The 54,840-nt window shown below is 66.2% G+C and carries 56 protein-coding genes and 2 tRNA genes (2 of these 58 running past the window's edge); 39 read left to right on the top strand and 19 right to left on the bottom strand.

The window, feature by feature from the left end; translation table 11 throughout:
* The 8 genes from glyA to ACKTT0_RS12010 all read left to right on the top strand — a co-directional run.
* Nucleotides 1-772 carry the 3' portion of a serine hydroxymethyltransferase gene (gene glyA, locus ACKTT0_RS11975; RefSeq protein WP_407850118.1) on the top strand. It extends 476 nt beyond the left edge of the window, so 772 of the gene's 1,248 nt are visible here — the last part of the coding sequence; the start codon falls outside the window, past its left edge; it ends in the stop codon at nt 770-772.
* 109 nt (nt 773-881) lie between these two features.
* A complete protein-coding gene (nrdR, locus tag ACKTT0_RS11980; protein ID WP_028354890.1) occupies nt 882-1,361 on the top strand; it encodes a transcriptional regulator NrdR in 480 nt (159 codons plus the stop codon).
* 55 nt (nt 1,362-1,416) lie between these two features.
* Entirely contained in the window at nt 1,417-2,550 is a 1,134-nt protein-coding gene (ribD, locus tag ACKTT0_RS11985) for a bifunctional diaminohydroxyphosphoribosylaminopyrimidine deaminase/5-amino-6-(5-phosphoribosylamino)uracil reductase RibD (RefSeq protein ID WP_407850119.1), read from the top strand.
* Nucleotides 2,551-2,597: 47 nt separating this feature from the next.
* Nucleotides 2,598-3,227, top strand: coding sequence for a riboflavin synthase (locus ACKTT0_RS11990; protein WP_407850120.1), 630 nt, complete (start codon nt 2,598-2,600; stop codon nt 3,225-3,227).
* Between the two features lie 322 nt (nt 3,228-3,549).
* Nucleotides 3,550-5,496: a PrkA family serine protein kinase gene (locus ACKTT0_RS11995; protein WP_472977667.1), complete on the top strand. Its 1,947-nt coding sequence runs from the start codon at nt 3,550-3,552 to the stop codon at nt 5,494-5,496.
* A 12-nt stretch (nt 5,497-5,508) separates the two neighbouring features.
* Nucleotides 5,509-6,768: a YeaH/YhbH family protein gene (locus ACKTT0_RS12000; RefSeq protein ID WP_028354886.1), complete on the top strand. Its 1,260-nt coding sequence runs from the start codon at nt 5,509-5,511 to the stop codon at nt 6,766-6,768.
* Complete coding sequence (locus ACKTT0_RS12005) at nt 6,765-8,330, top strand: SpoVR family protein (RefSeq protein WP_407850122.1); 1,566 nt, start codon at nt 6,765-6,767, stop codon at nt 8,328-8,330. Before ACKTT0_RS12000 ends, ACKTT0_RS12005 begins: the two co-directional genes overlap by 4 nt.
* A gap of 286 nt (nt 8,331-8,616) precedes the next feature.
* Nucleotides 8,617-8,707: transfer RNA gene (locus tag ACKTT0_RS12010), tRNA-Ser, on the top strand.
* Between the two features lie 240 nt (nt 8,708-8,947).
* Here ACKTT0_RS12010 and ACKTT0_RS12015 read toward each other — a convergent pair.
* Nucleotides 8,948-9,583 carry a hypothetical protein gene (locus ACKTT0_RS12015; RefSeq protein ID WP_407850123.1) on the bottom strand — a complete coding sequence of 212 codons (636 nt, stop codon included), beginning with the start codon at nt 9,581-9,583 and terminating at the stop codon, nt 8,948-8,950.
* Between the two features lie 336 nt (nt 9,584-9,919).
* Between ACKTT0_RS12015 and ACKTT0_RS12020 the strand changes: the two genes are divergently transcribed.
* The 4 genes from ACKTT0_RS12020 (at nt 9,920) to ACKTT0_RS12035 (ending at nt 14,253) form a co-directional block, all read left to right on the top strand.
* Nucleotides 9,920-10,612 (top strand): winged helix-turn-helix domain-containing protein, encoded by a 693-nt coding sequence (locus ACKTT0_RS12020; protein WP_407850124.1) that lies wholly within the window; start codon nt 9,920-9,922, stop codon nt 10,610-10,612.
* A 13-nt stretch (nt 10,613-10,625) separates the two neighbouring features.
* Nucleotides 10,626-12,002: a sensor histidine kinase gene (locus tag ACKTT0_RS12025; protein WP_407850125.1), complete on the top strand. Its 1,377-nt coding sequence runs from the start codon at nt 10,626-10,628 to the stop codon at nt 12,000-12,002.
* A 283-nt stretch (nt 12,003-12,285) separates the two neighbouring features.
* Nucleotides 12,286-12,735: a tripartite tricarboxylate transporter TctB family protein gene (locus tag ACKTT0_RS12030; RefSeq protein ID WP_407850126.1), complete on the top strand. Its 450-nt coding sequence runs from the start codon at nt 12,286-12,288 to the stop codon at nt 12,733-12,735.
* Nucleotides 12,736-12,747: 12 nt separating this feature from the next.
* On the top strand, nt 12,748-14,253 hold the full coding sequence (locus ACKTT0_RS12035; RefSeq protein WP_407850127.1) for a tripartite tricarboxylate transporter permease: 1,506 nt from the start codon (nt 12,748-12,750) through the stop codon (nt 14,251-14,253).
* Between the two features lie 127 nt (nt 14,254-14,380).
* Here the strand turns inward: ACKTT0_RS12035 and ACKTT0_RS12040 are convergent, their stop codons facing one another.
* Both ACKTT0_RS12040 and proP read right to left on the bottom strand, forming a co-directional pair.
* On the bottom strand, nt 14,381-14,869 hold the full coding sequence (locus tag ACKTT0_RS12040; protein WP_407850128.1) for a PH domain-containing protein: 489 nt from the start codon (nt 14,867-14,869) through the stop codon (nt 14,381-14,383).
* Nucleotides 14,870-14,874: 5 nt separating this feature from the next.
* A complete protein-coding gene (gene proP, locus ACKTT0_RS12045) occupies nt 14,875-16,407 on the bottom strand; it encodes a glycine betaine/L-proline transporter ProP (protein WP_407850129.1) in 1,533 nt (510 codons plus the stop codon).
* Between the two features lie 200 nt (nt 16,408-16,607).
* On the opposite strand from proP, the gene ACKTT0_RS12050 reads away from it, so the two are divergent.
* Nucleotides 16,608-17,324 carry a LytR/AlgR family response regulator transcription factor gene (locus ACKTT0_RS12050; protein WP_407850130.1) on the top strand — a complete coding sequence of 239 codons (717 nt, stop codon included), beginning with the start codon at nt 16,608-16,610 and terminating at the stop codon, nt 17,322-17,324.
* Between the two features lie 142 nt (nt 17,325-17,466).
* Here the strand turns inward: ACKTT0_RS12050 and ACKTT0_RS12055 are convergent, their stop codons facing one another.
* Entirely contained in the window at nt 17,467-19,335 is a 1,869-nt protein-coding gene (locus ACKTT0_RS12055) for a heparinase II/III domain-containing protein (protein WP_407850131.1), read from the bottom strand.
* A 226-nt stretch (nt 19,336-19,561) separates the two neighbouring features.
* Here ACKTT0_RS12055 and ACKTT0_RS12060 point away from each other — a divergent pair, with 226 nt between their 5' ends.
* The 8 genes from ACKTT0_RS12060 (at nt 19,562) to ACKTT0_RS12095 (ending at nt 25,449) form a co-directional block, all read left to right on the top strand.
* On the top strand, nt 19,562-20,089 hold the full coding sequence (locus ACKTT0_RS12060) for a 2,4'-dihydroxyacetophenone dioxygenase family protein (RefSeq protein WP_407850132.1): 528 nt from the start codon (nt 19,562-19,564) through the stop codon (nt 20,087-20,089).
* A 53-nt stretch (nt 20,090-20,142) separates the two neighbouring features.
* On the top strand, nt 20,143-21,117 hold the full coding sequence (locus tag ACKTT0_RS12065) for a tripartite tricarboxylate transporter substrate binding protein (protein WP_407850133.1): 975 nt from the start codon (nt 20,143-20,145) through the stop codon (nt 21,115-21,117).
* A 25-nt stretch (nt 21,118-21,142) separates the two neighbouring features.
* Nucleotides 21,143-21,934: an SDR family oxidoreductase gene (locus ACKTT0_RS12070; protein WP_407850134.1), complete on the top strand. Its 792-nt coding sequence runs from the start codon at nt 21,143-21,145 to the stop codon at nt 21,932-21,934.
* A 9-nt stretch (nt 21,935-21,943) separates the two neighbouring features.
* Nucleotides 21,944-22,663 carry an SDR family NAD(P)-dependent oxidoreductase gene (locus ACKTT0_RS12075; RefSeq protein WP_407850135.1) on the top strand — a complete coding sequence of 240 codons (720 nt, stop codon included), beginning with the start codon at nt 21,944-21,946 and terminating at the stop codon, nt 22,661-22,663.
* A gap of 106 nt (nt 22,664-22,769) precedes the next feature.
* A complete protein-coding gene (locus ACKTT0_RS12080; protein ID WP_407850136.1) occupies nt 22,770-23,600 on the top strand; it encodes an IclR family transcriptional regulator in 831 nt (276 codons plus the stop codon).
* Between the two features lie 60 nt (nt 23,601-23,660).
* The gene (yghX, locus tag ACKTT0_RS12085; protein WP_407850137.1) at nt 23,661-24,548 is read left to right on the top strand and encodes a YghX family hydrolase; all 888 of its coding nucleotides are present in this window, start codon (nt 23,661-23,663) and stop codon (nt 24,546-24,548) included.
* A 165-nt stretch (nt 24,549-24,713) separates the two neighbouring features.
* Entirely contained in the window at nt 24,714-24,980 is a 267-nt protein-coding gene (locus ACKTT0_RS12090; protein WP_407850138.1) for a hypothetical protein, read from the top strand.
* Between the two features lie 4 nt (nt 24,981-24,984).
* Nucleotides 24,985-25,449: a YaiI/YqxD family protein gene (locus ACKTT0_RS12095; RefSeq protein ID WP_407850139.1), complete on the top strand. Its 465-nt coding sequence runs from the start codon at nt 24,985-24,987 to the stop codon at nt 25,447-25,449.
* Between the two features lie 8 nt (nt 25,450-25,457).
* Here the strand turns inward: ACKTT0_RS12095 and ACKTT0_RS12100 are convergent, their stop codons facing one another.
* Nucleotides 25,458-25,943, bottom strand: a complete 486-nt coding sequence (locus ACKTT0_RS12100; protein WP_407850140.1) for a GNAT family N-acetyltransferase — start codon at nt 25,941-25,943, stop codon at nt 25,458-25,460.
* Between the two features lie 170 nt (nt 25,944-26,113).
* Nucleotides 26,114-26,347, bottom strand: coding sequence for a hypothetical protein (locus ACKTT0_RS12105; RefSeq protein ID WP_407850141.1), 234 nt, complete (start codon nt 26,345-26,347; stop codon nt 26,114-26,116).
* Between the two features lie 170 nt (nt 26,348-26,517).
* Between ACKTT0_RS12105 and ACKTT0_RS12110 the strand changes: the two genes are divergently transcribed.
* Nucleotides 26,518-27,456 (top strand): NUDIX hydrolase, encoded by a 939-nt coding sequence (locus ACKTT0_RS12110; RefSeq protein WP_407850142.1) that lies wholly within the window; start codon nt 26,518-26,520, stop codon nt 27,454-27,456.
* Between the two features lie 241 nt (nt 27,457-27,697).
* Nucleotides 27,698-28,564 carry a carboxylating nicotinate-nucleotide diphosphorylase gene (gene nadC, locus ACKTT0_RS12115; RefSeq protein ID WP_407850143.1) on the top strand — a complete coding sequence of 289 codons (867 nt, stop codon included), beginning with the start codon at nt 27,698-27,700 and terminating at the stop codon, nt 28,562-28,564.
* A gap of 134 nt (nt 28,565-28,698) precedes the next feature.
* Here the strand turns inward: nadC and ACKTT0_RS12120 are convergent, their stop codons facing one another.
* Nucleotides 28,699-29,379 (bottom strand): tellurite resistance TerB family protein, encoded by a 681-nt coding sequence (locus ACKTT0_RS12120; protein ID WP_407850144.1) that lies wholly within the window; start codon nt 29,377-29,379, stop codon nt 28,699-28,701.
* Between the two features lie 144 nt (nt 29,380-29,523).
* Between ACKTT0_RS12120 and ACKTT0_RS12125 the strand changes: the two genes are divergently transcribed.
* Nucleotides 29,524-29,922 (top strand): OsmC family protein, encoded by a 399-nt coding sequence (locus tag ACKTT0_RS12125; protein ID WP_407850145.1) that lies wholly within the window; start codon nt 29,524-29,526, stop codon nt 29,920-29,922.
* A 27-nt stretch (nt 29,923-29,949) separates the two neighbouring features.
* Here ACKTT0_RS12125 and fabI read toward each other — a convergent pair whose 3' ends face one another.
* The 3 genes from fabI to gloB form a co-directional block, all read right to left on the bottom strand.
* A complete protein-coding gene (gene fabI / locus ACKTT0_RS12130; protein WP_407850146.1) occupies nt 29,950-30,735 on the bottom strand; it encodes an enoyl-ACP reductase FabI in 786 nt (261 codons plus the stop codon).
* 86 nt (nt 30,736-30,821) lie between these two features.
* The gene (locus tag ACKTT0_RS12135) at nt 30,822-32,189 is read right to left on the bottom strand and encodes a transglycosylase SLT domain-containing protein (protein WP_407850147.1); all 1,368 of its coding nucleotides are present in this window, start codon (nt 32,187-32,189) and stop codon (nt 30,822-30,824) included.
* 13 nt (nt 32,190-32,202) lie between these two features.
* Nucleotides 32,203-33,012 (bottom strand): hydroxyacylglutathione hydrolase, encoded by an 810-nt coding sequence (gloB, locus tag ACKTT0_RS12140; RefSeq protein WP_407850148.1) that lies wholly within the window; start codon nt 33,010-33,012, stop codon nt 32,203-32,205.
* Nucleotides 33,013-33,030: 18 nt separating this feature from the next.
* On the opposite strand from gloB, the gene ACKTT0_RS12145 reads away from it, so the two are divergent.
* From ACKTT0_RS12145 to ACKTT0_RS12175, 7 genes are all read left to right on the top strand, one after another.
* Nucleotides 33,031-33,804 carry a methyltransferase domain-containing protein gene (locus tag ACKTT0_RS12145; RefSeq protein WP_407850149.1) on the top strand — a complete coding sequence of 258 codons (774 nt, stop codon included), beginning with the start codon at nt 33,031-33,033 and terminating at the stop codon, nt 33,802-33,804.
* A gap of 45 nt (nt 33,805-33,849) precedes the next feature.
* Entirely contained in the window at nt 33,850-34,314 is a 465-nt protein-coding gene (gene rnhA, locus ACKTT0_RS12150) for a ribonuclease HI (protein WP_407850150.1), read from the top strand.
* Between the two features lie 185 nt (nt 34,315-34,499).
* On the top strand, nt 34,500-35,609 hold the full coding sequence (locus ACKTT0_RS12155) for an efflux RND transporter periplasmic adaptor subunit (protein ID WP_407850151.1): 1,110 nt from the start codon (nt 34,500-34,502) through the stop codon (nt 35,607-35,609).
* Nucleotides 35,606-38,692, top strand: coding sequence for an efflux RND transporter permease subunit (locus ACKTT0_RS12160; protein WP_407850152.1), 3,087 nt, complete (start codon nt 35,606-35,608; stop codon nt 38,690-38,692). The genes ACKTT0_RS12155 and ACKTT0_RS12160 overlap by 4 nt, the downstream gene beginning before the upstream one ends.
* 7 nt (nt 38,693-38,699) lie before the next feature.
* Nucleotides 38,700-39,422: a DNA polymerase III subunit epsilon gene (gene dnaQ, locus ACKTT0_RS12165; RefSeq protein WP_407850153.1), complete on the top strand. Its 723-nt coding sequence runs from the start codon at nt 38,700-38,702 to the stop codon at nt 39,420-39,422.
* A 62-nt stretch (nt 39,423-39,484) separates the two neighbouring features.
* Nucleotides 39,485-39,559, top strand: a tRNA-Val gene (locus ACKTT0_RS12170).
* Between the two features lie 442 nt (nt 39,560-40,001).
* Nucleotides 40,002-40,247 (top strand): hypothetical protein, encoded by a 246-nt coding sequence (locus tag ACKTT0_RS12175; protein WP_407850154.1) that lies wholly within the window; start codon nt 40,002-40,004, stop codon nt 40,245-40,247.
* Between the two features lie 3 nt (nt 40,248-40,250).
* On the opposite strand, the gene ACKTT0_RS12180 is transcribed toward ACKTT0_RS12175, so the two are convergent.
* Together ACKTT0_RS12180 and ACKTT0_RS12185 are read right to left on the bottom strand one after the other, a co-directional pair.
* Nucleotides 40,251-40,502 (bottom strand): hypothetical protein, encoded by a 252-nt coding sequence (locus ACKTT0_RS12180; RefSeq protein WP_407850155.1) that lies wholly within the window; start codon nt 40,500-40,502, stop codon nt 40,251-40,253.
* Nucleotides 40,503-40,747: 245 nt separating this feature from the next.
* Complete coding sequence (locus ACKTT0_RS12185; RefSeq protein ID WP_407850156.1) at nt 40,748-41,266, bottom strand: GNAT family N-acetyltransferase; 519 nt, start codon at nt 41,264-41,266, stop codon at nt 40,748-40,750.
* Between the two features lie 173 nt (nt 41,267-41,439).
* Here ACKTT0_RS12185 and ACKTT0_RS12190 point away from each other — a divergent pair, with 173 nt between their 5' ends.
* Nucleotides 41,440-42,408 (top strand): ChbG/HpnK family deacetylase, encoded by a 969-nt coding sequence (locus tag ACKTT0_RS12190; protein WP_407850157.1) that lies wholly within the window; start codon nt 41,440-41,442, stop codon nt 42,406-42,408.
* Nucleotides 42,409-42,418: 10 nt separating this feature from the next.
* On the opposite strand, the gene ACKTT0_RS12195 is transcribed toward ACKTT0_RS12190, so the two are convergent.
* Genes ACKTT0_RS12195 through ACKTT0_RS12205 form a run of 3 tightly spaced genes read right to left on the bottom strand, consistent with a single transcriptional unit; the run spans nt 42,419 to nt 44,911 of the window.
* Entirely contained in the window at nt 42,419-43,333 is a 915-nt protein-coding gene (locus ACKTT0_RS12195; protein WP_407850158.1) for an alpha/beta hydrolase, read from the bottom strand.
* 40 nt (nt 43,334-43,373) lie between these two features.
* Nucleotides 43,374-44,006 (bottom strand): LysE family translocator, encoded by a 633-nt coding sequence (locus ACKTT0_RS12200; protein ID WP_407850159.1) that lies wholly within the window; start codon nt 44,004-44,006, stop codon nt 43,374-43,376.
* The gene (locus tag ACKTT0_RS12205; RefSeq protein WP_407850160.1) at nt 44,003-44,911 is read right to left on the bottom strand and encodes a DMT family transporter; all 909 of its coding nucleotides are present in this window, start codon (nt 44,909-44,911) and stop codon (nt 44,003-44,005) included. The genes ACKTT0_RS12200 and ACKTT0_RS12205 overlap by 4 nt, the downstream gene beginning before the upstream one ends.
* Before the next feature lie 164 nt (nt 44,912-45,075).
* On the opposite strand from ACKTT0_RS12205, the gene ACKTT0_RS12210 reads away from it, so the two are divergent.
* The 5 genes from ACKTT0_RS12210 to ACKTT0_RS12230 all read left to right on the top strand — a co-directional run bounded on the left by ACKTT0_RS12210 (nt 45,076) and on the right by ACKTT0_RS12230 (nt 50,546).
* On the top strand, nt 45,076-46,479 hold the full coding sequence (locus tag ACKTT0_RS12210) for an aminotransferase-like domain-containing protein (RefSeq protein WP_407852420.1): 1,404 nt from the start codon (nt 45,076-45,078) through the stop codon (nt 46,477-46,479).
* A 93-nt stretch (nt 46,480-46,572) separates the two neighbouring features.
* Nucleotides 46,573-46,917: a protein tyrosine phosphatase family protein gene (locus ACKTT0_RS12215; RefSeq protein ID WP_407850161.1), complete on the top strand. Its 345-nt coding sequence runs from the start codon at nt 46,573-46,575 to the stop codon at nt 46,915-46,917.
* Between the two features lie 91 nt (nt 46,918-47,008).
* On the top strand, nt 47,009-47,473 hold the full coding sequence (locus ACKTT0_RS12220) for a universal stress protein (RefSeq protein ID WP_028354840.1): 465 nt from the start codon (nt 47,009-47,011) through the stop codon (nt 47,471-47,473).
* Nucleotides 47,474-47,615: 142 nt separating this feature from the next.
* On the top strand, nt 47,616-49,730 hold the full coding sequence (fusA, locus tag ACKTT0_RS12225; RefSeq protein ID WP_407850162.1) for an elongation factor G: 2,115 nt from the start codon (nt 47,616-47,618) through the stop codon (nt 49,728-49,730).
* Between the two features lie 69 nt (nt 49,731-49,799).
* A complete protein-coding gene (locus ACKTT0_RS12230; RefSeq protein ID WP_407850163.1) occupies nt 49,800-50,546 on the top strand; it encodes a TerC family protein in 747 nt (248 codons plus the stop codon).
* 15 nt (nt 50,547-50,561) lie between these two features.
* Here ACKTT0_RS12230 and ACKTT0_RS12235 read toward each other — a convergent pair whose 3' ends face one another.
* Nucleotides 50,562-51,365: an alpha/beta fold hydrolase gene (locus ACKTT0_RS12235; RefSeq protein WP_407850164.1), complete on the bottom strand. Its 804-nt coding sequence runs from the start codon at nt 51,363-51,365 to the stop codon at nt 50,562-50,564.
* A gap of 123 nt (nt 51,366-51,488) precedes the next feature.
* Here ACKTT0_RS12235 and ACKTT0_RS12240 point away from each other — a divergent pair, with 123 nt between their 5' ends.
* Nucleotides 51,489-51,986, top strand: a complete 498-nt coding sequence (locus ACKTT0_RS12240; RefSeq protein ID WP_407850165.1) for a YbaK/EbsC family protein — start codon at nt 51,489-51,491, stop codon at nt 51,984-51,986.
* 18 nt (nt 51,987-52,004) lie between these two features.
* Nucleotides 52,005-52,910: an EamA family transporter gene (locus ACKTT0_RS12245; protein ID WP_407850166.1), complete on the top strand. Its 906-nt coding sequence runs from the start codon at nt 52,005-52,007 to the stop codon at nt 52,908-52,910.
* 22 nt (nt 52,911-52,932) lie between these two features.
* On the opposite strand, the gene ybgF is transcribed toward ACKTT0_RS12245, so the two are convergent.
* The 3 genes from ybgF to tolB form a co-directional block, all read right to left on the bottom strand.
* On the bottom strand, nt 52,933-53,613 hold the full coding sequence (gene ybgF, locus ACKTT0_RS12250; RefSeq protein WP_407850167.1) for a tol-pal system protein YbgF: 681 nt from the start codon (nt 53,611-53,613) through the stop codon (nt 52,933-52,935).
* Nucleotides 53,614-53,698: 85 nt separating this feature from the next.
* Nucleotides 53,699-54,202, bottom strand: a complete 504-nt coding sequence (gene pal, locus ACKTT0_RS12255) for a peptidoglycan-associated lipoprotein Pal (protein WP_407850168.1) — start codon at nt 54,200-54,202, stop codon at nt 53,699-53,701.
* A gap of 33 nt (nt 54,203-54,235) precedes the next feature.
* A protein-coding gene (gene tolB / locus ACKTT0_RS12260) for a Tol-Pal system beta propeller repeat protein TolB (protein ID WP_407850169.1) crosses the window boundary here: on the bottom strand, nt 54,236-54,840 show its end. 715 nt of this gene lie beyond the right edge of the window; only the last 605 of its 1,320 coding nucleotides appear in the window; the start codon falls outside the window, past its right edge; the stop codon is at nt 54,236-54,238.

Consider the following 54,840-nt stretch of genomic DNA (forward strand, 5'->3'; position numbering starts at 1 on the left):
GAAGCTGGCCAAGGAGCACAAGCCCAAGCTGATCGTGGCCGGTGCCTCCGCCTATTCCCTACATATCGATTTCGAGCGGCTGGCCCGCATCGCCCACGACAACGGCGCGCTGCTGATGGTCGACATCGCCCACTATGCCGGCCTGGTGGCCGGCGGCGCGTACCCCAACCCGGTGCCGCACGCCGATTTCGTCACCTCGACCACCCACAAGTCGCTGCGCGGGCCGCGCGGCGGGGTGATCATGATGAAGGCCGAATACGAGAAGATCATCAATTCGGCCATCTTCCCGGGCATCCAGGGTGGCCCGCTGATGCACGTCATCGCCGCCAAGGCAGTGGCCTTCCAGGAAGCCCTGTCGCCCGAGTTCAAGCTGTACGCCCAGCAGGTGGCCAAGAACGCCAAGGTGCTGGCCGAGACCCTGGTCAAGCGCGGCCTGCGCATCGTGTCCGGCCGCACCGAAAGCCATGTGATGCTGGTGGACCTGCGTCCCAAGGGCATCACCGGCAAGGAAGCCGAGGCCGTGCTGGGCCAGGCCCACATCACGGTCAACAAGAACGCCATCCCCAACGACCCGGAAAAGCCCTTCGTGACCAGCGGCATCCGCCTGGGCACGCCGGCCATGACCACCCGCGGCTTCAAGGAAGCCGAGGCCGAACTGACCGCCAACCTGATCGCCGACGTGCTCGACAACCCCCGCGACGAGGCCAACATCGCCGCGGTGCGCGCCCGCGTCAACGAACTGACGGCCCGCCTGCCCGTTTACGGCGGCTGATCCGGCCCGGCCCCGGCGGCCAGGGCCGCCGTTTCGGCGTATTTTTCGCGCCGGCGCCGCCATGCGGCGCCGGCGTCATTACAATACGCCAAACTAATGGGGGGCGCACATGAGATGCCCATTCTGCGGCAACGCCGACACGCAAGTGGTAGACAGCCGGGTGTCCGAAGAAGGCGACACCATCCGCCGGCGCCGCCGCTGCCTGTCCTGTGACAAGCGCTTCACCACCTACGAGCGCATCGAACTGGCGATGCCCTCGGTAGTCAAGCGCAACGGCAGCCGCAGCGACTACGATACCGCCAAGCTGCGCGCCAGCCTGGCGCTGGCGCTGCGCAAGCGCCCCGTCAGCACCGACGAGGTCGACAGCGTGGTGGCGCGCATCGAGGAAACCCTGCTGGCCAGCGGCCAGCGCGAGGTCTCCACCGAGCGCATCGGCGAGCTGGTCATGGCGGAACTCAAGAAGCTCGACAAGGTCGCCTACGTGCGCTTCGCGTCGGTTTACAAGAATTTCGAGGATATCGGCGAATTCGTCGATGCCATCCGCGAAATGCAGGGCCCCAAGCTGCCGGGCAAGCTGCGCAAGGAATGAAACAGCCGCGGCGGCCGCGCAATCGGCCGCCGCGCGTACAATCGCGGTGACCACCATGTCCGACGCCGACGATATCTACTGGATGCGGCGCGCCCTGGCCCTGGCGCGCTCCGTCATGTACACCACCACGCCCAACCCGCGCGTCGGCTGCGTCATCGTGCGCGATGGCCGGGTAGTGGGCGAGGGCGCCACCCAGCCGCCCGGCGGCCCGCACGCCGAGGTGCGCGCCTTGCGCGACGCCTCGGCGCGCGGCGAATCGGTGCGCGGCGCCACCTTGTACGTCACCCTGGAGCCCTGCAGCCATTTCGGCCGCACGCCGCCCTGCGCCGACGCGGTGGTCGAGGCCGGCCCGGCCCGCGTAGTGGTCGCCATGGGCGACCCCAACCCGCAGGTCGGCGGCCGCGGCCTGGCGCGCCTGCGCGAGGCCGGCATTGCCGTCACCACCGGTGTCTGCCTGGAAGAAGCGCTCGAGGTCAACGCCGGTTTTGTGGCGCGCATGAGCCGTGGCACCCCCTGGGCGTGGGTGAAGATGGCTGCCTCGCTGGATGGCCGCAGCGCCTTGCATAACGGCGTGTCGCAATGGATCACCGGCGAAGCCGCGCGCGCCGACGGCCATGCCTGGCGCGCGCGCAGTTGCATCGTGCTGACCGGCATGGGCACCGTGTTGAAGGACGACCCGCGCCTCAATGTACGCGGCGTGCTGACCACCCGGCCGCCGCGCAAGGCGGTGGTGGACGGCCGCTTCGAGATCCCCGAGGACGCGCGCCTGTTCGACGGCACCGAAGTGCTGGTCTTCACGGCCCGGTCCGACGCCGCCAAGGCCGACCGCCTGGCCGGCCGCAATGCGCGCGTGGTGGCCCTGCCGGACGGCGATTCCGACCGGGTCGACCTGCCCGCCATGATGCGCTGGCTGGGCGAGCACGAATTCAATGAAGTCCATGTCGAGGCCGGCGCGGGGCTGGCCGGCGCGCTGGTGTCGGCCGGCTGCGTGGACGAATTGCTGCTGTACCTGGCGCCGGTGCTGCTGGGCGACGCCGCGGCGATGCTGCGCCTGCCGCTGCTCGAGCACCTGGAAGGCGCCCGGCGTTTCGAATTCACCGATACCCAGCGCATCGGCGCCGACCTGCGCCTGCGTGCGCGCGACCCGGCCCGCTGGCAGGCGCTGCGCGAGCCGGTCGCCTGCCGCTAGGGTATTGTCTACTGGCTGTTTATCGCATCGTTTTCAGGAGGTTTTCCATGTTCACCGGTCTGGTTGCTGCAGTGGGCCGCATCGTGCGCCTCGAACCGCTCGGCGGCGCCGAGCAGGACGGCGTGCGCCTGGATATCGACGCCGGCGACCTGGACCTCGGCGACGTCGGCATCGGCGATTCGATTGCCGTGCAGGGCGCCTGCATGACCGTCGTGGCGCTCGACGCCCCGCGGTTCCAGGTCGATGTCTCGCGCGAGAGCCTCAACCTGACCACCGGCCTGGATCGCCCCGGCGAAGTCAACCTGGAGAAGTCCCTGCGCGTGGGCGACCAGATCGGCGGCCACCTGGTGTCCGGCCACGTCGACGGCATGGGCGAGGTGCTGCGCTTTGCCGAAGCCGGCGAGTCGCGCGAGCTCGTCATCCGCGTGCCCCAGCACCTGGCGCGCTTCCTGGCGTACAAGGGCTCGATCACGGTCAACGGCATCAGCCTGACCGTCAATCGCGTTACCGATGTCGCTGACGGCTGCGACATCAGTATCAACATCATTCCGCACACCCAGGCGGTGACCACGCTGCGCAACGTGAAGCCGGGCGACCGCGTCAACCTGGAAGTGGACACCATTGCGCGCTATGTCGAGCGCATGCTGGCCGCTGCGCGCCTCGATGACATGAAATAGCCGGCGGCGGCGCATGCGCGCCGCTGGCTGCTAGCGCTCGGCAGGCACGGCTGCCAATTTCTGCTGCGGGTCCGCGGCTTGCTACCTCATGGGCAGGCATGGCGGCACGCTACGCCTTGAAACGTCCGCGCATGAATCTTTTCGCGCGTCATGGAACTTGTTTCACGGCATGGCGGCCTAATCGTAAATAGGCCCACCAACCCAATCTATGGTGTGTGGCGAAAGCAACATATCAAGATGATGTGCATGATCCCATTACCATAAAGTCTAGCGGCAATGGTCAATGAGGAACACAATGGGATGACGGACCTATTAACCGACCATGCGCTGTAGGAGGTTATCCGTGCAAAACATCGTCGAAGGTTTCAAGTCGCTGTACGCGAAAGACCAGGAAACCGAGCTCTCCCTCGAGGACTACCTGGCACTGGCCAAGAAAGACCCCATGGCTTATGCCAGCCCCGCCGAACGCATGCTGGCGGCGATCGGCGAGCCGGAACTCATCGATTCCCGCAACGATCCACGGCTGTCCCGGCTGTTTTCCAACCGGATCGTGCGGCGGTACCCTGCCTTCAAGGAATTCTTCGGGCTGGAAGAAGTCATCGACCAGATCGTGGCATTCTTCAAGCACGCCGCGCAGGGGCTGGAAGAGCGCAAGCAGATCCTGTACCTGCTGGGGCCGGTGGGCGGTGGCAAATCGTCGATCGCCGAGCGCCTCAAAGCGCTGATGGAAACCTACCCCATCTACGCGCTCAAGGGCTCGCCCGTGAACGAGTCGCCGCTGGGGCTGTTCCATCCCGATCGCTTCGGCGACACGCTCGAGAAAGAGTACGGCATCCCGCGGCGCTACCTGACCGGCATCATGTCGCCGTGGGCGGTCAAGCGCCTGAAAGAATTCGACGGAGATATTTCACAATTCCGCGTGGTACGGCTCAACCCCTCGGTGCTGCGCCAGGTCGCCATCGCCAAGACCGAGCCCGGCGACGAGAACAACCAGGATATTTCGTCCCTGGTCGGCAAGGTCGATATCCGCAAGCTCGACCGCCACTCGCAGGACGATCCGGACGCCTATAGCTACTCGGGCGGGCTGTGCCTGGCCAACCAGGGCCTGCTGGAATTCGTCGAGATGTTCAAGGCGCCCATCAAGATGCTGCACCCCCTGCTGACCGCCACGCAGGAAGGCAACTTCAAGGGCACCGAGGGCTTCTCGGCCATTCCGTTCAATGGCCTGATCCTGGCGCACTCGAACGAATCGGAATGGCAGACCTTCCGCAACAACAAGCACAACGAGGCGTTCCTCGACCGTATCTATATCGTCAAGGTGCCGTACTGCCTGCAGGTGACCGAAGAGGTCGAGATCTACAAGAAACTGCTGCGCAACAGTTCGCTGGCCACGGCGCCGTGCGCCCCGGGCACGCTCGACATGATGGCCCAGTTCTCGGTGCTGACGCGCCTGAAAGAACCCGAGAATTCCAGCATCTATTCCAAGCTGCGGGTCTACGACGGCGAATCGCTGAAAGACGTCGACCCCAAGGCCAAGGCGCTGCAGGAATACAAGGACTACGCCGGCACCGACGAGGGCATGACCGGGGTATCGACGCGCTTCGCGTACAAGATACTGTCCAGCGTGTTCAACCACGACCAGACCGAAGTGGCCGCCAACCCGGTGCACCTGATGTACGTGCTGGAGCAGCGCATCGGGCGGGAGGACTACCCCGAGGAAATCCGCCGGCGCTACCTGGATTTCATCAAGGGCTACCTGGCGCCGCGCTATGCCGAATTCATCGGCAAGGAGATCCAGACCGCCTACCTGGAATCGTATTCCGAGTACGGCCAGAACATCTTCGACCGCTACGTCACGTTTGCCGACTGCTGGATCCAGGACGAGGAGTTCCGCGACCCGGAAACCGGTGAAAGCTTCGACCGCGCCGCGCTGAACGACGAACTGGAGAAAATCGAGAAGCCGGCCGGCATCGCCAACCCGAAGGACTTCCGCAACGAGATCGTCAACTTCGTGCTGCGCGCCCGCGCCAACAACGCCGGCCGCAACCCGACCTGGACCAGCTACGAGAAGCTGCGCGAAGTGATCGAGAAGAAGATGTTCTCGAACACCGAGGACCTGCTGCCTGTCATCTCGTTCAACGCCAAGGCCTCGGCCGAGGACAAGAGCAAGCACCAGAGCTTCGTCGACCGCATGGTCGACAAGGGCTACACGGAGAAGCAGGTGCGCCTGCTGTGCGAGTGGTACTTGAGAGTGAGGAAGTCATCCTGAGCGAGGTGAATCATGAATTCACTCATCGATCGGCGTCTGAACGGCCGCAATAAAAGCGCGGTCAACCGCGAGCGCTTTCTCAGGCGATACAAGGACCAGATCCGCAAGGCCGTACAGGACCTGGTCCGCGAAAGGTCCATCGAAGACATGGACCAGGGCGGGGAAATCAACCTGCCCGCGCGCGACATCTCCGAGCCGCACTTCCGGCATGGCCCGGGGGGCGACCGCGAACTGGTGCACCCTGGCAACCGCGAGTTCGCCAAGGGCGATACCTTCCCGCGGCCCAACGGTTCGGAAGGCGGGGGCGGCTCCGAGCCGGGCGAGGGCGAATCGGTGGACCAGTTCACCTTCAGCCTGTCGCGCGCCGAATTCCTCAACCTGTTCTTCGAAGACCTGGAGCTGCCGCACCTGATACGCACGCAGCTGGGCGACGTCACCCAGAAGAAATGGCAGCGCGCCGGCTACACCACCACCGGCTCGCCCAGCCTGTTGAGCGTCAGCCGCACGCTCAAGGCGTCGCTGTCGCGCCGGGTGGCGCTCAGCGTGGCGGCGCGCGCCGAGCTGGAGGCGGCCCAGGCCAAGCTGGACGCCGCCATTGCCGCCGGCGCGCCGCAAGCCGAGATCGACGCGCTGCGCCAGGAAGTGGAGGACTGCGCCAACCGCCTGGAACGCCTGCCGTTCCTGGACGACCTGGACCTGCGCTACCGCAACCGCATTTCCGTGGCCATGCCGATGGCGCGCGCGGTGATGTTCTGCCTGATGGACGTGTCCGGTTCCATGGACGAAGGCAAGAAGGACCTGGCCAAGCGTTTCTTCACGCTGCTGTACCTGTTCCTGTCGCGCAAGTACGAGCACGTCGACGTGGTGTTCATCCGCCACACCGACAACGCCGAGGAAGTCGACGAGCAGACCTTCTTCTACGACCCCAAGAGCGGCGGCACCATCGTGCTGTCGGCCCTGGAACTGATGCACGAGATCGTGCAGGAACGCTACCCGCCCAGCGCCTGGAACGTATACGCGGCCCAGGCCAGCGACGGCGATTCCTTTGGCGCCGACGCGGGCAAGAGCGCGCGCTTCCTGGCCGAGAACCTGCTGCCGGCCACGCGCTATTTCGCGTACATCGAAATCCCCGACTCGCAGGAAGCCCGCAAGAGCAGCCTGTGGGCCGAATACGAGCAGGAAACGGCGCCGCATTTCGCCATGCGCCGGATCTGCGAACGCGGCGAGATCTATCCCGTGTTCCATGATCTGTTCAAAAAGGAAACAGCATGAATGCCATCGTGGGCTCTCGTGCCGAGCTGGAGGCCCTTGGGAAGGCCCGGCCCCTTTCCGAAGGTTCCGAGTGGACGTTCGAACTCATCCAGCGCTATGACGAAGCCATCGCCGAAGTGGCCGAGGAATTCGGCCTGGATACCTACCCGAACCAGATCGAGGTGATCACGTCCGAGCAGATGCTCGACGCTTATGCGTCGGCGGGGCTGCCCATCGGCTACCCGCACTGGTCGTACGGCAAGGAATTCATCCGCAACGAGCAGTTCTACCGGCGCGGCATGCAGGGCCTGGCCTACGAGATCGTGATCAACTCCAACCCCTGCATCTCGTACCTGATGGAAGAGAATTCCATGGCGATGCAGGCGCTGGTGATCGCGCACGCCTGCTACGGCCACAATTCCTTCTTCAAGGGCAATTACCTGTTCCGCCAATGGACCGACGCGGACAGCATCCTCGACTACCTGGTATTCGCCCGCAAGTACGTCATGGACTGCGAAAGCCGCTACGGCATCGACGCCGTGGAGGCCGTCCTGGATTCCTGCCATGCGCTCACGCCGCACGGGGTGGACCGCTACAAGCGGCCCGCGCCGGTTTCCTACAAGGAAGAGGCGCAGCGCCAGGCCCAACGCGAGGAACACGCCCGCCTGCAGTACAACGACCTGTGGCGCACCTTGCCGCAGGTCGAGTCCGACTCCGCCGAGGAGCGGCGCCGCACCGTCTTCCCGCCCGAGCCCGAAGAAAACCTGCTGTACTTCATCGAGAAGCACTCGCCCAAGCTCGAGCCGTGGCAAAAGGAACTGGTGCGCATCGTGCGCAAGATCGCCCAGTACTTCTACCCGCAGGGCCAGACCAAGGTCATGAACGAAGGCTGGGCCACCTTCTGGCACTACACCATCCTGAACCGCCTGCACCAGAAAGGCCTGGTCACCGACGGCTTCATGATGGAGTTCTTGCAGAGCCACACCAACGTCGTCAGCCAGCGCGGCTTCGACGAGCGCGGCTACGGCGGCATCAACCCCTATGCGCTGGGCTTCGCCATGATGTCGGACATCCGCCGCATCTGCGAATCGCCCACCCCGGAGGACCGGCAGTGGTTCCCGGACATCGCCGGCAGCGACTGGCTGAAGACCCTGGACTTCGCCATGCGGAACTTCAAGGACGAGTCCTTCATTTCCCAGTACCTGTCGCCGCGCCTGATCCGCGAATTCCGCTTCTTCGCCATCGCCGACCACCAGGCCAGCCCCGTGCTGGAAGTGGCCGCCATCCACGACGACGAGGGCTACCGGCAGATCCGCAAACTGCTGGCGGAGCAGCACAACCGCGACAACCAGGTGCCCGACATCCAGATCGTGCGCTATCGCCGCGAGTCCGACCGCTCCCTGGTGCTGCGCCACCTGCAGACCCGCGGCCGCCCGCTGGCCGGCGAGGACGCCGACCAGGTCATGAAGCACCTGGGCCGGCTGTGGGGCTTCAAGGTGCGCCTGGAAGAAACCGAAGCCGACGGCACCGTCAGCGCCTACCGGGAAGTGAACCCGACGAATACGTATCGCGAGGGGAATTGAAGCGCGGCGCGAACACAGGCTGGGCGCAGGGGCAGGTCAGGGGGCAGGTGTCAGACACCCCTTGAGAAGTTCGTTGCTTGCCAGCCGTATCTCATGGGGTGTCTGACACCTATATCAGCAAGATGCGACAGGCCCTGCTTCGCGTTCCGCCTGCCGTGCCATCATGCGTCCCCTTATTCATCCAAGGACGCCCGGCTGCCACTGTCCCGCCATTCTGCTAGAATCGCGGATTCGCGTTCGTGCGCATCCGGCTCGCCCGGTTCCCGCCGCGAACGCATCCCGATCAGGACAGGTGGCCGAGTGGTTGAAGGCGCACGCCTGGAAAGCGTGTATACGTGATAAGCGTATCGGGGGTTCGAATCCCCCTCTGTCCGCCAAGAAATCAAAAAGCCCTTGATAATCAAGGGCTTTTTTTGAGCGTTCCTTAGGGAATGAGGGCGCCTCGCAAGCCCGCACGAAAGCGTCCGCCGCGTGACTCATCTCGCGCAATGCGATGCGCACTCGCGACGCATGTTCATGCAAAGCCGGCAAGCCGGGTGGAAGATTGTCGATCCAGGCGCTGCAGGCCCAGGCCATGCGTCCAGGGCACGGTTCGTGCAATGCTGGATAGCATCGAATCAGACTCGATCGAACTCACACATTGTTGACTGGAAGGTGTCTGCCCGTCGCGCGCACCATTTCTCCCTGGATACCGATGCCCGGGCCGTGCGCTGTACAAGTGCCGTGACCATTTCGAGATACCGGGGGGAAGCCAGAGGCGAAACGATGACGCCAGCAAGCAAGGTTTCCAAATCGACAGGTATACGCAAGCTGCCGCGTTCGCGGTCTGGCGCTTCGCTGCACTTTGCAGGTCCGGCAATGACGGCCAGGCTCCGGTCTTGAAGTGTGGTCGCAGCTGATTTCGGTCGTGCCGACGAAAGACGGGTAGAGCAGATGACGCCGGGAGCTCGGTCGATGAAGATTCGCATTTCGTCTCTGGTCAGCAGAGAGTCGGCCAGCGCTCGGATGCTGGACACGATATGCACCGACGGTTCGAACAGCGGGCTCCATTCAATCGAAAGTTCGTCGTCAAACATCGTCCAGTGCTGATACCGGACACCGGACGAACCTCGCCTTTGCCTGCGGCGTAGCGGGACCACGCGGTCAAACGTTAATTGACCGAAGGTGATGAGATCCATTAAGTCGTAAAAATCCATGGATCTGCATATGAGCTGGTTTTGGTCGAGGCAAGGGCTGACGATGATTTCCCTCATTGTCCATTGTTCTCCGTGCAAGAAGCGAACCAATCAGCGCAGGCCCATCTTAGCGAAAGCCCGAAGTCTGGGTATTACGCTCGCCTTACGATCTGGCAACTTTATGGTCACTGCGCCGCGACTGCTCAACGCATGCATACGGCGCCGACGGCCTCCGACGGCTTTCTCCGCCATTGAAACGACGAGGAAATGTGGGCAAGATTACGGGCGGATTTTCCACAGGCACGGAAGACCCTATGCTCTGGTTCTTCCGCCGCCAACGAAACGGGATCGACGCTGTGGCCAGTGTTGATATATTGAACAGCTTTGGCTTGTCGGGTCCTGGGGGAGACAAACATGTTGCAGTGTCTGATCATAGAAGATGATCGGGAGAACGCCCGCTATCTTGCAAAAGGTCTGTCCGAGTTGGGCCATGCCGTTGTCGTCAGCCATGATGGTGTCGGCGGCCTCGCGAATGCGATGAAAGAGTTGTGGGATGTGATCATCCTGGACCGAATTCTCCCGAACAACGTCGATGGCCTTTCGATATTGTCGACCTTGCGCTCATTGGGAAAAAAAACTCCGGTCTTGGTGCTCAGCGCGCTGTCTCAGGTCGATGATCGAATCGCGGGATTAAGAGCAGGAGGAGACGATTACTTGGTCAAGCCCTTTTCATTCCTGGAGCTGGTTGCCCGTTTGGAGGCGCTCGTCAGGCGGACGAGTTCTGTCGCCGAGAGAGAGCTGCGCGTGTCGGACCTGACGTTCAGCATGGCTACGCAAAGGGTGGCGCGTGGTGATACGGCTATTGCATTGCAGCCGCGGGAATTGCGGCTGTTGGTATATCTAATGATGAACGCCCACAGAATAGTGACGCGGACTATGCTGTTGGATGCCGTATGGGGATACAGCTTTGATCCTCAGTCAAACGTCATTGATGTGTTGGTCAGCCGGCTCCGTCGAAAGGTTGACTCGGATGCCTCGGTTCCGTTGATTCATACCGTCCGAGGGCAGGGGTACATGTTGACCGACCGGGCGGCACCCGAAGGCTAGGCGGTAAAAGAAGATGGCGCTCTTCCGTGGCAATTTATGGAGTTCGATCTCTTTTCGCTTGACCCTGAACTATGGCTTGCTGGCGGTCCTGACCACCCTGATCCTGATTTTGTTCATATATCTTCAGGTGGTTGGCGCATTGCGCACTGAGTATGCCCGCCAGATCAACGCGACCGCTCAACGCCTTGCTATCACCTACGAAGAAGGGGGGCAGGGGGCGCTCATCAGGGCTATTGATTTGACACTATCCGACCGGATCGACGCGGACAGAGAAGTCTATCTATTGCTTGACGAGGCTGGCCGCAAGTTGGCTGGCAACCTTGATTTGCCGTCTGGAATCACCTCTGCAAGCAGGGAGCTTTTCGACGCGAAGATTTTGCGCGAAGAGACTCCTGCTACGGGGCATCTGAAAATACTCACCCTGCCGGGCAGCGAAACACTGATCGTCGGGCTGGATCTGAGCGAGATGCGCGCCATGTCGCTCCTGATCGGGCGCGCCATCATGACGGCGGTTTTTCTGGCGTTGCTCCTGGTAATGTTGGGAACCTATATTTTTCGAAAAGAGTTGGAATACCGGGTAGGCAATATACGCCGAACCACACAACAGGTCAGTGCCGGCCAGCTTTCAACCCGGGTCGTCCCTTCGTCGACGGATGACGAATTCAATCTGCTCGATCACGACATAAATTCCATGTTGGATAGGATTGAGCAGTTGATGAGAAGCGCCAGGCACATCTCGGATACCATCGCGCACAACCTTCGAACGCCTTTGACCAGAATTACAGGCCGATTGCGCCAAGCGCAGTCTCCCGATCGCACGCCGGGCGAACTGCGGGATGCGATTCAATACAGTATTGACGGAATCGAGAGCCTGAGCGCTCTGCTCGGGAAGTTATTGCAGATTGCCGAGGTTGAAGGCGGGGTCCGTCGCCAAGCGTTCAAGCCATGCAGGGTGGACGCCATCGCTGCCGATGTGGTCGATTTCTACGAACTGGTCGCTGACGAGAACGGTATTCTCCTGACGCAGGAGATTCATGACTCGTTCGCCACGCACGGAGATGCCAACCTGCTTGGGAGCGCGCTGGCGAACTTGGTTGATAACGCGGTCAAATTCGCGCGGACAAAAGTCAACGTCAAAATCAAGAAAGCGTCAGAGGGTCGCGGTTGCGTGATCGTGCAAGATGACGGGCCGGGTTTGCCGTCGACCGAATATGAGAATCTGGGAAAGCACTTCTACCGATTGGACCCTGCATCCGACGGTTATGGATTGGGCTTGACCAGCGTTCTCGGCATTGTGAAGCTCCACGGAGGCGAGTTGGCATTTTCTGACGCCAACCCTGGGCTCAGGGTAGCAGTGTATTTTCCGATTCTTCCAGCGCAGCCGCATTAGCGACGCCGTTTTGCGGCCAAGTGCTTCATGAGGCTCGAGCCTCAAGCCCCCCCCCGATTTCCAGTTAACAGACACGGCATTGGCTGCGGCGGCTTCCTGCGTTCCGGCATCACGTCGCCGGTGAACGCTCAAACAACCATAACCATGCAAAAAGCGGAAACCTGACCATATGGTCAGGAAAAGGTAACTTGACGCAGGAGAGCGGGCGCAAGGAACATCTGCGGTCTCAGCTTCGCGCATTCGACCGGAACTGTGTTCGAAAATATTCCAAGGAGATAACTGCATGCGTAGAGTCGACTACCGGGATTTGATCGGTGGCGGATTGACCACGCTTGCCGGGGCTGCAGCGATGTACCACTCATTGACTGCGTTTACCGTCGGTACGGCTGACCGGATGGGTCCAGGCTTCTTCCCCGCCCTCGTAGGCGGCCTTTTGATGCTGTGCGGGCTCATGATAGGGATCCCCGCGCTGTGGCGTGCCGGACCCATGCCCAAGGTCGAGTCAAGGCCGTTGTTCTGGGTCAGTATTTCGGTGCTCGCATTCGCCTTGCTGGTCCTGCCATTCGGCCTGGTGCCCGCGATCATCGCGCAGAGCGTCCTCGCCGGTCTCGCGGATTGCAAGCTGTCTTGGCGGGGGGCGTTAATCCTGGCCGGGGCGCTTTCCATCGGCGCAACTCTGGTCTTCAAAATCGGGCTGGGGGTAATCCTGCCAGCCTTCGCATGGCCGTGGTAGGGGAAGCCAAAGATGGAACTGTTTGACAACATCGTGTTGGGTCTGACGACCGCGCTCGACTGGAATAATCTTCTCTGGTGCTTCATCGGGGTTTCGCTGGGTACGCTGATCGGGGTGATCCCGGGCGTCGGGACACTAGCGACAATGTCCCTACTGTTTCCGATCACCTACGTCCTGGAGCCCACCGCCGCGCTGATCATGCTGGCCGGTATCTGGTACGGCAGCACGTACGGCGGGTCGACGGCCTCGATCCTGCTGAATCTTCCGGGAACGCCAGCCAATGCCGTGACGTGTCTGGACGGGTTTCCCATGGCCAAGCAGGGGAGGGCGGGTGTTGCGCTGTTGATGACGACCGTGGCCTCGTTCTACGGGGCCACGGTTGGCATCGTGATGATGATGCTGTTCGCGCCACTCGTTGCGGAGGTCGCGTTCAAGTTCGGCCCCGCCGAGTACTTCGCGATCATGGTGCTGGGTCTGGTGGCGGCCTCTGTCGTGTCGTCCGGTTCCGCGATCAAGGCCATCACGATGGTCGTTGGCGGTGTGATGCTGGGCATGGTCGGTACCGATGTCAATTCGGGCGTTGCGCGCTTCGACTTCGGATTTCCCGAACTCCAGGATGGCGTGCAGATTGTCGCGCTTGCCATGGGTTTGTTTGGCGTAACCGAGATTATCGCCAGCATCAACCATGTGAAGGCGGCCGACCGCAAGATCGACGTATCGATGAAAGCCATGCTGCCCACCCGTGACGAGGTCAAGCGTTCGTGGGGGCCAATGGCCCGCGGGTCGGGCCTGGGATCATTCTTCGGCGTGTTGCCCGGCGTGGGCCCGACCGTGGCCGCCTTCATGGCCTATGCACTTGAGAAGCGGGCTTCCAAGACGCCTGAACGCTTCGGTCGTGGTGCGATCGAGGGCATCATGGCGCCGGAGTCAGCCAACAACGCATCAGACCAGGCTTCCTTCATCCCGACAATGACACTCGGCATTCCCGGCAGTGTGACGATGGCACTGATCATTGGCGCGTTGATGATCCACGGCATCCAGCCCGGCCCGCAAATGCTGACCGAACACTCCGATATGTTCTGGGGTTTGGTGATGAGCTTCTGGATTGGCAACATCGTCCTGGTGATCCTGAACGTGCCGATGATCGGTTTGTGGGTCCGGGTATTGACGATCCCGTATCACATTCTTTACCCGGCGATCGTGATGTTTATCTGCATCGGCACCTATGCGGTCAATAACAATGTCTTCGATGTCTACTTGGTTCTGGCGTTCGGCATCGCCGGCTACGTAATGCGGGTGCTCGGTTTCGAGCCTGCTCCGTTGCTGCTCGGCTACGTGCTGGGCCCGATGCTGGAGGAAAACTTCCGGCGCGCCATGCTGCTTTCACGCGGCAGCTTCCAGACCTTCATCGAACGCCCCATCAGCATGTGGGTGCTGCTCTTGACGGCTGTCTTGCTGGTGTGGGGAATTCGCAGCAGCTTGCGCCAGCGCACGACCATGCCTGTGGTCCAGACCTGACCAGCATCGATAGGTTGCGGGAAAGCTGCCCCGATGTGCTGGCGCGGATGCGCGCGTGACGCGCACCGCGCCTTTTTGGTGTCCGGGTCGAGGTCCAGGGTTGCATGCCTCGGACTGACGCGCGCTTCTATTTGTCCGCGGCCGTGGCAGGCGCATGAGCGCGGGCGTGCTCAGGCACACGTTGCCGCACGTCTTCCATGAATTGTTCTCGATCGGCTGGGGAAAGGATGGCTGCGTCTGAACGTCCGAATCGAATCTCCACTCGTTTCAGCGATAGCGCGGGGGCAGCCAGAATACTCCCCGACCGTCGCACCGATCTGATGTCGGCATACGCGATCCGCCGCTTCCGCACGCCAGTGCGAATCAATAAATGGTCGTTGGTCAGGGTGTAGGAGCACGGGAATATCGCCAGTGCGAGAATGGCGAACCAGATAGTCATGGCTATTAGCGCTAGCAAGTGTCCCGATTGCCATACGCTCCATGCCAGTAGGGTCGTCACTCCTCCGAGCAGCGCGATAAGCCACAAGTCGATTTTCGATCGGTACATTTTCATGGTCTGAAATGCAGCTGCCCATTCGCCGGGGACATGGCCGAAGGATATCTCTACGGCCTTCATGTGCCTCACTCCAGATGCGGATGCCGATCCACCAGCCTCTGGCGCCGCTGCCGCAGGGCTTCCAGCATTTGCTCCAGTTCGGCGATCTCTTCCTCGACTTCCTGCAGGTTTTCCTCGATGTGCGCGTAGGCCTGCTGCAGCAGGATCTTCGCTTCGCGCCGGCTCGAGGCGTTGGGTGTGTCGCCGCGCAGCGGGCGGTTGGCGGTCTCGGGCAGGAAGAACGAGGTGACCAGGCCGATGGCGGCCGCCGCCATCAGGTAGAAGGCGGGCATCATCAGGTTGCCGGTTCCCTCCACCAGCCAGGCGGCCACGGTCGGGGTCAGGCCGGCGATGATGATCGCCACATTGAATGAGCTGGCCAGGGCGCTGTAGCGGATGCGGGTGGGGAACAGCGCGGGCAGGGTGGAGGCCATGACGCCGGTCAGGCAGTTCAGCAGCACCGCGATGATGAGCAGGCCCAGGAAGATCAGGCCGGTGTTGTCGGTGCCGATGAACTGGTAGGCGGGCAGCGCCAGCAGCAGCAGGCCGACGCTGCCGGTCAGCAGGAAGGGCTTGCGGCCGACCTTGTCGCTGAAGAAGCCCACCACCGGCTGCACGAACAGCATGCCGATCATGACCACGACGATGATCAGCACGCCGTGTTCTTCGGAATAGCCCAGGCTGCTGGACAGGTAGGTGGGCATGTAGGTCAGCAGCATGTAGTAGGTGATGTTGGTCACCAGCACCATGCCGATGCAGACCAGCAGGGCCTTGCGGTACTTGGAGAAGACCTCGCGGAACGATACGGACGGCCGTTCTTGCACCGCGTCGCGGTCTTCTTTTTCCATCTTCGCCAGCTGTTCCGTGAAGGCCGGGGTTTCTTCGGCGGCGTGGCGCAGGTACAGGCCCAGCAGCCCGAGCGGCCCGGCCACGAAGAACGGCACGCGCCAGCCCCAGTCGAGGAAGGCCTGTTCGCCGAGCGTGGACTGCAGCAGCACCACCAGCCCCGCGCCCAGCACGAAACCGGCGATGGAGCCGAAGTCCAGCCAGCTGCCGAGGAAGCCGCGCCGGCGGTCGGGCGCATACTCGGCCACGAAGATGGCCGCGCCGGTGTATTCGCCGCCCACCGAGAAGCCCTGGGCCAGTTTGCACAGCAGCAGCAGGATCGGCGCCCACAGGCCGATGGCGGCGTACGAGGGGATCAGGCCGATGCAGAAGGTGCTGATCGCCATGATGATGATGGTGAGCGACAGCACTTTCTGCCGGCCGAAGCGGTCGCCCATCAGGCCGAAGAACACGCCGCCCAGCGGGCGGACCAGGAAAGGCACCGAGAAGGTCCCCAGCGCGGCGATGGTCTGCACGGCGGGCGAGGCGTCCGGGAAGAACACTTTGCCCAGCGCGAAGGCCACGAAACCATAGACGCCGAAGTCGAACCACTCCATGGCATTGCCCAGGGCGGCCGCCGTGACGGCCTTCTTCAGCTTGGTGTTGTCGATGACGGTGATGTCATCGATCTGCAATGGCCGGGCCGGCTGCGATGCGGTGGATGTCTGTGTCATGGATCTGCTTCCCGTGGTGTGCAAGACAGGTGCCTGCGGATTCGAAACCCTTGCTGACCATCGCGCCGGCTTGGCGACCTGCGCCCCGCCCGCGCCTTTTTCCGCGAAAATTCTACTGCGCCGCGGCCCTGGCGCTTCTCTTTTGCCCACATTTTCGACGACAATGCTGCTCTTGCCCACCAACGCCCGCGGGCCAGGCCATGCTGCGTATCGTGATCGTCGATGATGAAGCGCCCGCCCGCCGGTACCTGCGCCGGCTCATCGAGTCCCTGGACGGGCCCCGCGTGGTGGACGAGGCCGGGGGCGTGGCCAGCGCGATCGAATGCATCAACCTGCACCAGCCCGATGCGGTGTTCCTGGATATCGAGCTCACGCGGGGCAATTCGTTCGATGTCCTGAATTCCCTGGACTGCAAGCCGTGCGTGGTGTTCGTCACGGCCCATGCCCCCTACGCCACGCGCGCCTTCGAGGTGGACGCGGTCGACTACCTGCTCAAGCCTGTCGATGTCGAACGGCTGCGCACGACCATCCAGCGCTTGTACGCCCGCCTGAACCGCCCCTGGACGGACACGCCGTTCCTGACCATCCGCAACCAGGGGCAAAGCCGGATCATCCGCGTCCAGTCGCTGGCCGCGCTGGTCGCCCAGCGCGACTATGTGCAGCTGCATGCCGAGGGCGGGGAAACCGTGCTGATGCACGCCACGCTCAAAGGCCTGCTGCCGCAGCTGGCGACCTTGCCTTTCGCGCAGGTGTCGCGGTCCATCGTGGTCAACCTGGAGCAGGTGGGCAAGGTGGTGGCGCAGGGCAATTTGTCGGCGCGGGTCGACTTTCTCAACGGCGCGCAGCCGCTGGAGCTGGGGCGCACGGCGTTCATGCGGCTGCGCGGCGCCCTTGAGGAGCTGCGCCGGACTGCCTGATGCGGCGTTACGCGGGCAAATCAATGCTGGCCTGATACCGCCTTGCGATGCCGGTGTCTGCACCCTCTGGCACACCCAGGGCCGGCCATGGTTGTCTGGTGGGGTGTCAGACACCTCGGCGCCGGGCCAGGGGGCACGCACGTCAGGACGTCGTTACCTGGCAGCCAGATTCGGTGATCTGGATCTGCAACTTGCGCTGGCCGCCTTGCATCGAACAGGCCAGGGCGTTGTCGCCTACAAAACCTATCTGGCAGGCCACGTCGTCAAGGGAGTAGAGCGTGGCGAACGAAATCCTGCCATCTTGTTGCCTGACCTGCATTGCCGTGCTGGGCTCTACCTGGTTGTAGCTCTGGCTTGTCCACCCCTGCAGGCTTGGCGTCGTGGCGCCTCGGATGAGCTTGGTTTCGCATGGGTGCGTTGTCGCGATGCGTATGCCCAGTTTTCGTCCGGACGGCAGGGTGGCTTGATACCCGTGCGAGACCGCCACGAAATCGACGATCTGCGGCGCAAAATGCGACCACTGGCTGAAGTCGCGATGAACGGGGGAGGAGATCTTGTCCATGACAAGAAGCCACCCCTCAACGGAGTAAAAACAATAGCGCTCGTGGCGATAGGCCAGGCCTTTGAAATCCACGGCGGCCGAAAGGTAATGCCCCCAGTCATGGCTGCTGAATTCGCGCACTGCGGAACCATATAGCCCGGCGGCGCCACGGCCATCTTTCGGGGAATCAATCGTCACAGTATTGTGCGCCGGTCGTGAGATTACGTATCTTCGATTATCGTCGTTGGTATACCCATATTTTCCCGGATCGCACAGGATGTCTTCGCCGTGATACCAGATGAAAGACAGGTCATCGGCCTGCTTGTGAGCGATGGTGTGAGATGCGCCGGCAAAAAAGAAATAAGAAGCATCGCGCATTTCGCCTTGGCCATCGCTTCTGACGATAACGTAGCCAGATGAGTTGAAAACCTGGTTCTGCCCGGAAAACCAGGGCTTCTCGGCGTTCTTGGACGGCGCCGCGCCTCCTGTATCGCCAATGGGGGCAACTCTGCCATCTGGCATGACGAACCACGGCAGCACCCGTTTTGCCTTGGCCACCACCTCGTTGAGGCCGTACTTATCGAACCAGCCGCTTCTACGCAGCTTTTGAAGGTATTCGAGCGCGAATTTCTGGTACCCCGTGGAGTTCTCCCGATGAACGCCATCCTCGGTGAATTGTCTTTTTAGCAGCTCGACGAAAACCTCGTCGACGAATCGTTCGATTTCGTCCGCCGTCGCGGGCGCCACGACCTCCGCCAAGGCCCGAGCGCCGACGAGGTCCGACAAGGTATGGTTGTTGAATCGAACGTTCTTGCGATCCAGCATAAAGGCCAAATGCGCCTTGACCATTTCGTCCAGGCATACCACGTCGGATGGTGCGACCTGCACCAATCCATGCTGCCATTGCGAGACGATGTAGGCCAGCTTCATCGCGCGCAGCCCGACCATCATGTCCTTCCAGGCGAACCTGGAGGCTTGCTGTTCTGCGATGTGATAGCGATGCCAATCCCGGACAATGTCGATGAAATGCCGCATGGGAGCCGGGTCCAGGGCCTTCTCGAACGCCGGCATAAGGAAGTCGAGCATTCGCCACATGTGCAGCTGTCCTCGCCAGTTCTCGTCCGAGAATGGGTCCATGTTCCAGTCGAGTGGCAGGTCGAGCCGGTAGAAGTCGACGTCCTTGCGAGGCTTGTACAGCAATGCGTTGCCGTCTTCTTGCAGGCACGATTGGCCCAGGACCATGTGCAGGTGCGCACATTTGATCGGACCTCCCGGTCGTGGGGGGGTAATGGGAAGATCGTGGCCAACAGGCTGAACGAGCTGTAGCGTGACGCCGTTGGGTGGATCCTTTGCCGGCCGGCCGCCGGCCTCGTCTGGCAAAGGCGCTACTCCCGGCATCGGGGGTGGCTGCTCAACTGAATTGTCTCGATCCTTTTCTTCACCAGCGTGTGCTGGCTGTGCATCGTTCATCGTCATTGTTCTGGCGCACTTCTTCTTGGACAACGAAACCCCGACTCTGCACGCACCAAGTCCGCGAACAACGCGTGTGGCGGGCCGCTTTTGCCGCAGTTCAGGAAAATGACAGCAAATCCGTCTTATTGCAACCAGGGGTTAGCCCGGACGTTGGCAGCCAGCGCTGCTGGCTATACTGGTCCATGTAATAGACATATCGTCCACAATATAGACAATCTCAAGTATGCCCGTCGACCAGCCCGATGCCGCCCCCATGATGCCGTACCAGCATCCCAACCCGCCCGAGGCGTTGCCGGAACTGGTGGTGCCCAACGCCATCCCCACCGACGAGCGCCTCTGGGTGCCGCAGGCCGAGAACGTGTGGTTCCGGCCGCTATGCCTGAACGCCAGCCAGGGCTACTGGATGAATCTGCTGCGAGTGCGCAAGTCCGGCGTGCTGAGCCGCCACCGGCATCCGCAGGCCGTGCATGGCTTCGTGCTGAAGGGGCGCTGGCGCTACCTGGAACACGATTGGGAAGCCACCGAGGGCAGCTATGTGTTCGAGCCGCCCGGCGAGACGCACACGCTGTACGTGCCGCCCGATGTCGAGGAAATGATCACGTATTTCCAGGTCAACGGGATCATGTATTACACGGATCCCTGGGGCAAGGGCATGGGCTACGAGGACGTCTTCACCAAGATCGACATGTGCCGCCGGCATTTCGTCGAAGTGGGCCTGGGCGAAGACTATGTGCGGCAATTCATCCGGTGACGGGGTTCCCCGCGCCGATCCCATAAAGCAATAAAACCCGAATCGGAGACATCATGAACCGTCGTGCGTTCAATCGCTGCTTGCTGCCCGTCCTGCTTGGCGGGGCTGCCGTGCTGGCCGCCGTTCCCGCGGCGCAGGCGGCGGATTTTCCCAGCCATTCGATCGAGCTGGTCGTGCCGTTTGCCGCCGGAGGCGGCACCGACGCGATGGCGCGCGCCATGTCCGACGCGTCGCGCGCGCACTTGCCGGAGCCGATCGTGGTGCTGAACAAGCCCGGCGCGGCGGGCGGCATCGGCCTGACCGAGGTGGCCAATAGCAAGCCCGACGGCTACAAGCTGGCGCTGGTGACGGCCGACATGGTCATCATCCCGCACCTGGGCCTGACCAAGACGACCTACGGGAAATTCACGCCCATCATCCAGCTCAATGCCGACCCGTCGGCCATCACCGTGGCGGCCGACTCGCCCTACAACACCATCGAGGAATTCCTCGACGCGGCGCGCGCCAAGCCGGAGACAATGCAGGTGGGCAACGCCGGCATCGGCTCGATCTGGCACCTGGCGGCGGCCGCGCTGGAAGACAAGACCGGCGCCAAGTTCAACCATATTCCCTTCAATGGCGGCAATCCGGCGGTACTGGCCCTGCTGGGCGGCCACATCGACGCGGTGGCCGTGAGCCCGGCGGAAGTGATCCAGTACGTCAAGGCCGGCAAGCTCAAGACCCTGGCCGTGATGGCCGACCAGCGGGTGGCCGGTTTCGAGAACGTGCCGACATTGAAGGAACGCAATATCGATCTGTCCATCGGCACCTGGCGCGGCATTGCCGCGCCCAAGGGCACGCCCCAGCCGGTGCTGGACACGCTGGGCGCGGCGTTCCGCAAGGCGGCCGCCGAGGACAGCCTGAAGAAGTTCATGGCAGAACAGAATCTTGGCTATGTGGTGGCGGACCAGCAGGCCTTTACCGCGCTGATGGAGCGCGACAACGCCACGTTCAAGAGCCTGATCGAGAAATTCGGCATGCGCCAGTAGGCCGGCCGCGTCAAAGGGAGCAGAGATGGATCTGGGTATCGCGGGCCGCACGGCCCTGGTGGGCGGCGCGAGCAAGGGGCTGGGCTATGGCTGCGCCCTGGCCCTGGTGCGCGAGGGCGTGAATGTCGTGATCGTCGCGCGCGGGGCGGAGGACCTGGCTGCCGCCGAACAGCGGTTGCTGCAGGCGCGCCCGCGCGGCGACAGTTTCGTGAAAGCAGTCGCCGCCGATATCACCACGCCGCAGGGGCGCGACGCGGTATTCGCGGCGCAGCGCGACTACGACATCGTGGTCACCAACGCCGGCGGGCCGCCGCCGGGCGACTTCCGCGACTGGGACCAGGAGCACTGGCTGCGCGCCATCGAGGCCAACATGCTGGCGCCGATCGCGCTGATCAAGGCCACCGTCGACGGCATGGCCGAGCGCGGCTTCGGCCGCATCGTCAACATCACCTCCAGCGCGGTCAAAGCGCCGATCGACGTGCTGGGCCTGTCGAACGGCGCGCGCAGCGGGCTGACCGGCTTCGTGGCGGGCGTGGCGCGCAGCGGCATCGCGGCGCGCGGCGTCACCATCAACAACTTGTTGCCCGGCGCGTTCGATACCGACCGCCTGCGCTCCGGGATGGCATCCGCGGCCAGCAAGTCGGGCCAGGACATCGCGGCCGTGCGGGCCGCCCGCCAGGCCGGGATTCCCGCCGGCCGGTTCGGCAATGCCGAGGAGTTCGGCGCCATCTGCGCCTTCCTGTGCAGCGTCCACGCGGCCTATGTCACCGGCCAGAATGTGCTGGCCGATGGCGGCGCCTATCCCGGCACTTTCTGAGCGAGCGCGATGACCTACCAAGCAGATCTGTTTGCCGGCAAGACCGCGCTGGTCACCGGCGCGACGCAGGGCATCGGCGCGGCCATCGCCAACCGCCTGGCGGCGCTGGGTGCGCGCACCATCGCCGCCGGGCTGGCGTCGGATGCCGCCGAGCTCGACTCCGGGATCGAGGTGCGCATCGGCGACGTCAGCCATGCCGACGATGTGCAAGCGCTGATGCGGGGGCTGGACGCGCTGGACATCGTGGTCAATTGCGCCGGCATCATCCGGCGCGGCGCCGAGCACGATCCCGCCATCTTCGAGCAGGTGCTGGCGATCAACCTTACCGGCACCATGCGGGTGTGCAGCGCCGCGCGCGAACGGCTGGCCGGCCGCGGCGGCTGCATCGTCAACACGGCCTCGATGCTCAGTTTCTTCGGTGGCTCGCTGGTGCCTGCCTACGCCGCCAGCAAGGGCGGGGTGGCGCAGCTGACCAAGTCGCTGGCGCTGGCCTATGCGGCCGATGGCATCCGCGTCAACGCCGTGGCGCCCGGCTGGATCGCCACCCCGCTGACGCAGGCGCTGCAGGACGACCCGCAGCGTGCCGGCCCCATCCTGGCGCGCACGCCGCTGGGGCGCTGGGGGCGGCCGCAGGACGTGGCGGAGGCGGTGGCGTTCCTGTGCGCGCCGGCCGCGGCGTTCATGACGGGCGTAATCCTGCCGGTCGATGGCGGCTACCTGGTCGCCTGAGCGGCCCGGGCGGCGCCGGGCCATGTACGGCGCCGCGCATTTGCGGGGATAATGGCGCCAGGCGCCGCGCGGCGCCCGCCGTTTCCGTCATTCCACGCGTCCAGCCATGCCAGGATCCCAGCCCGTTTCCCGACCGCCCGCCGCGCAGGTGGCGGGCACCGCCGCATTCTCCAAGTTCATGCACTTGATGCAGCTGGTCGCGGACACGCCCGAGCCCATGACGGTGGCCGAGCTCAGCAAGCTCAGCGGCTATCCCCGGCCCACGGTGTACCGCACCGTGGCGGCGCTGCTGGCCGAGCGCCTGCTGGCCGAGCATCCGCGCACCGGCAGGCTTACCCTGGGCCCGCGGCTGATCCAGCTCGCCAGCCGCAGCTGGGGTCGTTCCGAACTGCGGCTGGCCGCCGTCGAGGATCTCAAGCACCTGCGCGACGTCACCGGCGAAACCGTGCACCTGGCCGTGCCCAACGGCCCCCATATGGTCTACATCGAGAAGCTGGAAAGCCCCAGCGCGGTGCAAATGGCCTCCCGCATCGGCACCAGCGTGTCCATGCACTCGACCGCGGTAGGCAAGGCCTACTTGGCCATGCTGGACGACGCGGCCCGCCAGGCCGTGCTGGACACACTGCCGCAACCGTTTCCGTGCCATACTCCCAACACGGTGAAGGACCTCGCCGCGCTGGGCCGGCAGCTCGAGCAGGTGCGCGCGCGCGGCTGGGCCGTGGACGACGAGGAAAACGAAGCCGGCATCTATTGCTTCGGCGCGCCGTTGTTCGGCGAAGGCGGCGTGCCGGTGGCCGCCATCAGCGTCAGCACCCTGCGTTTTCGCCAGAAAGACGACCCCGAGGCCGCCTATGTGGCGCCGCTGCTGGAGGCCTGCCGGGCCATCACGCAGCGTATCGCCGGCACGCCGGCCTTGTCGGCGGCGGACGTGTTGTAGTGCAATCAGGCGACGGCGGGTTGCCGTCTTCAGCCGTGGAAGTACCGCAAGGAGAACGCCATGTCGCGCATGACTGCCAAAGACTTCGCTCCGGAACTGCTCGAGCTGTACGACTTCTACGTGCACGGGAAGATCACCAAGCGCGAGTTCCTGGCCCGCTCCGCCAAGTTCGCCGTCGGCGGGCTCACGGCGGCCGGCCTGTTGGCCGCGCTGATGCCCGACTACGCCCTGGCCCAGCAGGTTTCGTTCACCGATCCCGACATCGTCGCCGAATACATCATGTACCCGTCGCCGCGCGGCCATGGCCAGGTGCGCGGGTACCTGGTCAAGCCCGCCAAGGGGGCGGGCAAGCTGCCCGCCGTCGTGGTGGTGCACGAGAACCGCGGGCTCAATCCGTACATCGAGGACGTGGCGCGCCGCGTGGCCAAGGCCGGCTATATCGCGCTGGCTCCCGACGGCCTGACGTCCAAGGGCGGCTACCCGGGCAATGACGACAAGGGCCGCGAACTGCAGAAGCAGGTCGACCCCGAAAAGCTGATGAACGACTTCTTCGCCGCCGTCGAATTCATGGCGGCCTACGAAGGCGCGACCGGCAAGGTCGGCATCACGGGCTTCTGCTACGGCGGGGGCGTGGCCAACGCGGCGGCGGTGGCCTACCCGGAACTGGCCGCCGCGGTGCCGTTCTATGGCCGCCAGGCCAGCGCCCAGGACGTGCCCAAGATCCAGGCGCCGCTGCTGCTGCACTATGCGGAGAACGACGCCAACGTCAACAAGGGCTGGCCCGACTACGAGGCGGCCCTGAAGGCCAACGGCAAGACCTACGAGGCCTACATCTACCCCGGCACCAACCACGGCTTCCACAACGACTCGACGCCGCGCTACGACAAGGCCGCGGCCGAGCTGGCCTGGAGCCGCACGCTGGACTGGTTCAAGCGCCACCTGGCGTAGCCGCCGCAGGCGCCCCTTTTGCCGCCCGCGACGCAGCGTCCGGCGCGCCTGGGCCGGCGCGGGCAGCCGGCTGTTGCGCGGTGGCCGGGCACGCGCGCCGGGCCGGACGTGGTACAAGCACTGACCCGCGCATTCGCCGCGGGCCTGCGACGCTATCCGGACCCCATGAAAAAGACCGATCTCGAAAAATCCAAGGCCCTCAAATTGATGGGCAAGCTCCACGCGGCCGCGCCGCCCGCCCGCTATGCCGGCAGCGCACCCGTGCCGGACCGCCGCGAGCAGCGCCGGCTGGACCAGGCGGCCGGCCTGGTGGCGTTTCCGGTCAAATTGCGCCAGCCTCTGATCGACGCCTTGCGCGCCAAGGCCGAGGCCGATGGCGTCGGCGTCAATGAGCTGGTCAATACCTTGCTGGCGGCCGCGCTGAAAGGGTAGCGTCGTGCATATCTGGGTCGACGCTGACGCATGTCCCGCGGTCATCAAGGAGATTCTCTACCGGGCGGCGCACCGATGGCAGCATCCGCTGACCCTGGTGGCGAACCAGATGCTGCGCACGCCGCCGTCGACCCTGATCCGCGCCGTGCAGGTGCCGCGCGGCTTCGACGTGGCGGACGCCTATATCGTCAACCATGTGCAGGCCGGCGACCTGGTCATTACCGGGGATATTCCCCTGGCCGCCCAGGTGCTGGACAAGCATGCGCTGGTGCTGGACCCGCGCGGCGAGCGCCACACGGCCGACACCATACGCGAGCGCCTGGCCCTGCGGGACATGATGGAGGACTTGCGCAATGCCGGCGTCGATACCGGCGGCCCGGCCGCGCTTAGCCAGGCCGATCGGCGCGCCTTCGGCAACGCGCTCGACCGCCTGATGGCCGCTCGCGGGGCAGCGGCGCGCCGCGGGTAGGCGCCGCGTCAGGCGGCGCCGGCCGCGAACCCGTGCAGCGCCTCGCCCGCCAAGCGGTACCTGACCCATTCGTCCATCGGCTGGGCGCCGATCGAACGGTAGAAGTCGATCGCCGGCTGGTTCCAGTCCAGCACGCTCCATTCCAGGCGGCCGCACTGGTTGGCCACGGCTTCGCGGGCCAGGTGGCGCAGCAGCAGGCGCCCGGCGCCGGTGCCGCGGTGGGACGGGGTGACGTACAGGTCTTCCAGGTAGATGCCGTTGCGCCCCAGCCAGGTGGAGTAGCTGTAGAAATACACGGCGAAGCCGATGGGCGCGTCATCGCGCAGGCACAGCACGGCGCGGGCCGGCGCGCCGGGCGCGAACAGCGTGCGCTCGACGTCCTCGACGCTGGCGATGACTTCATGCGCGGCGCGCTCGTACTCGGCCAGCTCGTTGATGAAGCTGAAGATCTGGGCCGCGTCGGCGGGTCGGGCGGGGCGGATTTCCAGTGACAAGGCAAGAGCTCCAACATGGCAAAGGCTGCCATGCTAGCCGGTCCAGGCAATGACCGGAAGAGCCAGGCGCAGGGTGGACCCCACGCAGTCGCGGGACATCTGCCGTTCGCGTGACGTGGGTGTAATCATGCAATCTGGCGTTGCTTTCGTGCACAGTCACCCGCGCGACTTCAGCGGTTGCGGCGATGCAGATGCGACGTATCCAGCACGTCGTCCTCGGGCGTGATGACGCCCGGGTCGCCGGGCTCGGCGACCGCGCGGCCGCGCCGCGGGCGGCCCGCCACGTCGGGGGCCTCGTCCGGCATGGGCATGGTGTCGGTGCCCTTGGTGGCGTTGGCGGGTTGCTTGGGCCAGCGGTCATCCGCGTGTTCAGAAGGAACGGCCTGGCGGGCAGTCTTGTTCATGATGGCCTCCGTTTACGGACTGTGCGGCCGCATGCCGCTGTCCGCATCATGGCTTCATGTTAGGCCGGCGGGGCGCTGGCGTCGCTTTCCGCATGTGTCGTTTGCAAGCGGCTGTTGCGCATCGCCGGCTCTTATAATCCAGGCTTCGCCCTATTGCGCCGCGCCCGCCCTTGACCGATCCCATCGAACGCTCTGTTTCCGCTGAACTCGTCGCCGTGCTCGTGGCCGTCACGCAAGGCCAGCCGCGCGTGCTGACGACCGAAGACGCGAGCGCGTTGCCGGCGGGGCCGTTCGAACTGGCGCACCGCTCGCTCCAGGCCGGCCTGCGCGACTGGGTCGAGACCCAGACGCACCATCCGCTGGGTTATGTCGAGCAGCTCTACACCTTCGCCGACCGCGACCGTTCCGATGACGGCGCGGGGCGGCGCACCATCTCGGTCAGCTACCTGGGACTGACCCGCGAGGCGGGCGCCACCGGCGTGGCGCAAGTGGGCTGGCAGGACTGGTATCGCTATTTCCCCTGGGAAGACCATCGCGACGGCGTCCCCGCGCTGGTCGGCGAATTCATCGCGCCCCGCTTGCGGGCCTGGGCGCGCGCCGGCGCCGACCGGACGGCGCAGGCGCAGCGGCGCCAGCGCGCGGCCTTGACGTTCGGGCTGGAAGGGGCTGCCTGGAACGAGGACATGGTCCTGCAGCGCTATGAGCTGCTGTTCGAGGCGGGGCTGGTGCCCGAGGCTGCCCGCGGCCAGGCCGCCGCCGCGCCGCCGCTGCCGGGGCAGGCGATGCGGCACGATCACCGCCGCATCCTGGCCACCGGCATTGCCCGGCTGCGCGCCAAGATCAAGTACCGTCCGGTGGTGTTCGAGCTCATGCCGCCGGAGTTCACGTTGCTGCAATTGCAGTTGACCGTCGAGGCGCTGGCCGGCCGGGGGCTGCACAAGCAGAATTTTCGCCGCCTGATCGAGCAGCAGGCGCTGGTCGAGGAAACCGGCGACATGGCCAGCGGCACGACCGGCCGGCCCGCCAAGCTGTTCCGCTTCCGCCGCGACGTGCTGCTGGAGCGCGCCATCGCGGGCAGCAAGCTGCCCCTGGCGCGGCAGCCGAAGTAGGCGCCAGGGCGAAGGGCGTCCCGCCTGCCGCCACGAGTCTGGCAGCTACGGGGCACGAGACAAGTGCGCGGGCTGGCCGCCGGATATCGGTGTCTGACACCCTTGGGTGTCAGGCACCCGCGTACAGTCGGCGGGCGCGGGGAATGGCCTCCGCCTTGACACGATTTATGCTCAGTCATAGCATAAGGTTGCGGTCCGCCGCCTTTTTTTGATTTCTACAATACTCAATCTGAGCATAATCATGAACAAGCCCGTCGATATCGCTCCGGTCGCGCCCCTGCCGGCCGTCATGCTCGAGCCGCTGGTGCGCGTCGCCCTGCAGGAGGACCTGGGCCGCGCCGGCGACATCACCACCGACGCCATCGTGCCGGCCGATGCGCAGGCCCGCACGCGCCTGGTGGCGCGCCAGGAGGGGGTGCTGGCCGGCCTGGACCTGGCCCGGCTGGCCTTCCGCCTGATGGACGCCGGCATCGACTTCCAGCCGCTGCTGGCCGACGGCGCGCGCTTGCGGCCCGGTTCGGAAATCGCCGTCATCAGCGGCCCGGCGCGCGGCATGCTGACGGCCGAGCGCACTGCCTTGAATTTCCTGTGCCATTTGAGCGGAGTGGCCACCGGCACGGCGTCGATCGCCGACGCCATCCGGCCGCACGGCGCCAAGGTGACATGTACGCGCAAGACCCTGCCGGGCCTGCGTGCCATCCAGAAATATGCCGTGCGGGTGGGCGGCGGCAGCAATCATCGCTACGGGCTGGATGACGCCGTTCTGATCAAGGACAACCACGTGGCCGTGGCCGGCGGCGTGCGCCAGGCGGTGCAGCGCGCGCGGGCCGCCGTGGGGCATATGGTGAAAATCGAGCTGGAGGTGGACACGCTGGCCCAGCTCGACGAGGCGCTGGAGATCGGCGTGGATGTGGTGCTGCTGGACAACATGGACCTGCCCACGCTGCGCGAGGCCGTGCGCCGCGTGGATGGCCGCGCCGTCACCGAGGCCTCGGGCCGCATTACCCCGGAATCGGCTCCGGGGGTAGCAGCCACGGGTGTCGACCTGATCGCGGTGGGCTGGCTGACGCACAGCGCGCGGGTCCTGGATATCGGCCTGGATAGCTGAGCGGGCCGGCGTCCGGCTTCCGCCAGGGGGCGGAATGCTTCAGGCCGGTTGCATGCTTGGTGTCAGGCACCTGCGGAGCCTGGCACCTGGATTGTGCTGAGCGGGCCGGCGGCGGTCGCCACGGCCGCGCGGCGTCAGGCCGGCGTCTTGACCTGGGCTTCCAGCTGCGCCTTGAGATCCGGCGCCAGCTGCAACTGGCGCGCCAGTTCGTCCAGGTAGGCGCGCTCCATGTAGCTTTCTTCGTCGACCATGAGCAGGCTGGCCAGGTACATCTCGGCGGCCATCTCGGGCGTCTGGGCCGCCTTGGCGACGGCCGCCGGGTCGAGCGGGCGTGCCAGTTCGGCTTCCAGCCAGCGGCGCTCGGCGGCGTCGCCCGACAGCTTGCCCAGCTCGGTTTCGAGCAACTGGCGCTCTTCGGGGCCGATGTGGCCGTCGGCCTTGGCCGCGCCGATCATGGCGGTCAGCACGGCGCTGCTGTGTTGCTCGGCCTGGGCCGGGGGCAGGCGGTCGAGGGTCTGCGGCGCGGCGGCGGGCGCCTCGGCCTGCTTGCGCTGCCAGTCGCCGTAGGCGCGGTAGGCCAGCGCGCCCAGCGCGGCCATGCCGCCGTACATGGCAACCTTGCCGCCGATCTTGCGGGCTTTCTTGTTGCCCATCAGCAGCCCCAGCGCGCCCGCGCCCAGGGCGCCGCCGCCCAGCCCCGCCAGGAACGACGAGCCGTTGCCGCCGGAGGTGGTCGATTGCACGCGCGCGGAGGCATCGCGGGCCAAGCCCTGGCCGGATTGCAGAAGTTGGTCGAGTAGCTGGCGGGCGCTCATGGGAGGCTCCTGTCGAGAATGCGGAACTCAATCAGACCACAATCGTGGCCGGGAGTTCAGTTTGCCGTCAGCAAGCAATTCATGGCCGGAGATGCTACAAAAGACGTCGACGGCCCGCCGGGCCGTACCAGCTGGAGACTGCCCATGACCATCCGCGTGCGCCAGAATGCACCCCGTACCCTGCAATTCACCGCCACCGCCGAAGGCCACGCGCTGCCGCTGGACATGCCACAGCCGCAGGGCGGCGGGCCGGACCCGCACGATTATTTCGATACCGCGCTGGGCGGCTGCAAGGCGATGACGGTGATGCTGTACGCCCAGCGCAAGGAGATCCCGCTGGAATCCGTGGATGTGGACGTGGTGCGCGATGCCGGCGAGGAACGCAAGGGCATTTATCGCCTGACCGCCAAGCTGACCCTGCACGGCGCGCTCAGCGATGCGCAGATAGACGAACTGCACGCAATTGCCGAGAAATGCCCGGTGCACAAGCTGATGACCGCGGTCGACGTGCAGGTGTCGACCCTGGTGGTGCGGCCGGCGTAGCGCGGGGCGCCCCCGCCGGGGCGCCGCTTATTCTTCCATGCCGGGGGTCACGGTCGAGAACCCGGCGTCGACATGGGTGATTTCGCCCGTGACGCCGGCGGCCAGGTCGGACAGCAGGAACGCGGCCACGTTGCCGACTTCCTCGATGGTGACGTTGCGGCGCAGCGGCGCATGGGCCTCGACGAACTTCAGGATGACGGAGAAATCCTTGATGCCGCTGGCGGCCAGGGTCTTGATGGGACCCGCCGAAATACCGTTGGCGCGAATGCCGCGCGGGCCGAGCGCCGTGGCCAGGTAGCGCACGCTGGCTTCCAGCGAGGCCTTGGCCAGGCCCATGGTGTTGTAGTTGGGCACCACGCGTTCGGCGCCCAGGTAGGTCAGGGTCAGCACGGATGCCTTGCGGCCTTCCATCAGGGGCAGCGCCGCCTTGGCCATGGCCGGGAAGCTGTAGGCCGAGATGTCGTGCGCGATGCGGAAACTCTCGCGCGACAGGCCGTCGAGGAAGTTGCCGGCAATGGCTTCGCGCGGCGCGAAGCCGATGGAGTGCACCAGGCCGTCCAGGCCGTCCCAGCGCTTGCCCAGTTCGGCGAAAGCCGCCTCGATCTGGTTGTCTTCGGCGACGTCACAGGGCAGGACGATGTCGCTGCCGAACTCGGCGGCGAATTCGCCGACGCGGTCCTTGAAGCGTTCGCCGACGTAGGTGAATGCCAGTTCGGCGCCTTGCTGGTGGCAGGCTTGCGCGATGCCGTAGGCGATGGAACGGTTGGAAAGCACCCCGGTGACCAGGATGCGCTTGCCGGCGAGAAAGCCCATGTGTCGTGTCCTTAAATTCCGTGCGGAAGGCGGCTATTTTAGAGCGGAACCGCCGCGCGCCGCCTTCCGGGGCGGCGCCAGGCCGGTCAGCCGCGCGCGCCGGTGCCGGGAATGCGCAGTTGCGAGCCTACCTTCAGGTTGTTGCCCTTCAGGTTGTTGAGCGCGCGCAGCGCGCCGACCGTGGTGCCGTAGCGCCGCGCCAGCGCGAACAGCGTATCGCCCGAGCGCACCTTGTGGGTGCGCACGTTGGGGCGGCGGCCGTTGCGCGTGACCGGCGCCGCCTCGAGCGCGCCGGGCGGCGTTTCCAGCGAAGCCAGTTGCACCCCGCCGCCCTCGGCGCCGCCCGGCACCAGCAGGGTGCTGCCGGTGGCGACCTTGCGGCGCCGCGGCACGTCGTTGGCCTGGCGCAGCTCGGCCTCGGATACGCCGAAGCGCTTGGCGATGGCCGCGTACGACTCGCCGCGCCGGGGCTTGTAGACCTTCCAGGAGCTCAGGTCGCCCTTGTAGGCCTGCAGGTTGGCGTTGAAGGTGGCCACCCGGTCGGTGGGCAGCAACAGCGTGGGCTGGTGCTCGCCGCGGATCAGCGGACGGTTGAAGGACGGGTTGAGCGCCTTGAATTCCTCGAGCGGCATTTCGGCCAGCCTGGCCGCGACTTCCAGGTCGATGTCGCGGTCCTTGCGGATCATGGCGAAATAGGGCGTGTTCTCGACCGGCGGCAGCACCACGGCGTATTTGCGCGGATTGGCGATGATGTTCTTGATGGCCTGCAGCTTCGGGACGTAATTGCGGGTTTCCTCCGGCATGTCCAGCGAGAGGTAGTCCGATGGCCGGCCGGCCGCCTCGTTCTTGGCCATGGCCCGCTGCACCGAGCCTTCGCCCCAGTTGTAGGAGGCCAGCGCCAGGTACCAGTCGCCCTGCATCTCGAACAGCTTTCCCAGGTAGTCGAGCGCCGCGTAGGTCGAGGCGATGGGATCGCGCCGCTCGTCGCGCCACCAGTCCTGCTTCAGGTTGAAATAGGTGCCGGTGGAAGGCACGAACTGCCACAGGCCGGAGGCCTGCGAGCGCGACAGCGCGGTGGGGTTGTAGGCGCTCTCGACAAAGGGCAGCAGGGCCAGCTCGGTGGGCAGGCCGCGGCGGTTGATTTCGTCGACGATGAAATACAGGTACTTGCCGGCACGCTCGGCCATGCGCTGCACCGATTCCGGGTGCGCCGCATAGTAGTCGGTCCATTCCTGGGCCAGGTCGGTGTTCAGGTTGGGGATGGCGAAGCCGCGACGGATGCGGTCCCAGGCGTCGGCCGGCGGGCTGGTCAGGTCGACGGTGCGGGAAGTGTCTTTGGCGACGTAGGGCTGTTTGGCGGTGCCGGCGGCCTGTACCTGGGATTGACGCGGGGTGCCGGCGCAGCCGGCGAGTATGGCGAGAAAAAGCGGTAGCAGGAGTCGGAACAGGGTCATCGGCGGGTCGTCGTCACTTGAAATTGTTTTTCCATTCGCGCAAGGCTGCAAACACGGCCACGGGCGTGGCCAGGGCGCCTCCGGACTGGCTTGCGGCGGCCTCGGCCACGGCGGCTTGCCGGGTACGCAGGAACGGATTGGTGTCCCGCTCCAGCCCCAGCGTGGATGGCAGCGTGGGACGGCCTTGCTCGCGCAGTTGCCGGGCCCGCTGATACCACTGCTGAAGGGTGCGGTTGGCCGGTTCGACAGCGGTGGCCCAACGCAAGTTCGCTAGAGTGTACTCGTGTGCGCAGCAAACCTGTGTATCGGCCGGTAAAGCGGCGAACTTTTCCAGCGATGCATGCATCTGTTCAGGAGTGCCCTCGAACAGCCGGCCACAGCCGCCGGCGAACAGCGTGTCGCCGCAGAACAGCAGCGGCGCCTGCCCGGCCGCCCGGCCGTGATAGGCGATGTGGCCGGCAGTATGGCCCGGCACGTCCAGCACCGCCAGGTCCAGGTCGAGTTCGGGCAGGGCCACCCGGTCGCCTTCGGCCAGCCGCACGTCGCAGTGCGGCAATTGCTCGCGGGCCGGGCCGTACACCGTGGCCGGCCCCTGGCGCAGCAGTTCCAGCACCCCGCCGACGTGGTCGCCATGATGATGGGTGAGTAGAATGGCGCGCAGTTGCAGGCCGCGCCGCGCCAGGAAGTCGAGCACCGGGCCGGCTTCCCCCGGGTCCACCACGGCGGCCTGGTCGCCGCGCACGATGGCCCATATATAGTTGTCTGAAAAAGCGGGCAGCGGCAGGACGGCGCCGTCGCCGGGGTAGGCTGGCATGGCTTGCATAATTTCAGGAACGTCGACGTGACCGAAGAAACTCCGCCGATTGTAGAACTGGCCGAATGGTTCCAGACACCGCCGGGCGAATACGTCCTGGCCTGGGAGCGTGCGCAGTTCGACGCCATGGTGGCGGATGTCTTCGGATATTACGCCTGGCAGGTCGGCCTGGCCGAGATCGACCTGCTGCGCGCCAACCGGATGCCGTTCAAGGGCTGGGTGGGCGTGCCCATGCCCGGCCCCGGCCAGGCCGCGTCGTGGCAGGCCTGCGTGGCCGCCCGCCCCGACGCGCTGCCGTTCGAGTCGCAGAGCATCGACCTGCTGGTGCTGCCGCATGTCTTCGAGTGCACCGATGCGCCGCACGACGTGCTGCGCGAAGCCGAGCGGGTGCTGGTGCCCGAGGGCCGGCTGGTCATCTCGGGCTTCAATCCCTGGAGCCTCTGGGGCGCGCGCAATCGCATGCCCGGCATGGAGCCCTGGCTGCCGCATCCGCCCTCGGCTCAGGTATCCTTGCCGCGCCTGAAAGACTGGCTGAAGCTGCTCTCGTTCGACGTCGGGCCGGGCCGCTTCGGCTGCTATTCGCCGGCCTGCCGCACTGAAAAGTGGCTGCGGCGCTGGCATTTCATGGAAACCTACGGGCAGCGCTGGTGGGCGCTGGGCGGGGCGGTCTACGTGGTGTCGGCGGTCAAGCGCGTGGCCGGCATGCGGCTGATCGGCCCGGCCTGGAAGAAATCGCGCCGCAAGCGCGCCCGGGCGGCATCGGTGGCGGTCAACCGCCACGCCGACCCGGGCGACATCTGACTGGGCGGCCGTCCGCCGCGGCCCGCCCGCTTCATATTCGGAACAATGCAGACAAACAATACGGAAGACGGCCAGCAGGTCGAGATGTGGACCGACGGGGCCTGCAAGGGCAATCCGGGGCCGGGCGGATGGGGCGTGCTGATGCGCGCCGGCGCGCACGAGAAGACGCTGCACGGCGGCGAGGCCGGCACCACCAACAACCGCATGGAGTTGTTGGCCGTCATCGAGGGCCTGCGCGCCCTGAAGCGCCCCTGCCGGGTGCTGATCCACACCGATTCGCAGTACGTCATGAAGGGCATGACCGAGTGGCTGGCCAACTGGAAGCGGCGCGGCTGGCTCACCGCCGACAAGAAGCCGGTCAAGAATGCCGAGTTGTGGCAGGCCCTGGACGAGCAGGTCGCGCGGCACCAGGTGGCCTGGCGCTGGGTGCGCGGCCATGCCGGCGACCCGGGCAACGAGCGGGCCGACGCGCTGGCCAACCTGGGGGTGCAGAGCGCCCGCAAGGCCTGAACGCCCGATTGCCCCCGCCAGGCATCGGGGAATACCCTGGTAACCGCCTTTGCACAACCCGGGGCACATCTGTTTGTGCCAGTATGTAAACGCGGGCGCCGATGCGCCATGCAATATCCCCGTTTTCACCGCGCCCGGGGCCGCTGCCGGCAGCCGGGCGCTCTTACGCACCGCGATCGTCGCGCATGAAAAAAGCTGTATTGGTGGCCGCCGTGGCGGCCGGCCTCGCCGCGGGCGGGGCCTTGGGGTTCTGGGCGCCGCGCTGGCTGGGCGGCGGCGGCGCCACGTCCGCCGCGCCGGCCGCGCCTGCCGCGCCGCAGGCCGAGACGGTCCGCGTCCAGACCGCGCGCGTCGAGCAGCTCAGCTTCACCCGCGGCATTTCCGCGGTGGGCAGCCTGCGTTCCGATGAGTCCGTCATGCTCCGCCCGGAGGTCGCCGGCCGGATCCAGCACATCGATTTCCAGGAGGGCCAGCCGGTCGAGCGCGGCCAGGTGCTGGTGCGCCTGGACGACTCCGTGCCCCGTGCTGAACTGGCCCAGGCCCGGGCCAACCTGGCGCTGGCGCAAAGCCATTACCGGCGGGCCGTGGACCTGCAAGGGCGCGGCTTCGTCAGCCAGCAGGCGCGCGACGAGGCCGCCAGCAACCTCAAGGTGCAGCAGGCCGCCGCCGCACTGGCCCAGGCGCGCCTGGACAAGATGACCATCCGCGCGCCGTTCGCCGGCATCGCCGGCCTGCGCAACATGTCGGTGGGCGACTACGTCGACCAGGGGCAGGACCTGGCCCCGCTGGAGGCCATCGACCCACTGAAAGTGGATTTCCGCGTGCCCGAGATGTACTTCAGCCGGGTCCAGGTCGGTCAGGCGCTGACCGTGCGCCTGGACGCCATGCCCGGCGAAGTGCGCGAAGGCCGGGTCTACGCCGTGAGCCCGCTGGTCGACGCGGGCGGCCGCTCGGTGCTGCTGCGCGCCACCGTGGCCAACCCCGATGCCAGGCTGCGCCCCGGCATGTTCGCGCGGGTGCAACTGTTGTTCGGCACCGACCAGGTGCTGGCCGTGCCCGAGGCGGCGCTGGCGCCATCGGGCCAATCGCAGTACGTATTCAACGTGCGCGACGGCCGCGCGCACCGCGCCGAGGTCACGCTGGGCGAGCGGCGCGACGGCAAGGTCGAGATCCTCACCGGCGTGGCCGCGGGCGACCAGGTCGTGGTGGCCGGCTTCCAGCGCCTGACCGACGGCGCGCCGGTCGAGGTAGTGGCCGACCCCGATGCCGCACAGGCGCAGGCGCGGCGGTCATGATCCTGTCCGAGGTCTGCATCCGGCGGCCGGTGTTCGCATCGGTGCTGTCGCTGCTCATCGTGCTGATCGGGCTGATTTCGTATTCCCGCCTGACGGTGCGCGAGTACCCCAACATCGACGAGCCCATTGTCTCGGTCAACACTACCTACAAGGGGGCGTCGCCCGAGGTCATCGAGTCGCAGGTCACCAAGCCGCTCGAAGACCAGCTCGCCGGGATCGAGGGCGTGAACGTCATGACCTCGCGCAGCCGCACCGAGCGCAGCCAGATCAACATCAAGTTCGACCTGTCGCGCGATCCGGACGCGGCCGCCGCCGAGGTGCGCGACAAGGTCTCGCGCGCGCGCCGCTACCTGCCGGACGAAATCGACGAGCCCATCATCGGCAAGGTCGAGGCCGATGCGCTGCCCATCATCTACATCGCGGTCGAGTCCGGCTCGCTGTCGGCCATCCAGACTTCCGACTACATCCACCGCTACATCAAGACGCGGCTGTCGGTGCTGCCCGGCGCGGCCGAGGTGCGCGTCTACGGCGAGCGGCTGCCGTCCATGCGCATCTACGTCGACCGCGACAAGCTCGCGGCGTACAGCCTGACGGTGCAGGACGTCGAAACGGCGCTGGCCAGCCAAAACGTCGAGATCCCCGCCGGCCGCATCGAGTCGCGCGACCGCGAGTTCTCGGTGGTGTCCTCCACCGACCTGCAGACGCCGCCGCAGTTCGCCGCCATCATCGTGGCCAACGTCAAGGGCTACCCGGTGCGGCTGGGCGACGTTGCCCGGGTCGAGATCGGCGCCGCGGACGACCGCATCCTGTCGCGCTTCAACGGCCGACCGGCCATCAATATCGGCCTGACGCGGCAATCCACCGCCAACCCGCTCGACCTGTCCAAGGCCGTGCGCGCCGAAGTCGCGCAACTCAACGAGACGCTGCCGGCCGGCATGAAACTGAACATCGCCTACGACTCGTCGGTGTTCATCGAGCGCTCGATCGAGTCGGTGTTCCACACCATCGGCGAGGCCATCGTGCTGGTGGTGCTGGTCATTTTCTTCTTCCTGCGCAACCTGCGGGCCAGCATCATTCCCATCGTCACCATCCCGGTGTCGCTGGTCGGCGCCTGCGGGCTCATGTACCTGTTCGGGTTCTCGGTCAATACGCTGACCCTGCTGGCCATGGTGCTGGCCATCGGGCTGGTGGTGGACGACGCCATCGTGGTGCTCGAGAACATCTTCCGGCACATCGAAGAGGGCATGCCGCGCCGCCAGGCGGCTTTCCAGGGGGCCAGGGAAATCGGCTTCGCGGTGGTGGCCATGACCCTGACGCTGGTCACGGTGTATGCGCCGCTGGCCTTCGCCACGGGGCGCACTGGCCGCCTGTTCATCGAGTTCGCGCTGACGCTGGCCGGCGCGGTACTGGTGTCCGGCTTCGTGGCGCTCACCCTCACGCCCATGATGTGTTCGGTGCTGCTGCGCCACGAACCGCGCCACAGCCGTTGGTACAACCTGGTGGAAGGCTGGCTCGACGGCCTGGCGCGCGGCTACCGGCGCTGGCTGGCGGCGGCGCTGCGCCATCGCGCGCTGGTGCTGGGCCTGGGCTTGCTGGTGGCGGCGGCCAGCGGCGTGCTGTTCTCGGTGGTCAAGAGCGAGCTGGCGCCCATCGAGGACCGCGGCGTGATCTTCGGCACGGTCAGCGCGCCCGAGGGCGCCACCCTGAACTACACGCTGGAAAGCATGCTCGACATCGAGCACTACTACCAGGGCATTCCCGAGGCAGAGGCCTACCAGGTGTCGGTCGGCTATCCCACCGTCAGCGACGCCACGGCCATCCTGCGCCTGAAGCCCTGGGAGCAGCGCGAGCGTCGCCAGCAAGAGATCGCGCGCGAGCTGCAGCCGAAATTCGCGGCGCTGCCGGGTGTCAGGGCTTTTCCCACCAATCCGCCGTCCCTCGGGCAGTCGGCCCGTTCCAAGCCGGTGGAATTCGTGATCATGAGCCAGGCGTCGTACCCGGAACTGGCGCGCATGGTCGATGTCTACCTGGACGCGTTGCGCGGCTATCCCGGGCTGCAGAACCTCGACACCGACCTGCGCCTGAACACGCCGGAGCTGCGCGTGCAGGTGGACCGCGACAAGATGGCCGACGTGGGGGCGGGCGTCGACGTGGTGGGGCGCACGCTGGAATCCATGCTGGGCGGGCGCCAGGTCACCCGCTTCAAGGACCAGGGCGAGCAATACGACGTCATCGTGCAGGTGCTGCCGCGCGACCGCGCCAACCCGGCCGATATCTCGGGCATCTACGTGCGCACGCGCGACGGCAGCATGGTCCAGCTCGACAACCTGCTGTCGGTGCATGAAAGCGTCTCGCCGCAGTCGCTCAACCATTTCAACCGCCTGCGCGCCGTCAAGGTCGAAGCGGCCGTGGCGCCGGGCTACGCGCTGGGCGAAGTCCTGGCGCACATGCAGGATGTCGCGCGCGAGGTGCTGCCGCATACGGTGGTCACCGACCTGGACGGCCAGGCGCGCGAGTTCCGCGACTCCTCCGGCAGCATCTACCTGGCGTTCGGCATGGCGCTGGCCTTCATCTACCTGGTGATGGCGGCCCAGTTCGAAAGCTGGCGCCACCCGTTCATCATCATGCTGTCGGTGCCGCTGTCCATGACTGGCGCGCTGCTGGCCCTTTGGCTCAGCGGCGGCACGCTGTCCATCTACAGCCAGATCGGCCTGATCACCCTGGTGGGGCTGATCACCAAACACGGCATCCTGATCGTCGAATTCGCCAACCAACTGCGCGACCAGGGCCGCGAGATGATCGACGCGGTGGTCGAGGCCAGCGTGCTGCGGCTGCGCCCCATCCTCATGACCACCGGCGCCATGGTGCTGGGCACGCTGCCGCTGGCGGTCTCGCAGGGCGCCGGCGCTGAATCGCGCCAGCAGATCGGCTGGGTCCTGGTGGGCGGCCTGATGCTGGGTACACTATTGACTTTGTTCGTGGTGCCGGTGGCCTACACCCTGGTCGCGAAGACGCGCCAATCGTCGGGCCGCGCCGCGCCAGGGCATGCCGCGCCCGGTATCACGCCACCCGCTTCAGAATAGCTCCGCCATGCGCCAAATCATCTTCGATACCGAAACCACCGGACTGGACCCCGCGCAGGGCCACCGCATCGTCGAAATCGGCTGCGTCGAGATCGTCAACCGCACCGTCACCGGCAACAACCTGCACATTTACCTGAATCCCGACCGCGACAGCGACCCCGAAGCGCTGGCGGTGCACGGGCTGACCACCGAGTTCCTGTCCGACAAGCCGCGCTTCGCCGAGGTCGCCGCGCAATTCCTCGAGTTCATCCGCGGCGCCGAGCTCATCGCCCACAACGCCAGCTTCGACGTCAAGTTCTTCAATGCCGAGCTGGCCCGTATCGGGCATGGCGAAATCACCGAGCACTGCGCCCAGATCACCGATTCGCTGCTGCACGCCCGCACGCTGTACCCGGGCAAGCGCAACTCGCTGGATGCCCTGTGCGACCGCCACGGTATTTCCAACGCGCACCGGACCCTGCACGGCGCCTTGCTCGACTCGCAACTGCTGGCCGAAGTCTGGCTCGCCATGACGCGCGGCCAGGACGCCCTGCTGATCGAAGTCGACGACGCCGGCCAGCAGGGCGGCGCCGGCATCGCCCTGGGGTCGTTCGACGCTTCGGTACTGCAGGTCGTCTCCGCCTCGGCCGAGGAACTGGCCGAGCACGAGGAATACCTCGCCAGCCTCGACAAGGCGGTGGGCGGCACCTGCGTCTGGCGCACCGTGGACGCGCCCGCGCAGGCGGCCTGAGCCCGCCTGGCCACGGCCCGTTTGCGCGGGCCGGGTTTTGCATGCTAGAATTTCGCCTCTTTGGGTGGTTAGCTCAGTGGTAGAGCACTGCCTTCACACGGCAGGGGTCACAAGTTCGAACCTTGTACCACCCACCAGAATATCCAAGGAAAACAAGGGCTTAGCCGAACTGGCTAGGCCCTTTTTCTTTTTGTGCTCAAAAAGTACTCAAAAAGCAGAGTGTGGGATAAGCCAGTACCTAAATGTGATTGTTGCTAGGATGAATCTATTTATGCTTGACTGATTCCAACTGTGACAATATGGTGCTTCCACTGGGTTTCATGAAGCCCACGTCGTGGGCTGGCCCAGATGGAGACAAACCATGGCAATTCCCCTCGGAAGCACCGCTAAGACGGGCGAAACGTGCCCCGAAAGCGGAGTATGGCAACCTGTTGGATACAACACCACGGCGCCCATAGCAAGAGGCAACCGGATGCCGCCGTATGACGGCAAAGCTGTAACTTGGAAGCTTATAAAGTACGCCTAAGCCGTATCGCATTACCGGCGGGCGGCCGGCCCGCCGGCAAGTCGAGAAATAGCATGGAAAAAGAACCCATCAGGTTTATCGGTGGCCCCAATGACGGCCAGTCTGTCACCCCGAAAGAGCCCATTGTGCCCGGGATGGTGATGCTAGGACCGGCGAATCACGGCTACACCCTGAAGCAATTCGAAGTCCCCAACCCCAAGACTGGCGAGTCAGAGAAGATCACCTTTTACGTCTCGGATGCCCTGGGGCCGGGAGAGGCGGAAAGGCTGATCCAGAAGATCCTGCCCTTCCGGACCTGACGATCACGTTACCCGCAGCCGCGCCCCGTCGCCTACCTCTTCGTTGATAGCGGCGATCAAGTCCCGGGCGGCCTTACCGGAGTACAACCCGTCGCCGATGGTGATATTGACCACGGGTGACTCCCTGGCCGGTTGGGCAGCAGGCTGAGCCGGGCTGCCGGCAACCGCGTCAGAGGGTTTCGAGTACCCAGAGGACGGCGAGCCACCTCCGCCGAACTGAACATTCTGGATGACGGAATCGATCTTGGTTGCCATGGCCCAGACTATACCGAGTACTCAAAAAGTACTCAAAATCTTCTGGAATTTCCGGGTGCCCTGACGAACAAGAAAGACCGTTTCTCCCTAGGAAAATGCACTTTTTCAGATTTCTCGGAACTCTAGAATCTCGCCTTCACACGGCAGGGGTCACAAGTTCGAACCTTGTACCACCCACCAAAACCCGGAAGGGCCGGCAACGCATGTTGCCGGCCCTTCGTCATTTCGGACGCCGCGCCTGCGCCTCAGGTGGGCGCCGCCAGGGCGCGCACCATGTAGCGGGCGCCCTGGCCGTACTGTGCCAGTTTGCCGCGCAGCGCGGCATCGGCGGCCACCGCGCGGTAGCCCAGGCGCTCCCAGTAGCCGACCGCCGAGCGCAAGGCCACCAGGCTGGTGTGCTGCAAGCCGCGGGTGCGCGCGACGGCCAGTCCGCCATGCAGCAGCGCCTGCGCGACGCCCAGCCCCTGGGCGGCCGGCAGCACGGCGCAGTCGTGCACGAACCAGCTGTCGGCGTCTTCCGGCAGCGTGTCCAGCGAGGTGTCGAGCGCCGGCGGGCGGTCAGCCCGCCAGGGATACGCAATCAGGTAGCCCAGCAGGCCGGCCCCGCTTTCGGCGACCAGGCAGGTGCCGGGGGAAATCTGCAGGCGGTTCTGGAACAGGGTGGCGCCTTCCAGCAGCGCCGCGGGATAGACGCTGGACTGGATGCGCAGCACCGGTTCGACATCGTCCGGCCGCATCGGCCGGACACGGTGGCGCGGGATCATCGGGACTCCTTGACGATGCCGCCATTGTATCGATGCGGGACGTCCCGGCGCAGGAGCGTACCCAGGCCCCAGGCCGCCCGCTGCGGCCGCCGGGCGTGAATCGGCGCGCTGCAATCATGTAGAAACCTGCGGCGATTATGGTCTGGTCCGATGCACTGTGCGAAGGCAAGCCGATGACGACCCGTGACCGATCCGCTGGCTGCGGCCAGCCAACCTTGCGCGGCCAGGCGGGCCATGCCCGCTCGCTGCCGGCCGGCAATGCCCGCTGCGCCGCGCATTTGTTCGGGCGGGACGGGCAGGGCGGACCGGGCGCAGACGCGGAGCAGGGCGGGGGCTGCTGGTGGAAGCGCATCGTCATGTGCGGCGACGATTTCGGCATGAACACCGGCATCGATGCCGGCATGCTGCGGCTGGCCCGGCTCGGCCGGCTCAGCGCCGCCAGTTGCCTGGCGCAGGGGCCCAGCTTCGCGGCCAATGGGCCGGGCCTGCGCGACCTGGATCTGGACCTGGGCGTGCACCTGAACCTGACCGAGGCCTTCGACGCGCCGGTGCAGGCTGCCGTGATGCCCCTGCCCACGCTTATCGCGCGCGCCTACGCCGGCCGCCTGGATGGCGCCTGGCTGGACGACCAGCTGGAGCGCCAATTCGACGCCTTCGAGCACGTGCTGGGCCGGGCGCCGGATTATGTCGATGGGCACCAGCACGTGCATCAATTGCCCGGCGTATTGCCGCGGCTGCTGGACATGTTGCGACGGCGCTACGGCGAGCGCCCGCCGTGGCTGCGCCACACGGCGCCCGGCATGCAGGAGGGGATTCCCCTGCGCGAGTCCGCCAGGGCGCGGCTGGTCGGCGCATTGGGCGCCGGGGCGGTCGCCCGGGTGGCCAGCCGCGACGGCTGGCGCACCAATCGACGCCTGCTCGGCGTCTACGGCCAGCAGGGCGGCGCGCGGCGCTATGCGCGGCTGTTGCAGCATTGGCTGCACAACGCGCGCGATGGCGACCTGCTGATCTGCCACCCGGCCTTGCCGGGCGCGACGGACGCACTGGCCGGCCAGCGGATGGCTGAATTCGACGTGCTGGCCCGCCCCGAGCTGGGCGACTGGATGCGCCTGAACGGCGTGCGCGTGGCGCGGCCGGCCTAGCGCGGGACGTTCAGAGAGGGCCGGCGGCCGCGATGCTGCCGCCGGCGGCCGGCACGTAAGCGCGGCTGGCGTCCCGGATGAAGCCGCGCACGGCCGTCTCGTAGGCCGCGCCGCTGCGGATGGCTCCGGAGTGCGATGCCCCGTCGATTTTTACCAGCCGCTTCAGGCCGGGCGGCGCTTTGAGCGCGGCGGCGAACAGTTCGTCGCTCATGGTGTGGGGCACCACGCGGTCGGCGGTGCCGTGCAGGAACAGCATCGGCGTGGTCAGGGTCGCGATTTTCTCGACCGAGGCGAACGGCTGCGTGACCAGCAAGCTGGCGCCAGGTAGTTTGCCCCATTTCAGGGTGCCCAGCATGGCGGCCACGCTGGTGAAGCTGGATTCGACGATCAACCCGGCGAAGGCCGGCATGTCGGGCCGCGCCGCCAGGTCGATGGCGATGGCGCCGCCCAGGCTGTGGCCGTACACGAAGCGCCGTGCCGCGTCGGGCTGGCGGCGCGCCAGCTCGCGCAGGGCGGCGGCCGCGTCTTCGAAAGCGGTCTCTTCGGAAGGCAGCAGCGGGGTGGATTCGCCGAAGCCGCGATAATCGATGGCCAGCACGGAATAGCCCATGCGGGTCCAGCCTTCCATGCGGAACGCGCTGCCGTTCAGGTTCCAGCGCGCGCCGTGCAGGTATAGCACCGCCGGGGCGTCGGCGCGCGGGTGCTGCCAGTACCAGGCGTGGACCTTGTCGCCGTCGGGCAGGGCCAGGTCGAAGATTTCGGTGCCGGCGGGCGGTTCGCGCCACCAGCGTTGCTGGTCGGCCTCGGGGGAGAAGATCGCCTGCCGCTGCCAGGCGTCGAGCTGGGTGCAGCCGACCGCGCTGGCGGCGGCCACCAGGCCGACGCCCAGCAGGCGGCGCAGGGAAAAACGGGGCAGCAGGGACATGAACGGTATGACCGCGCCGGGCGGGGCGGGTTCCGCAGTCCTAGACCAGCGCGGCCAGCTCCTGCGCCACCGGGTACAGCGAAGCCACCAGCAGCAGCGCCATGCCGATGTTGAACAGCCGGATCGCCATGGGGCGGTGCAGCACATGTTGCAGCGCCGCGCCGAAGGCGGCCCAGATGCCGATGCTGGGCAGGTTGACCAGGCAGCACACCACCGCCGCCAGCATCAGGTTGAAGTAGAAGCCGGCCTGCGGCGTATAGGTGGCGATGACGCCCACCGCCATGACCCAGGCCTTGGGGTTCACCCACTGGAACAGCGCCGCCTGCAGGAACGTGAAGGGCTGGCCGCGCTGTGCGCCGCTTTCCAGCGGCCCGGCCAGGGCGATCTTCCAGGCCAGGTACAGCAGGTAGAGCGCCCCGGCGTACTTCAGCACCGTATAGAGCCACGGAAACTGCTCGAAGGCGGCGCCCAGCCCCACCCCCACCAGCACCAGCATCAGGGTGAAGCCCAGGTTCACGCCCAGCATGTGCGGAATCGTGCGCCGGAAGCCGAAGGTCAGCCCCGACGAGGCCAGCATGATGTTGTTGGGCCCGGGGGTAATGGAGCTGACCAGCGCGAACAGCGCCAGCGGCCCCAGCAGCACCCACATCTGTCCGTCGGCGGGATGGTTCATGATGCGCTCCGGACGATGGCGTGGCGGCCGCCGGCAATGACGACGATGACGGCCAGCGCGAACAGGAAGGTCGCCGGCTCGACGGCCTCGTGGAACAGCAGCGCCGCCGCCGCCACCGTGAGGAACGGCTGCAGCAGCTGCACCTGGCCGACCCGCGCGATGCCGCCCACGGCCAGCCCGCGATACCAGGCGAAGAACCCCAGGAACATCGAGCCGAAGGCCAGATAGGCGAAGGCGGCGATGGTCGCGGCGCTGGGCCAGGCGGTATCCGTGCCCAGCCATGCCACCGGCACCGCCACGACCGGCGCGCTGACGACCAGCGCCCAGCAGATGGTGCGCCAGCCGCCCAGTGTGCGCGAGGCCCGCGCCCCCTCGGCATAACCCATGCCGCCCAGCAATACCGCCAGCAGCAGCCAGAGGTCGCCAGTCTGCAGGGTGCCATGCCCCTGGCGCAGCGCAAAGGCCATGACCAGGATCGCGCCCGCCACCGCCCAGGCCCAGAATGCCGGGGAGGGGCGCTCGCCGCTGCGCCAGGCGGCGAACAGCGCCGTCGACAGCGGCAACAGCCCGTTGAACACCGCACCGTGGGCGGCCGGCACGCTCGCCATGGCCAGCGTCGAGGCCAGCGGCCAGCCGACCACGATGCCCAGCGCCGCCAGCAGCACGCCGGTCCATTCGCCGCGCGCGGGCAGGCGGCTGCGGGTTGCCCACAGCAGCAGCGCCGCCGGCACGGCCGCCAGCAGCGCCCGGCCCAGGCCGATCAGCAGGGGCGGCAGCTCGGCCACCGCCACCCGGGTCATGGGCAGGGTCAGGGAGAACACCAGTACACCCAGCAGGCCGTAGCCATAGCCCTCCCAGAGCGGCGTGGCGGGGGGCGGAGCGGCGTAGGCGGCGGGGCGTGGCATGGGGATGACTTCGGCGGGCTTGCTTGCAAGCGGGATTCCTGCCACTCTACGCACATCGGACAGTACAGTACCGATACACTTCACCATATCAGCTTGATTACTGGCCTGGTAACTCGACCATGACAGTTGTATCCCCTCCCGAGGCGGCCGCCGACTGGCGCCCGGTGCGCCAGGCAGACGCCACGCTGGTGGCCCAGCTGGCCGACGACGTGGCCCGCCGCATCGACGACCAGGGCCTGCGCCCGGGCACCCGGCTGCCCTCCATACGCAAGATGGCCGAACAGGCCGGCGTGAGCCGTTTCACGGTGGTCGAAGCCTACGACCGCCTGGTGGCGCGCGGGCTGGTGCAATCCCGGCGCGGCGCCGGCTTTTTCGTGCGGGCGCGCCGCGGCCCGTTGGCGGCCGCCGCGCGCAATCCGGCCGGCGGCCAGGCGGCGCCGGTGCGCATCGACGTCGCCTGGCTGCTGCGCAGCATGTTCCGCGAACCCGACGCGGCCATGCCGGGCGGCGCCGGCCTGCTGCCGGCCGACTGGCTCGATCCCGGCATGGTGGCGGCTGCGGTGCGCGCGGTCGGCCGCTCGGTGCGCGGCCAGTTGGTGACCTACGGCTCGCCGCTGGGCTACGCGCCGCTGCGGCAGCAACTGGCGTCGCGCCTGCAGGCCGACGGCGTGCCCGCCCATCCCGATCACAACCTGCTCACCACCAATGGCGTCACGCATGGGCTCGACCTGGTCGCCCGCCATTTCATCCGGCCGGGCGACGCCGTACTGGTCGAAGACCCGGCCTGGTTCGTCATCTTCGGCCGGCTGGCCGCATTCGGCGCCCGCCTCATCGGCGTGCCGCGCGGCCCCGACGGCCCCGACATCGAGCAGCTCGACCGCCTGGCCGCCTTGCACAAGCCGCGGCTGTTCATCATCAACAGCGCGGTCCACAACCCTACCGGCCACACCTTGTCGGCCGGCGCCGCCTACGACATCCTGCGGCTGGCGGAACGGCACGATTTCCTGGTGGTGGAGGACGACACGTATGGCGAACTCCACCCTGGCGGCGCCATGAAGCTGGCTTCGCTCGACCGCCTCAACCGGGTGATCCTGGCCGGCGGTTTTTCCAAGATGCTGGCGGCCAGCCTGCGCGTCGGCTACCTGGCCGGCAATGCCGAGTTGGTGCAGAAACTGGCCGACCTCAAAATGCTGGCCGGGCTGACCACCCCGGAGCTGGGCGAGCGGGTGGTGCACCGGGTGCTGGTCGAGGGCCAGTACCGCCGCCACGTCGAGCGGGTACGGGCACGTGTCAATGCCGCCCGCCAGCAGTGCCTGGCCGCCCTGGCCGAACTGGGGCTCGGTATCCCGCACGAGCCCCACGCCGGCATGTTCGTCTGGGCCGATTGCGGCCGCGACGCCGAGGGCCTGGCGCGCACGGCCGCCGACCGCGGCCTGTTGCTGGCCCCGGGCAGCCTGTTCTCGCCGGTGCAGGCGCCTTCGTCCATGCTGCGTTTTTCGGTGGCCATGGTCGGCACACCGGGCATCTGGAAGGCAGTGGGCGAGGTGCTGGCGGCGCCCGGCCGCTGAAGGGAAGAGCGCCCCCGCGGGCGCCCGGGCGCCAGGGGCCCGGAAGACATATACTGTTCTTCTCTCCCTGGCTTCATCATTCGAGGAATTCCCATGGCTGTCCCCATCAAGCCGCTGACCGAGCAGTTCGCCGTCGCCCCCCAGTTGTCGCCCGAAGACATGGCCGGCGTGGCGGCTGCCGGGTATAAAAGCGTCATCATCAACCGTCCTGATTTCGAAGGCGGCCCCGACCAGCCCACCGCTGCCGCGGTCTCGAAGGCCGCTCTGGAAGCCGGCCTGCAAGTCGAATACCAGCCCGTCATCGGCAGCGCCATGACCGCCGCCGACGTCGCGCGCTTTGCCGAGCTGCTGCGCACGCTGCCCGGCCCGGTGCTGGCGTATTGCCGTACCGGCACGCGTTGCACTAATCTGTTCGTGGCATCGCAGCAGATGCCTTGATGGCTCTCAACGCTGCGGGAAGACCGCAATGCGGAAAGCATAGGTTTTCCGGTAGCATGAGTGCTCTTACCAGCAGACAGGAGCAGGCAACATGTTCAAGAAAATCCTGATTCCCACCGACGGCTCCCCGCTTTCGGCGCAGGCCGCCAACGCAGGCATCTGCTTTGCCCGGTCGGTCGGCGCAGAAGTCGTTGCCCTGCACGTCACCCAGCCTTTCGCCGCCACCATCGGCTTCGACGGCATGGCCGCGGCCTATGCCATCACCGACGAAGACTACGAAAAAGCCTCCGCCGAACAGGCCGAAAAATACCTCAAGGCCATCCTCGACCGCGCCGAGACGGCGGGCGTCAAGGCGCAGTCGCGCGCCGTGTCGAATTTCAACGTCGCCGACGGCATCGTCCAGGCCGCCTCCGAAAACGGCTGCGACCTGATCTTCATCGGCAGCCATGGCCGCAGCGGCCTGTCGCGGCTGTTGCTGGGCAGCGTCACTGCCAAGGTGCTGTCGCTGGCCACCACCGCGGTGCTGGTCTACCGCGTCAAGGAAGACAAGAAGTAATCCCCGCCCGCCGCGCCACCCATACCTGTGGCGCGGGCAGGGCTATATGGCGCCCGGCAACCATGCGCGCGTAATATCGGCGATGGCGGGCAAGCCCCGTGGCTTGTCCGCCATTCCAGCCGGATTCACACCAGGGGCCGCCATGACTCGCAAGACGCGCATCGAACAATACCGCAACATCGGCATCAGCGCCCACATCGACGCGGGCAAGACCACGACCACCGAGCGCATCCTCTTCTACACCGGCATCACCCACAAGCTGGGCGAAGTCCATGACGGCGCGGCCACCATGGACTGGATGGAACAGGAGCAGGAACGCGGCATCACCATCACCTCGGCGGCCACCACCGCGTTCTGGCGCGGCATGGCGGGCAATTACCCCGAGCATCGCATCAACATCATCGATACGCCCGGCCACGTCGACTTCACCATCGAGGTCGAGCGCTCCATGCGCGTGCTCGACGGCGCCTGCATGGTCTACGACGCGGTCGGCGGCGTGCAGCCGCAGTCCGAGACGGTCTGGCGGCAGGCCAACAAGTACGGCGTGCCGCGCATCGCGTTCGTCAACAAGATGGACCGCATCGGCGCCGATTTCTTCCGCGTGCAGAAGCAGATCGCCGAGCGCCTCAAGGGCGACGCCGTGCCCATCCAGATCCCGGTCGGCGCCGAGGACCACTTCGAGGGCGTGGTGGACCTGGTCAAGATGAAAGCCATCATCTGGGACGACGCCAGCCAGGGCGTGAAGTTCGAGTACCGCGACATCCCGGCCGACCTCGCCGACACGGCGCAGCAGTGGCACGACCGCATGGTCGAGAAGGCCGCCGAGGCCGACGAGGCGCTGCTCGAAAAATACCTGTCCGGCGAGCCGCTGTCCGAGGACGATATCAAGCGTGGCCTGCGCCTGCGCACCATCGCCAATGAAATCGTCCCCATGCTGTGCGGCAGCGCCTTCAAGAACAAGGGCGTGCAGGCGATGCTGGACGCGGTCATCGACTACCTGCCTTCGCCGGTCGACGTGCCCGCCATCAAGGGCCACGACGAGCGCGACCGCGAGATCGAGCGCCATCCGGCCGACAACGAGCCGTTCTCGGCCCTGGCCTTCAAGATCATGACCGACCCGTTCGTCGGCCAGCTGGTGTTCTTCCGCGTGTATTCCGGCGTGGTCAAGTCGGGCGACTCGGTGCTCAACCCGCTCAAGGGCAAGAAAGAGCGGCTCGGCCGCATCCTGCAGATGCACGCCAACGAGCGCCGCGAGATCAGCGAAGTCTACGCCGGCGACATCGCCGCGGCGGTGGGCATCAAGGACGTCACCACTGGCGATACCCTGACCGATCCGGCCCATGTGATCATTCTCGAGCGCATGTCCTTCCCCGAGCCGGTCATTTCGCAGGCGGTCGAGCCCAAGACCAAGGCCGACCAGGAAAAAATGAGCCTGGCGCTGAACCGCCTGGCCCAGGAAGACCCGTCGTTCCGCGTGCGCACCGACGAAGAGTCCGGCCAGACCATCATCTCGGGCATGGGCGAGCTGCACCTGGAAATCCTGGTCGACCGCATGAAGCGCGAATTCGGCGTCGAGGCCACGGTGGGCAAGCCCCAGGTCGCCTACCGCGAGACCATCCGCGCCACCTGCGACCAGGTCGAGGGCAAGTTCATCAAGCAGTCCGGCGGGCGCGGCCAGTACGGCCACGTGGTGCTCAAGCTCGAGCCGCAGCCGCCGGGCGCGGGTTACGAGTTCGTCGACGCCATCAAGGGGGGCGTGGTGCCGCGCGAGTTCATCCCCGCGGTGGACCGCGGCGTGCGCGAAAGCCTCAATGCCGGCGTGCTGGCGGGCTATCCGGTGGTCGACGTGAAGGTGACCCTGGTGTTCGGCTCCTACCACGACGTCGATTCCAACGAGAACGCCTTCCGCATGGCGGCATCCATGGCGTTCAAGGACGGCATGCGGCGCGCCCGCCCGGCCTTGCTCGAGCCCATGATGCACGTCGAGGTCGAGACGCCCGAGGACTTCACCGGCCATGTCATGGGCGATCTCTCGTCGCGGCGCGGCATGGTGCAGGGCATGGAAGACATCGCCGGCGGCGGCGGCAAGCTGGTGCGGGCGGAAGTGCCGCTGGCCGAGATGTTCGGCTATTCGACGGCGCTGCGCTCGTTGACCCAGGGGCGGGCCACCTACACCATGGAGTTCAAGCACTACGCCGAGGCGCCGCGTCAGGTGGCCGAACAGGTCATCGCCGCCCACGGCGGCACGGTCCGCTAGTGTCGCTACGCCGATATAGCCAGCGCCCATGCGCCCGGCTATGATCGCAACACACCTGCCGGAGGGCTCATGGACTACCTGATTTCGCTTGCCCAGCAACCTGCCGCCTGGGCGGCGCTGGCTACCCTGATCGCCATGGAAGTCGTGCTCGGCATCGACAACCTCATCTTCATTTCCATCCTCACCAACAAGCTGCCCGAGCACCAGCAGTCCCGCGGGCGGCGCATCGGCATCGGCCTGGCGCTCATCCTGCGGCTCGCGCTGCTGGGCACGGTGGCGTTCATCGTGCGGCTCACCACGCCGTTGTTCACGCTGTTCGACCACGGCTTTTCCTGGCGCGACCTCATCCTCATCGCCGGCGGGCTGTTCCTGGTCTGGAAGGCCACCAAGGAAATCCACCACCACGTCGACCCCAACCCCGAGGGCGACATGTTCGAGGGCAAGACCGCCACCATCAGCTTCGCGGCCGCCATCGGCCAGATCCTGATGCTGGACCTGGTGTTCTCCATCGACAGCATCATCACCGCGGTTGGCATGACCGAGCACATTCCCATCATGGTCATCGCTGTCATCGTCGCGGTCACGGTCATGCTGCTGGCGGCCAACCCGCTGGCCAACTTCATCCAGCGCAATCCCACCGTGGTCATGCTGGCGCTGGGCTTCCTGCTCATGATCGGCATGACGCTCATCGCCGAGGGCTTCGGGGCGCACGTGCCCAAGGGGTATATCTACGCGGCCATGGCGTTCTCGGCCTTGATCGAAGGGCTCAACATGATGGCGCGGCGCGCGCGTGCGCGCCGCAAGGCGTCCGCCTGAGGCGCCGGCCGGGCTTCACGCCAGGAAGTTCTCGATCGCCGCGTTGAAGGCGCGTGGATTGCCCAGGTTCATGCCGTGCGACGAGCCGGCGATCACTTCCTTGTGCGCGGCCGGCAGCCATTCCGACAGCATGTCCAGCACGGCGGGGTAGGGCTGCGGACTGAGCGCGCCGCCGATCAGCAGCGTGGGCAGCGCCAGCCGCTGCACTTGTTCGCGGCCCAGGGCCGGCAGGGTTTCCCGCGCCTGGCCGCCCAGCGTCGAGGCGTTGTCGCGCACCATGTCCTTGAACCACGGCACCATGCGGCGCCAGGTGTCCGGCCCGGAAACGGTGTCGACGAACAAGGCGAGTCCCGCATCCACCTCGCCGGCGTCGATCAGGGCCAGCGCCCGCTGCCGGAACCCGCCGCGCTGGTCGTCGGCGCGGCCGGGCAGCGGCAGGCCTGGGTCGGCCAGCGTCAGGGAGCGCACGCGCTGCGGCGCCCGCAGGGCCGCCTCCAGCGCCACCCGGGCTCCGCGCGAGTGGCCCACCACGTGCGCCGCGCCTTCGCCGACTGTCTCGATGAAGCCCAGCAGGTCCTCGACATGCTGCGCCAGCGAGAACTCGCCGCCGTTCCACTGCTGCGGCCAATAGTGCCGCAGGCTGGGCGCCAGCACCCGGAACGAGCGGCCCAGCGGCGCCATCTGCGATTTCCAGTACCGGCAATCGCACAGCGAGCCGTGCACCAGCACCAGCGGCGTGCCGCGCCCGTATTCGGTGTACGCCATGGCGTAGTCGTTCACGTCGACGGCTTGCAGGGGCAATTCGGGTTCTGAGCGCATGGGGACCGGTACGAGGATGCCAGCGCGTGATTCTAGCGCCCTTGCCGCCGGCCGCTGTTACACTCGGTGGCCTTGTCCCGCGGCCGGCACGCGCCGCGCCGCACGCCAATGGAACCTTCACGCATGTCCGCTGAAAACGCCCTGTCCCTGCCCGAGTCGGCGCAGCGCGTAGCCCGCCTGCTGCAAGACCTGGGCCACGAGCATCCCGTCGTCATGCTGCCGCAAAGCGGCAAGACCTCCGCCGAGGCCGCCCAAGGCCTGGGCTGCGAGGTCGCGCAGATCGCCAAGTCCATCATCTTCCGCCGGCGCGCCGACGATGCGCCGGTGCTGGTCATCGCCAGCGGCGTGAACCGCGTGGACGAAGCCAAGGTGGCCGGCCTGGTAGGAGAGCTGGCCAAGGCGGACGCGCGCTTCGTGCGCGACATGACCGGCTATGCGATAGGCGGCGTCTGCCCCATCGGCCACACCGTCAAGCCCGCCATGCTGCTGGACCAGGACTTGTTCCAGTTCGACACGCTATGGGCCGCCGCCGGCCATCCGCATGCCGTGTTCCGGCTCAGTCCGCAGCAATTGGCTGGCATGACCGGCGCGCCCGTGGCGGACGTGGCCCTGCGCGCCTGATCGCCGGGACGCGCTGCCATGGACTGGACCTGGGTCTGGATTCCCGCCACCCTCTTCGCCGCCGCTGCGCAGGCCGGGCGCAATGCCGTGCAGCGCAGCCTGACCGCCACCCTCGGCACGCTCGGCGCCACGCAGGTGCGCTTCCTGTTCGGCTTCCCGTTCGCGCTGCTGTTCCTGGGCGCGGTGCTGGCCATTGGCGGCGAAGCCGCGCCGGGCGTCAACCGCGAGTTCACCTGGTTCGTCCTGGGCGGCGCGCTGGCCCAGATCGCCGCTACTGCGCTGATGCTCGCCGCCATGCGCGAGCGCTCCTTCGTGGTGGTGACGGCGTGGACCAAGACCGAGCCGGTCCAGGTGGCCCTGTTCGGCTTCGCCGTGCTTGGCGATCCCCTGTCGCCCACGGGCATCGCCGCGGTCATGCTGGCCACGCTGGGCGTGGTGCTGATGTCGGTGAATCCGGCCTCGGCCGCCGGCCGGGGCAGCCTGCGGCCCGCCTTGCTGGGCCTGGTCTCGGGTGCGTTCTTCGCGCTGTCGGCCATCGGCTTTCGCGGCGCCATCCTGGCGCTCGACAGCGGCGGATTCGTGCTGCGGGCGACCTGGACGCTGGCCTGGTCGCTGGGCGTTCAGACGCTGTTGCTGGTGGCCTGGATGGCCCTGTTCAATCGCGCCCTGTTGCTGGCCTGCATGGCCGCCTGGCGGGCGTCGATCTGGGGCGGCCTGCTCGGGGCCTCGGCCTCGCAGGGCTGGTTCATCGGCTTTTCCCTCACGGCCGCCGCGAATGTGCGCACGCTGGGGCTGGTCGAGGTCCTGTTCGCCCAGCTACTGTCGCGCCGGCTGTTCTCGCATGCCGCCAGCCGCCGGGAACTGGCCGGCATTGCGTTGATTGTCGTGGGCGTGGGCCTGTTGCTGGCGGTGTCGGCCAGGTAGGGCGGGCTGGCCGCCGCTACCTCTACTGCAGCAACTGCAGGCGACTCTGGGCGGTCTCGGCCGCCGGGGTGTTGGGGTAGTCCTTCACGATGCGTTGCAGGGACGCCTTGGCGCCGGCGCGATTGTTCAGCTCGATCTGGCTGCCCGCGATCACCAGCAGGGCATCCGGCGCCCGCGCATTGTCGGGCGACTGCTGCACCAGCGCATTCAGTTCTTCGATGGCGCCCTTGTAGTCCTTGACGGCATAGCGGCTGCTGCCCAGGTAGAACTTCGCCGTGGGCGCCAGCTGGCTGTCCGGGTACAGGGCCAGGAACGCGGCCAGCGATTCGCCGGCTTCCTTGTACTGGCCCTTGCGGAATTGGTCGATGGCGCCGTCGTAGGCGGCCTGTTCATTGGGGTCGCCAGCCGTCACGCCCGGCGGGTTGGTCGCGCCCTGGCCAGGTTGCGCGCTGGGTTGCTGGCGCGACAGCAGCTCGACTTGCTCGCGCAGCTGGGCAATTTCCTGTTGCATCGACTGCAGCTGGTCGGCGAGCTGCAGGCGTGCGCGCTGGTTCTGTTCGTTCTGCTGCTGGACCTGCTTGCGCAGATCCAGGATGGCCCGGCGGGCTTCATCGTCGGAAAAGGCATGGGCGGGAGCGGCGGCGGCCGAGGCCAGGATGGCCGTCGCGACCAGGGTACGCAGGGACGGGACTTGAGCGCGCATGGGGGTTTCCACAGTCTAAAAACAAAAACGTCGGAACGGCCGCTTGACCGTTCCGACGCGCGGCAGGGCTAATGCGCCGATATGCTTAGCGCTGGTACTCGATATCAGCGCGGCGGTTCTCCGCGTAGTCGGCCTCGGAGGTGCCGGTGGCGCGGGGCTTTTCCTTGCCGAAGCTGATGGTCTCGATCTGCGCGTCGCTGACGCCCAGCAGGGTCATCATGCGGCGCACGGCGTCGGCACGGCGCTGGCCCAGGGCCAGATTGTATTCGGCGCCGCCGCGTTCGTCAGTGTTGCCCTGGATCTGGATGCGCTGCTGCTGGTTCGAAGCCAGGTAGCGGGCGTGGGTCTCGACCAGGCTGCGGTACTGGTCGGGCACCGTGTAGCTGTCGAAGTCAAAGTACACCGAGCGCTGTTGCGCCAGGATGCTTTGCGGGTTGAACGGGTCCATGATCTGGCCCGAGGCGGTGCCTTGGCCCGTGCCGGTGGAGCCGGTCTGACCGGACTGGTCATCAAGCGGGACGGAGCTGCAGGCGGCCAGGGTGGCAGCCAGGGCGGCAATGGTGAGGCTTTTGGCAATGCGCATCTTCATGATTGTTCCTTTTCCAAAGAAGGTCATACGCGTTTATCGGGTAAATGGTCCCCAAGTCGGCTCACGTATTTCCCCATTCAGTACCGAGAGCGTCTGCCGCACGCGACCATCGCTGGACACGCCAGCCAATACGCTGCGGCCGTTCTGGACCGCGGCATAAAGTATTTGCATGCCGTTCGGCGCGAAACTTGGGGCCTGGTCGTCACGACCGTCGGTCAACAGGGTTTCAGTGCCGGAGGCAAGCTGGAGTGAGGCGATGCGAAACGCGCCGTCGCGTTTTGCAACGTACAGCAGCGTGGAGCCGTCGGGGGAAATTCGGGGTGAAATGTTGTAACTACCGTTAAAAGTCAGCCGACGGGCATCGCCTCCGTCGAGGCTGGTTTGATAGATTTGCGGTCCACCGCTGCGATCACTGGTAAAGATAATGGAACGGCCATCGGGCGTAAAGATCGGTTCGGTGTCAATGCCCGGAGAACGCGTCAGACGGCGCATATTCGAGCTTCCGTCGGCTCCGACGATGTAAATTTGCGACAAACCGTCCCGCGTCAGGGCCACCGCCAGCTTGCTGCCGTCGGGCGACCAGGCCGGGGCGCTGTTGTTGCCCTTGAAGTTCGCGACCGGGATGCGCGCGCTGGTGG

It is taken from the genome of Bordetella saccharivorans (assembly GCF_045862855.1).
Taxonomy (GTDB): Bacteria; Pseudomonadota; Gammaproteobacteria; order Burkholderiales; family Burkholderiaceae_B; genus Bordetella_A; species Bordetella_A petrii_F.

Coding starts and splice junctions, on each gene's coding strand:
- nrdR (WP_028354890.1), top strand. CDS start 882: ATGAGATGCCCATTCTGCGGCAACGCCGACACGCAAGTGGTAGACAGC.
- ribD (WP_407850119.1), top strand. CDS start 1,417: ATGTCCGACGCCGACGATATCTACTGGATGCGGCGCGCCCTGGCCCTG.
- ACKTT0_RS11990 (WP_407850120.1), top strand. CDS start 2,598: ATGTTCACCGGTCTGGTTGCTGCAGTGGGCCGCATCGTGCGCCTCGAA.
- ACKTT0_RS11995 (WP_472977667.1), top strand. CDS start 3,550: ATGCGCTGTAGGAGGTTATCCGTGCAAAACATCGTCGAAGGTTTCAAG.
- ACKTT0_RS12000 (WP_028354886.1), top strand. CDS start 5,509: ATGAATTCACTCATCGATCGGCGTCTGAACGGCCGCAATAAAAGCGCG.
- ACKTT0_RS12005 (WP_407850122.1), top strand. CDS start 6,765: ATGAATGCCATCGTGGGCTCTCGTGCCGAGCTGGAGGCCCTTGGGAAG.
- ACKTT0_RS12015 (WP_407850123.1), bottom strand. CDS start 9,583: ATGAGGGAAATCATCGTCAGCCCTTGCCTCGACCAAAACCAGCTCATA.
- ACKTT0_RS12020 (WP_407850124.1), top strand. CDS start 9,920: ATGTTGCAGTGTCTGATCATAGAAGATGATCGGGAGAACGCCCGCTAT.
- ACKTT0_RS12025 (WP_407850125.1), top strand. CDS start 10,626: ATGGCGCTCTTCCGTGGCAATTTATGGAGTTCGATCTCTTTTCGCTTG.
- ACKTT0_RS12030 (WP_407850126.1), top strand. CDS start 12,286: ATGCGTAGAGTCGACTACCGGGATTTGATCGGTGGCGGATTGACCACG.
- ACKTT0_RS12035 (WP_407850127.1), top strand. CDS start 12,748: ATGGAACTGTTTGACAACATCGTGTTGGGTCTGACGACCGCGCTCGAC.
- ACKTT0_RS12040 (WP_407850128.1), bottom strand. CDS start 14,869: ATGAAGGCCGTAGAGATATCCTTCGGCCATGTCCCCGGCGAATGGGCA.
- proP (WP_407850129.1), bottom strand. CDS start 16,407: ATGACACAGACATCCACCGCATCGCAGCCGGCCCGGCCATTGCAGATC.
- ACKTT0_RS12050 (WP_407850130.1), top strand. CDS start 16,608: ATGCTGCGTATCGTGATCGTCGATGATGAAGCGCCCGCCCGCCGGTAC.
- ACKTT0_RS12055 (WP_407850131.1), bottom strand. CDS start 19,335: ATGAACGATGCACAGCCAGCACACGCTGGTGAAGAAAAGGATCGAGAC.
- ACKTT0_RS12060 (WP_407850132.1), top strand. CDS start 19,562: ATGCCCGTCGACCAGCCCGATGCCGCCCCCATGATGCCGTACCAGCAT.
- ACKTT0_RS12065 (WP_407850133.1), top strand. CDS start 20,143: ATGAACCGTCGTGCGTTCAATCGCTGCTTGCTGCCCGTCCTGCTTGGC.
- ACKTT0_RS12070 (WP_407850134.1), top strand. CDS start 21,143: ATGGATCTGGGTATCGCGGGCCGCACGGCCCTGGTGGGCGGCGCGAGC.
- ACKTT0_RS12075 (WP_407850135.1), top strand. CDS start 21,944: ATGACCTACCAAGCAGATCTGTTTGCCGGCAAGACCGCGCTGGTCACC.
- ACKTT0_RS12080 (WP_407850136.1), top strand. CDS start 22,770: ATGCCAGGATCCCAGCCCGTTTCCCGACCGCCCGCCGCGCAGGTGGCG.
- yghX (WP_407850137.1), top strand. CDS start 23,661: ATGTCGCGCATGACTGCCAAAGACTTCGCTCCGGAACTGCTCGAGCTG.
- ACKTT0_RS12090 (WP_407850138.1), top strand. CDS start 24,714: ATGAAAAAGACCGATCTCGAAAAATCCAAGGCCCTCAAATTGATGGGC.
- ACKTT0_RS12105 (WP_407850141.1), bottom strand. CDS start 26,347: ATGAACAAGACTGCCCGCCAGGCCGTTCCTTCTGAACACGCGGATGAC.
- nadC (WP_407850143.1), top strand. CDS start 27,698: ATGAACAAGCCCGTCGATATCGCTCCGGTCGCGCCCCTGCCGGCCGTC.
- ACKTT0_RS12120 (WP_407850144.1), bottom strand. CDS start 29,379: ATGAGCGCCCGCCAGCTACTCGACCAACTTCTGCAATCCGGCCAGGGC.
- ACKTT0_RS12125 (WP_407850145.1), top strand. CDS start 29,524: ATGACCATCCGCGTGCGCCAGAATGCACCCCGTACCCTGCAATTCACC.
- fabI (WP_407850146.1), bottom strand. CDS start 30,735: ATGGGCTTTCTCGCCGGCAAGCGCATCCTGGTCACCGGGGTGCTTTCC.
- ACKTT0_RS12135 (WP_407850147.1), bottom strand. CDS start 32,189: ATGACCCTGTTCCGACTCCTGCTACCGCTTTTTCTCGCCATACTCGCC.
- gloB (WP_407850148.1), bottom strand. CDS start 33,012: ATGCAAGCCATGCCAGCCTACCCCGGCGACGGCGCCGTCCTGCCGCTG.
- rnhA (WP_407850150.1), top strand. CDS start 33,850: ATGCAGACAAACAATACGGAAGACGGCCAGCAGGTCGAGATGTGGACC.
- ACKTT0_RS12155 (WP_407850151.1), top strand. CDS start 34,500: ATGAAAAAAGCTGTATTGGTGGCCGCCGTGGCGGCCGGCCTCGCCGCG.
- ACKTT0_RS12160 (WP_407850152.1), top strand. CDS start 35,606: ATGATCCTGTCCGAGGTCTGCATCCGGCGGCCGGTGTTCGCATCGGTG.
- dnaQ (WP_407850153.1), top strand. CDS start 38,700: ATGCGCCAAATCATCTTCGATACCGAAACCACCGGACTGGACCCCGCG.
- ACKTT0_RS12175 (WP_407850154.1), top strand. CDS start 40,002: ATGGAAAAAGAACCCATCAGGTTTATCGGTGGCCCCAATGACGGCCAG.
- ACKTT0_RS12180 (WP_407850155.1), bottom strand. CDS start 40,502: ATGGCAACCAAGATCGATTCCGTCATCCAGAATGTTCAGTTCGGCGGA.
- ACKTT0_RS12185 (WP_407850156.1), bottom strand. CDS start 41,266: ATGATCCCGCGCCACCGTGTCCGGCCGATGCGGCCGGACGATGTCGAA.
- ACKTT0_RS12190 (WP_407850157.1), top strand. CDS start 41,440: ATGACGACCCGTGACCGATCCGCTGGCTGCGGCCAGCCAACCTTGCGC.
- ACKTT0_RS12195 (WP_407850158.1), bottom strand. CDS start 43,333: ATGTCCCTGCTGCCCCGTTTTTCCCTGCGCCGCCTGCTGGGCGTCGGC.
- ACKTT0_RS12200 (WP_407850159.1), bottom strand. CDS start 44,006: ATGAACCATCCCGCCGACGGACAGATGTGGGTGCTGCTGGGGCCGCTG.
- ACKTT0_RS12205 (WP_407850160.1), bottom strand. CDS start 44,911: ATGCCACGCCCCGCCGCCTACGCCGCTCCGCCCCCCGCCACGCCGCTC.
- ACKTT0_RS12215 (WP_407850161.1), top strand. CDS start 46,573: ATGGCTGTCCCCATCAAGCCGCTGACCGAGCAGTTCGCCGTCGCCCCC.
- ACKTT0_RS12220 (WP_028354840.1), top strand. CDS start 47,009: ATGTTCAAGAAAATCCTGATTCCCACCGACGGCTCCCCGCTTTCGGCG.
- fusA (WP_407850162.1), top strand. CDS start 47,616: ATGACTCGCAAGACGCGCATCGAACAATACCGCAACATCGGCATCAGC.
- ACKTT0_RS12230 (WP_407850163.1), top strand. CDS start 49,800: ATGGACTACCTGATTTCGCTTGCCCAGCAACCTGCCGCCTGGGCGGCG.
- ACKTT0_RS12235 (WP_407850164.1), bottom strand. CDS start 51,365: ATGCGCTCAGAACCCGAATTGCCCCTGCAAGCCGTCGACGTGAACGAC.
- ACKTT0_RS12240 (WP_407850165.1), top strand. CDS start 51,489: ATGTCCGCTGAAAACGCCCTGTCCCTGCCCGAGTCGGCGCAGCGCGTA.
- ACKTT0_RS12245 (WP_407850166.1), top strand. CDS start 52,005: ATGGACTGGACCTGGGTCTGGATTCCCGCCACCCTCTTCGCCGCCGCT.
- ybgF (WP_407850167.1), bottom strand. CDS start 53,613: ATGCGCGCTCAAGTCCCGTCCCTGCGTACCCTGGTCGCGACGGCCATC.
- pal (WP_407850168.1), bottom strand. CDS start 54,202: ATGAAGATGCGCATTGCCAAAAGCCTCACCATTGCCGCCCTGGCTGCC.